We start from the raw sequence: 50,049 nt of genomic DNA, 5'->3' as shown, positions 1-50,049 counted from the left end.
GCAAGCGCTTCGACTTCAAATGCCCCATCGAGGTGATGGGAGAGGTCATGCAAAATGCCATGGCGATGCGGCATGATGCTCCGGCTTCAATTCAATAACCGTGTTGCACTCAGCTCCTGCAACCGCCTAACCATTCCTCCCCTTGGCGGGTGAGGATGCCGCTAGCCGCTATGCCATAGCTATTCACGCCTTCTTGCAACTGGAATCTTGTCTCGCGGCCATCCGCGCGAACAAGAATCAACGAGCTTCCATATTTCTCTAGATGGGTCGAGTAGCTGTGTCGCCATACACCATCAGCGCTGTTGTAGGTTCTCGTAAGGCTGATGAGTGAGTTGCTTGCAGCTGGGGCGTCTACGATAGTCTGGACCTTGTTGCCAATAGATATATTTATTGGGTTTCCCTGACGGTCATTCGGGACTGCACAGGTCAAGTCAGTAGGTGGTAGGCCTTTATTAGCATCCAGTAGCGGGCTGCTGCATTTATACGAAATAGTGTCATAGGACGCACCAGGTGGGCAGCTATCGCCACCAAGATAAACAAGGTTGTTGGCGCGCGATGGTGTTGTCCCGACGAAGTAGCCAAGCATCTCTACTATGTAAGTTCCTTCTCGTACATAATCAATGCTTGTTATGGAATAGTTGCTGTAATAGTCTCTGTCATTTTCTGTATAGATAGAAAGTACCGCTTGGGCTGCCGCATCGCGTGAGGGGAATTTGTCGAATCCGTAGATGGGGGCCCACCAATAAAAATATTCCGCCTTGGCGGTAGAGGCTATAAGAAGCAAAGCAAGCAGGGTGCCGAGCTTTGCTAAGAAACGAGTTTGCAATTTGGACCATCCTTAGTTTGCAAAATTACTGGGTATTGATGTGACAGCGCTTATCGCGGCGCAGTGGTTTGCCCAATCGGTCTTCCCTGTACGTCAGAACTGTAACGGGTCGTTCGGTCAGGGTCTGTGACAGTCGTCAGCGGAAGCAGGGTTGGGTGCTAACGGTGCGTGCCTGGAGGTTTGTACATTGAGCAGTCCTTTGCCGAGAGGGGACCGCCTCCGGCGATCAGCGCGCTAGTCAATCAGTTTGAAGGCGAAAAATCCATGCTGGCGAGATGCTTGGATTGCCCATGGTAGGGCCTGTACAGGCAGTTCGGGTGTGGGCGATGGGGGAGCAATTGTGGTCTCGAGGCGGAAGTTGCTCCGTAGACAGGCACGCCCTCGCACTACCGCAAAGGCAAAGGCCCGCCCCTAAGGCGGACCTTTCTTCCTCCCTCACACCCTGATCAACACCGATTTCACCTCCGTGTAGTGCTCGATCGCAGCCGCGCCCATCTCGCGGCCGACCCCCGACATCTTGTAGCCCCCGAACGGCAGCGCCGGGTCGAGGGCGCTGTGGCAGTTGACCCAGACGGAGCCGGATTTGATGCGCGGGATCATGCGGTGCACGGCGGAAAGGTCGTTGGACCAGATGCTCGCGCCCAGGCCGTAGGGGTTGTCGTTGGCCAGGCGCACGGCTTGGTCGAGGTCGTCGAAGGGCATGGCGACGAGCACGGGGCCGAAGATTTCTTCCTGCACCAGGCGGTGCTTCTGGTCCACGCCGACGATGACGGTGGGTTTGACGAAGTAGCCCGGGCCGAAGCCTTCGCCGCCGCAGGCGACGGTGGCGCCGAGTTCGCGGCCGAGGTCGATGTAGCCGGTGACGCGGTCCTGTTGCTTGGCGGAGATCAGCGGGCCCATCTGCACGCTGGGGTCGAGGCCGTTGCCGAGCTTCATGGCGTTGGCGATGCCGGCGATGTCGGCGACCACGTTGTCGAAGTGCTTGCGGTGCACGTACAGGCGCGAGCCGGCGCAGCACACCTGGCCCTGGTTGAAGAAGATGGCCGTGGCGGCGCCGGCGGCGGCCTCCTGCAGGTTGGCGTCGGGCATGACGATAGTGGGGGATTTGCCGCCCAGCTCCAGGGTCACGCGGGTCATGTTGTCCATGGCCGCCTTGCCGATCTGCTTGCCCACCTCGGTGGAGCCGGTGAAGGTCAGCTTGTCCACGCCCGGGTGGCGGGTGAGGGCGACGCCGGCGTTGAGGCCGGTGCCCGTCACCACGTTGAACACCCCCGCCGGGTAGCCCGCCTCCAGCACCAGCTCGGCCAGCTTGAGGGCGGTGAGCGGGGTTTCGTCGGCGGGCTTGAGCACCAGGGTGCAGCCGGTGGCCAGCGCCGGGCCGAGTTTCCAGCAGGCCAGCAGCAGGGGGAAGTTCCAGGCGACGATGGCGCCCACCACGCCCACCGCCTCGCGGCGGATGAAGCCGTGGAAGCGGTCGTCGGGCATCAGCGGCAGGGAGGGCTCCACCGTGGTGCCTTCGATCTTGGTGGCCCAGCCGGCCATGTAGCGCAGGAAGTCGATGCCCAATTGCACGTCCATCACCTGGGCGACGGCGGCGCTCTTGCCGTTGTTCAGGCATTCCAGCTCGGCCAGTTGCTGGGCGTCGCGCTCCATCAGGTCGGCCAGGCGCCACAGCAGGTTCTGCCGCTCGCGCGGGCGCATGCGGCTCCAGGGCGAGTCGTCGAAGGCCTGGCGCGCGGCGCGTACGGCGCGGTCGACATCCTCGGCGGCGGCGGAGGGCACGCTGCCCAGTACATCGCCCGTGGCGGGGTTGCGGAAGTCCAGGGTGGCGCCGCTGGCGGCGTCCTGCCAGCCATCGCCGATCAGCATCTTCAGCGGGCGGTCGAGGAAGTCTCGGGTCTGGGGCAGTACGGGCAGTTCGGAATGCATGGGTAGGGCCTCTGTCGATGGGCATTGCAACGGCTCGCGCAACGCCCGTGCCAAGGCCCCTGAATGCAGTCAAGTAATTGAATGGAAAGGGATTTATCGATAACGGCCCGCACCGCCGCCGTCCTCCACTGTTGCAGTTTGAGACGGGGTGAGACAGCCGCTGGACAGTGCCGCCGCCCGGCCCCCTCGGCCCGGTGGGTGCCGCTGTCTCAGCCTGTGACGAGCTGTCGCGAAATTAGACGCCCGGCCCCGTTACCGAAGGCCCCGGCGCACCCCCGGAAATGGCTTAAGTCGTTGTTCTGCAAGGCCCTGCCAGGCGATGGCACACATTGTGTATTTGCCGTTGCAGACGCACCGCTGGCGAGACGGGTGCGAACCATAAGAACAAAACCGTGGAGGTCCGACCTTGAAGACGATTCGACTCCGGTGGCGTGCGGGCAGCCTGTTGTTGGCTGCGGCAGCCTTGCTGTGCACCCAGACCCAGGCGGCGGAGGAGGGCCCGGCGCTGCTCAAGAGCAAGTGCATGGGTTGCCACATTGCCGAGGGCGGCGACCGCTACAGCCGCATCAGCCACCAGCGCAAGACGCCCGAAGGCTGGCTGATGAGCATCGCGCGCATGCAGGTGATGCACGGCCTCTCCATCAGCGACGACGACCGCCGCACCCTGGTCAAGTACCTGGCCGACCAGCAAGGCCTGGCCCCCAGCGAGACCGAGGGCGTGCGCTACGCCATGGAGCGTCGTCTCAACACGGTGGAGCAGTTCGACGAGCAGCTGACCCAGATGTGCGGCCGCTGCCACTCCGGCGCACGGGTGGCCCTGCAGCGCCGCCCGGCCAGGGAGTGGGAGCACCTGGTCAACTTCCACCTCGGCCAGTGGCCGTCGCTGGAGTACCAGGCCCAGTCCCGCGACCGCGACTGGCTGGATATCGCCCTCAAGCAGATGGTGCCCGAGCTCGCCAAGCGCTTCCCGCTGGAGGACCAGGCCTGGGCCGACTGGCAGAAGGCGCGACCCGGGGCGGATGCGCTGCCGGGGCAATGGAGCTTCAGCGGCCACATGCTCGCCAAGGGCGATGTGCGCGGCGTGATGACGGTGACGGCCGATGCCGGCGACAGCTTCACCCTGCAGGTGAAGGGCGCCTACGCCGATGGCACGCCCTTTACGGGCAGCGGCTCGGCCATCCTCTACAACGGCTATGAATGGCGCGGCAATGTGAAGGTCGGCGATACCGCCATGCGCCAGGTCTTCGCGGCGCTGGATGGTGAGATGAAGGGGCGCATGTTCGAGGCCGAGCACGACGAGCGCGGCCTCGACTTCAGCGCCGCCAAGGTAGGCAGCGCCAAGCTGCTGGCCGTGCAGCCGGCCTCTATCAAGGCCGGTAGCGAAGCGGAGCTGACTCTGGTGGGCAGCGGCCTCAAGGGCACCCCGCAGCTGGGCGCCGGCCTGCAAGTGGTCAAGGTGCTGGAGGCGACGCCGGAGCAGGTGCGCGTGCGGGTCAAGGCTGCCGCCGATGCTGCGCCGGGTGTGCGTGATGTGGCGCTGGGCGAGCTCAAGGGCGTGTCCCTGGCGGTCTACAGCCAGGTCACCGAGGTGAAGGTGGTGCCCGCCTTCTCCATCGCCCGGGTGGGTGAGAACGGCGGCTCCACGCCCAAGGTGCAGGGCCGTTTCGAGGCCGAGGCCTGGGGCCGTGATGCGGCCGGCCAGCCGTACCGCATCGGCTACCTGCCGGCCAGCTGGTCGGTCGCGCCCTTCGACGCACGCGCCGAGGAGGACCAGGACGTGAAATTCGCCGGGCAGATGCAGAAGGACGGCGTGTTCGTCCCCGGCGCCGCCGGCCCCAACCCCGAGCGGCGGATGATGACCAACAACGCCGGCAACCTGAAGGTGATCGCCGAACTGGAGGAGGGCGGCCAGAAGGGCGAAGGCCACCTGATCGTCACCGTGCAGCGCTGGAACAACCCGCCGCTGCCATGAACCAGCCGCGAACCGCATCGACGATTGGGCAAATTCCCCGGAGGTCGCCATGGGCGCAATCTTGAATCTGGTCGAGCGCAACCTGCATGAAGTGCAGGTGGACGCGGACCGCATGCTGTTCCACATCCCCAGCAGCTCGTTGTTCGCCACGGACGCCGTCACCGGCGGCATCATCGACACGCTGCGCCAGCAGGGCTGCTCGCCCGAGGACCTGGTGCAGCGCCTGGCCGGGCGCTTCCCCGGGCAGGAGGTGAGCGAGACCCTGCGCGAGCTGATCGCGCTGGAGCTGGTCAGCGACGGCTCGCCACTGACGCCGGAAATCGGCGTCAAGCGGGTCGAGCGCACCGCACTGAACACCGTGGTATTGAACGTCAACACCGGCTGCAACCTCAGCTGCACCTACTGCTACAAGGAGGACCTCGACAAGCCCTCGGCCGGCCGCAAGATGGCCGTCGAGACCGCCGAGGCCTCGGTGGAGATGCTGCTGCGCGAGTCCCCCGACGAGCCCCGCTACAGCGTGGTGTTCTTCGGCGGCGAACCGCTCTCCAACCGCGCGCTGATCGAGCACATGGTGGGCTACTGCGAGCGGCGTTTCGCGGAGGTCGGCAAGCCGGTGGAGTTCATCATGACCACCAACGCCACGCTGCTCACCGAGGAGATCGTCGACTGGCTCGACGCCCATCGCTTCGGCCTCTCCATCAGCATCGACGGGCCGAAGACGGTGCACGACCGCAACCGCATCACCGTGGGCGGGCAGGGCACCTACGACGTGGTGCGGCGCAAGGCCGACATGCTGCTGTCGCGCTACCGCAGCCGCCCGGTGGGCGCGCGGGTGACCCTGACCCGGGGCATCACCGACGTCGAAACCATCTGGAACCACCTGTTCAACGAAATGGGTTTCGCCGAGGTCGGTTTCGCCCCGGTCACCTCGGGCGACCTCAGCGACTACAACCTCACGGGTGAGGAACTGGTGCAGGTCTTCGCCAACATGAAGGCCCTCGGCCGGCGCTACCTGGAGGCGGCGCTGGAGCACCGCAACATCGGCTTCTCCAACCTCCACCAGCTCATCACCGACATCCACGAGGGGCAGAAGAAGGCGCTGCCCTGTGGCGCCGGCTTGAAGATGCTGGCCGTGGACCACGAAGGCGGACTCAATCTCTGCCACCGCTTCACGGGCTCCAGCCTGCCCACCTTCGGCGACGTGCACAGCGGGGTGAAGCAGGTCGAGCTCAACGACTTCCTCTCCCAGCGCCTGGACCGCCAGGGCACCGGCTGCGACACCTGCCGCATCCGCAACCTCTGCTCCGGCGGCTGCTACCACGAGAGCTACGCCCGCTACGGCGACCCCACCCACCCGACCTACCACTACTGCGACCTGATGCGCGACTGGGTGGACTTCGGCATCGAGGTCTACAGCCGGATCATGGCCGCCAACCCGGCCTTCATCAGCCGCTACATCACCCCGCGGAAGGCGCACTGACATGAAGCATCTCAAGCCGCTGAACAACAAAGCCCAGTTGCTGGACCAGGCCGTGGCCGAAGACCGCGTCGAAGACGTCGTGGCCATGAGCGCCGTGGCCGGCTGCACCTCCACCACCGACCCGGGCTGGGAAGTGGACGCCTTCGGGGGCGTCTCCTCGCTCTGCCAGCCCATGGAGGCGGACCTCTACGGTTGCTCCGACCCCTGCTGGTGGCCGGCCCAGGTGCCGGACATGATGAGCACCTACCAGGACTGGAACGCCAACGCCGCGGATTCCTCGCAGGACTGGCGCAACCTCGGCACCGTCTTCCCGAAAGACAAGTGACGACAAGAAGAACAACAGGGGAATCCGCATGAAACTCACCGTCATCGCCCGCCTGGCCACCGCCGTCGCCGGGCTCGCCCTGGGCACCGGCGCCTGGGCCGCCGACAGCGCCGGCCCGGCCCTCAAGCCCGGCAGCGAGTACCTGATCGCCACCAACTACCCGAACAACCTGCATGTGGTCGACCTGGCCAGCGACAGCCTCTACAAGACCTGCCGCCTGCCCGACGCCTTCGGCCCCGGCACCGCGATGATGGCGCCGGACAACAAGACCGCCTACCTGCTCAACAACCACTTCGGCGACCTCTACGGCGTCGACCTGGATGACTGCAAGACCGTGTTCCACGCCCGGCTCTCGCGCAACCCGGGGGAGAAGGTGCGCTCGATGTTCTCCTTCGCCCTCAGCCCGGACGGCAAGGAGCTCTACACCACCGTCAACCCGACCCAGATGATGAGCGACCACTACGTGGTCAAGCCGCCGCGCCTGGAGGTGTTCCGCACCGCCGACGGCCTCGACGCCAAGCCCGTGCGCAGCTTCCCCATGCCGCGTCAGGTGTACCTGATGCGTGCCGCCGACGACGGCAGCCTGTTCGTGGCGGGGCCGGACATCTACAAGATGGACGTGCACACCGGCCGGTACGAGGTGGCAGTACCCGGGCGCAACTGGCAACGCCCCAACTACAGCGCCCCGGACGTGCTGTATTTCTGGCCGCACCAGAGCGCGCTGCACGACTTCTCCATGCTCTACACCACGGCCAGGTTCAAGGACGACAAGCAGGACCTGGCCACCGCCGATTTCATCTACGGCTTCGTCAGCATCGACCTGAAGACCGGCAAGAGCACGGTGCAGGACTTCGCCCCGCTCACCGAGCTGTACTTCACCGGCATGCGCTCGCCCAAGGACCCGAACCTGATGTTCGGCGTGCTCAACCGCCTGGCCAAGTACGACATCAGGCAGCAGAAGCTGATCAAGGCCGCCAACCTCGAACACACCTACTACTGCGTGGCGTTCAACAAGGCCGGCAGCAAGCTCTACCTCGCCGGCACCTTCAACGACATCGCCGTGTTCGACCCGGACAGCCTGGAGAAGGTGAAGAACATCAAGCTGCCCGGCGGCGACATGGCGATCACCACGACGCAGGTGTTCGTGCGCTGAGGCGTTGTCCAGCGGTTCCCCAGGTTCGCGGGGATGACGGGGACCGCCACCTCGTCACCCTCGCGAACGCGGCGGCCCGCTAGCAAGCCAGGCCCATGGCACAGCGCCTCTACGACCAACGGAGACCCCTCCAGGCCTGGCTTAACGTTTACGTAAAGGTTAAATATGACCGGCACCCCGCGTTGCCTGCCTGGCAGCGGCAGTCGGTTCTGCGTCGATCCCAACAAGCACAAGAAGGGAAAGCCATGAATCACCCCAGCTACACCCGTGGGCGCCAGGACAAGCCATTGCTGGCCATGACCCTGGGCGCCGCCTTCGACGCCACCGTGGCGCGCTTCCCCGAGCGCGAAGCGCTGGTGGTGCGCCACCAGGGCCTGCGCCTGAGCTGGGCGCAACTGGCGGCGGAAGTGGAACGCCATGCCCGCGCGCTCATGGCCATCGGCCTGGAGGCGGGCGATCGCCTCGGCATCTGGGCGCCCAACTGCGCCGAATGGACCATCACCCAGTTCGCCAGCGCCAAGGTCGGTGCCATCCTGGTCAACATCAACCCGGCCTACCGCAGCAGCGAACTGGAATACGCCCTCAAGCAATCCGGTTGCCGCTGGGTGATCTGCGCCGACGCCTTCAAGACCTCCGACTACCACGCCATGCTGCTGGAGCTGGCCCCGGCCCTGGCCGACGGCGAGCCGGGCACCCTCGCCAGCGAGAAACTGCCGGAGCTGCGCGGCGTGGTCAGCCTGGCCGCCGAGCCACCGGCCGGCTTCCTCCCCTGGGCCGCCCTGCAGGTGCGGGCCGGGGAGGTGAACGCCGCCGCGCTGGCCGAGCGCGAGGGCCAGTTGCAGTTCGACGACCCGATCAACATCCAGTACACCTCCGGCACCACCGGCTTCCCCAAGGGCGCCACCCTCAGCCACTACAACATCCTCAACAACGGCTACATGGTCGGCGAGAGCCTGGGCCTCACCGAACACGACCGCCTGGTGATCCCGGTGCCGCTCTACCACTGTTTCGGCATGGTCATGGGCAACCTCGGTTGCCTGACCCACGGCAGCACCATGATCTACCCGGGCGACGCCTTCGACCCGCTGGCCACCCTGGCCGCCGTGGCCGAGGAGAAGGCCACCGCGCTCTACGGCGTGCCCACCATGTTCATCGCCGAGCTGGACCACCCCCGGCGCCACGAATTCGACCTCTCCAGCCTGCGCACCGGGATCATGGCCGGCGCCACCTGCCCGATCGAAGTGATGCGCCGGGTGATCGACGAGATGCACATGGCCGAGGTGCAGATCGCCTACGGCATGACCGAGACCAGCCCGGTGTCCCTGCAGACCGGCCCGGATGACGGCCTCGAACTGCGCGTCACCACCGTCGGCCGTACCCAGCCGCAGCTGGAAAGCAAGATCGTCGACGCCGACGGCCGCATCGTCCCGCGCGGGCAGATCGGCGAGCTGTGCACCCGGGGCTACAGCGTCATGCTCGGCTACTGGAACAACCCGCAGGCGACGACGGACGCCATCGACCCCGGCCGCTGGATGCACACCGGCGACCTGGCGGCCATGGACGAGGAGGGCTACGTGCGCATCGTCGGGCGCAGCAAGGACATGATCATTCGCGGTGGCGAGAACATCTATCCGCGCGAGCTGGAGGAGTTCTTCTTCACCCACCCGGCGGTGGCCGACGTGCAGGTGATCGGCATCCCCTGCAGCCGCTACGGCGAGGAACTGGTGGCCTGGGTCCAGCTGCACCCCGGCCATGCGGCCACGGCGGAAGAGCTGCGCGACTGGGCCCGCTCACGCATCGCCCACTTCAAGGTCCCGCGCCACTTCCGCTTCGTCAGCGAATTCCCCATGACCGTGACCGGCAAGATCCAGAAATTCCGCATGCGCGAAATCAGCATCGAGGAGATCGGGAGCCTGTAGGGGCGAATTCATTGGCTCTGTCTGTGTTAGCTGTTGTGGTTTTAATGCAAGGCCTCAAGCACGGCCATTTCCGGGCGCCCAAGGGTTCGTGCCACCGCCACCGCATGGGTTTCGCTTCGCTCGCGGAACGCCGCCCGACCCATCCTACGAAAGCCCGTGCGCACCACATGGCGATGCGCTGGACGAAGAAGTTGGAGCAGCCGCCAACGCCCCTCCAGGAGGCCGAACGCAGTCGTTGCGCCGGGGGACGAGCGGCATGGATGCCGCGAGAGGCGCGCCAGGCCATGGATGGCCCATCGCGCCGGCCCCCGATAGCGACGATGGAGTGAGGGAACCCCGGCGAAGCCGGGGCCGGATGATGGGGTAAGCCTCTTTGGTTTCTTTCTTGTGGTTCGGCATCCCGACGACTGAAGAAAGAGACTCGCCCGGGGGGTGAAACCAGAAACATCATCAGAGCTCGGCAATCAGCTGGACTCAAATCCTCTAGCAACACTTAACGCAGACAGGGCCAATTCATTCGCGCGAGGATTCGACAGGATGAACACGTGCCGTAGGGTGTGCCGCGCACCGCCGCACGGTGCTTCCGGCGAGCCCCAGGTGCGCGCAGCACACCCTACGTGCGGAGTGAGCGGCGGCTGCATGCTCCGAGGCCCTTCCAGGGGCAAAAAGCACAGCCACGTCCTAAGGGCGTGGCTGTTTACGCGCGCGATGCTTGTGGGAGCGAATTGATTCGCGAAAAGGGCCGCGCAGCGGCCCCATCAACCATCCCGACCTCAATGCAAGGTCGTCGGCTCGTCCGTCACCAGCACCGTCTCCCAGCCGTCGTAGTCGCCGTCGAAGGACAGCGCCAGGGCCAGCATCGCCAGGGTCAGCTCGTCGATGGAGCCCGGCTGGGGGATGTCCTCGCGCCACAGCTGCACCCGATAGGCGTCCTCATCCTCGGTCCAGCCACAGTTGCGCACGGCGAATTGGAGGGTGGCGGCCTCGGCGATCAGCGCCTGGCCACGGGCCGCGTCGGGCAGGTAGAACCAGTGGTCGATCTCGCGCGGGGTTTCCAGCGTATCGCCATTGCTTTCCAGCACCGCGCACAGGCGGCGGTTGCTGATGCGCTGCTGGTCTTCGGCGGGCGGGAAGAGGAAGTCGAAGTAGGTGCTCCAGTCCGGGTCCTCCTGGGTGCCGGCTTCGTACTCGTACTCGGGGAAGCCCTCCATCACGGCGGCCACGCGGTTCTCCCAGAGCGACGGGTCGCCCACGTAGAAGAAGAAATCGCGCAGGCCATTGCCGGTGTAGCGACCGAGGTAGGCGCAGCCTTCGTTGATCAGGCGTGCCGTCAACTGGTCCTCGATCTCGATCAGCCGGTCGAATTCATCCTGGCTGGAGAGACCGTCCTCACGCGGCGTGCGCATGTGCAGGCGCACGTAGGCCATGAACGGCAGGTGCTCCAGGGGCGCCTCACCCGCCGCGCCGAGGTCGACGTAGAGGGAGGCGGGGCGGTCGTCGACCTGTGCGAAATAGAAATCCCAATCGTCAGTCATGCAGCAACTCCTTGCGTGGATGGAGCGACTCTACAGAGACGCGCGCGTTCGCGCACGGATTGCCGGCATGTCGGTTGAACAGCTGCACGGCACGCCTGTCGAAGCTGGGCCATGCCGTTTCGTTTGCCGCCGTCGGAGCCACCATGAATCTCGCCCCCGCCAGTCTCGTCCTCGTCGCCGCCGCGCTGCTGGCCGGCTGCGGCAGCCAGCGCAGCCAGGACGGCCCGCAGCTCACCCCGGCCGAGGTGCGCGCGCAGGTGGCGCGGCTGATTCCCAGCAGCGTGGTGGACCGCCAGGGCTGGGCCACCGACATCCAGGTCGCCTTCACCGCCCAGGAGCTGGCCACGGTGAAGAGCAACTTCTGCGCGGTGCTGGCGGTGACCGAGCAGGAATCCACCTACCAGGCCGACCCGCCGGTGCCGGGGTTGTCGAAGATCGCCCGGCAGGAGATCGACCGTCGCGCCGCGCGCCTGCACCTGCCGGGCTTCCTGGTGGATTCGGCGCTGGACATCCGCTCGCCCACCGGCAAGACCTACGCCCAGCGCCTCGCAGCCGTGCGCACCGAGCGCCAGTTGAGCGTGATCTTCGATGACTTCATCGGCATGGTGCCCCTCGGCCGCCAGTTGTTCGGCACCTTCAACCCGGTGCACACCGGCGGTCCCATGCAGGTCAGCATCGCCTTCGCCCAGCAGCACGCCGAGCACTACCCGTACCCGACCACCGGCAGCGTGCGCGACGAGGTGTTCACCCGCCGTGGCGGCCTGTATTTCGGCATCGCCCACCTGCTCGGCTACGAGGCGGACTACCCCGAGCCGCTGTACCGCTTCGCCGACTTCAATGCCGGCTGGTACGCCAGCCGCAACGCCGCCTTCCAGCAGGCCGTGAGCCTGGCCAGCGGCATGCCCCTGGCGCTGGATGGCGACCTGATCATCCACGGCAGCCGCGATGCCGGCTCCACCGAGAAGGCGGTGCGCACCCTGGGGCGGCGCCTGGACATGGGCGAGGGCGCCATCCGCCGGGCCCTGGAGCAGGGCGAGGGGCCGGATTTCGCCGAGACGGAGCTGTACGAGAAGGTCTTCGCCCTGGCCGAGAAGGACGCCGGGCGCAGGCTGCCCCGCGCGGTACTGCCGGGCATCACCCTGCAGAGCCCGAAGATCACCCGCAAGCTGACCACGGCCTGGTTCGCCAAGCGTGTCGACGAGCGCTACCAGCGCTGCATGGCGCGTTGAACCGCCATGCCGGCCCGTCGTCAGCTCGGCTGAAAACTTCTTGAACCTCCCACCGGACGGATTTTCCCATGACCAAGGCGGGTGCTCAGGCACGCACCCGCCGGGTCACGAGAGGAGAATAACAATGCCCAGTGTCACCTCAGCACGCCCCGAGCGCAGCGAGCTCGCCAATGTCGGCGTCATCGGCCAGGCCCCGTCCACGGCCGATGAGCCCGGTGACGGCTGGCGCAGCCGTGGCGAGCACGCCTTCGCCGCCATGGCGCGCAGCGATTCGAGCCTGTTCATCGCCAAGCTGGAAGAGGCCGTGCTTGCGGAGAGCATCTGCGTGCAGCTCTACGATTCGCTGCTGGACCGCGCCATGCACCACCACGGCAACCGCGCCGAACTGGTGGCGACCTTCCGGCAGATCCGCGACGAAGAGCTGGCCCACGTCTGGACCCTGATCGAGGCCCTGGAAACCGTTGGCGTGCGGGCCCGCACCGCGCTGGCCGAGCACCCCCGCACCTGGGGCATCGCCGCCCAGCGCGTGGCCCAGGTGCTGGCGCAACCGGACAGCACCGTGCCGCAATGCCTGCACGCCATGCTCATCTACGAGCTGGGCGAGCAGGCCGCCTGGGAAACCCTGGTGACCCTGGTCGGTGCCATGGGCGACGACTCTTGGCTGCGCCGTTTCCAGGCCGTATTGCGGGACGAACAGCGCCACGCCAATACCATCAAGGCGCTGCTTTCCCGCGAACTGCCCGAGGCGTAGCAGCCCCTGCAGGGCCCGGCGCCGACCGCAGCGGGGCCAGGTCACCCCGTCATCCCCGCGAACGCGGGGACCCACTGAACAGAAGCCCGGTGCTTCGCATCACTTGGCGAACAACTGCCCCATGTCCTTGAACGCCTTGAACTCCAGCGCGTTGCCGCACGGGTCGAAGAGGAACAGGGTCGCCTGCTCGCCCACCTGGCCCTTGAAGCGCACGTAGGGCTCGATCACGAACTGCGTGCCCAGCCCGCGCAGGCGCTCGGCGAGGGCCTCCCATTGCGCCCAGGGCAACACCACGCCGAAATGCGGCACCGGCACGTCGTGGCCGTCCACCGCGTTGGTGTGCGCGGCCTCCTGGCTGGAGGTCTTCGGGTGCTCGTGGATCACCAGTTGATGGCCGAAGAAATCGAAATCCACCCAGTGTTCGCTGGAGCGACCCTCGGCGAGGCCGAACACCTGGCCGTAGAAGTGCCGGGCGGCGGCGAGGTCATGGACGGGAATGGCCAGGTGGAAGGGGGAAAGACTCATGGGGCGCTGCCTCGTGGTGGTTTGCGCTCCATTCTAGAGATGGGATTGTCGATGGAAAGTCGGGATAATTTGTGCCGAGCACGAATAATTTCGATCAGAGGCCGACCATGCTGCGCGAGCTCCGTACCTTCATCGCCGTCGCCCGCCACGGCACCTTCGCCGCCGCCGGGATGCACATCGGCCTGACCCAGTCGGCGGTCAGCGCGCAGATCCGCAACCTGGAGCAAGCCCTCGGCGTGCGCCTGTTCGATCGCACCGGGCGCCAGGCCATCCTCAATGCCGCCGGACACCGCGCCCTGCCCATGGCGCGGGAGATGCTGGAGATCTTCGCGCGCATGGCCACCCCGGAGGCGGCCGAGCAGTTCAGCGGCGAGCTGCGCATCGGCGCCATCGCCACGGTGCAGACCGGCCTGCTGGCCGCCGCACTGCTGCGCCTGCGCGAGGCCGCGCCCAAGGTCGAGCCCAAGCTGATTCCCGGTGTCTCGTTGAACCTGCTGAGCCAGGTGGACGCGGGTGAACTGGACCTGGCGATCCTCATCGAGCCGCCGTTCGACCTGCCCAAGGAGCTGCACGCCGAGGTCCTGCGCGAGGAGGATTTCGTGCTCATCGTGCCCCGCGGGCTGGAGGGCGATGACCCGCTGCACATCCTCGCCAGCCAGCCGCTGGTGCGCTACGACCGCACCTCCTTCGGCGGGCGCCAGGTCACCCGCTTCCTCCGTCGGCAACGGCTGGAGGTCCAGGTGGCGCTGGAGCTCGACGAGCTCGACGCCATCGTGCGCATGGTCGAAGCGGGGCTCGGGGTCTCGCTGATCCCCGAGGCGGGCCTGTGGCTGGAGCGCGAGGCCGCCATCCGTGTCATCCGCCTGGGCGGGCTGACCTTCCAGCGGCGCATCATCCTGCTGACCCGGCAGGGCCAGCGCAGCCAGCCCATCCTGCAACTCTTCGCCCGCTGCCTGCGCGGTGCCTGAGCCCTTGCAGAATACGGCCTCAACAATTGGCCGGCCTTGCATCCTGCAAATGACAGCTTGATATCAGCTTTGTGCAACTGATTGATTAATAAGGATTTAAAGGTTGGCCAAAGGCTGGCACGGCGGATGCACCTCCTGTTACGGCAATGAACCGGACAGGAGTGTTTTCAATGCAGATCGCCATCAAAGAATTCTTCGACGCCTTCCCTGGCTACACCGTCTCCATCACGCCCCGCCCCGACGGCAAGCTGCTGCTGACCCTCGACAAGGACGACCACCCGACCCTGCGCAAGGCCATCGACAGCGATGCGGTGTTCTGCCAGAAGCGGGTGCGCGGCCTGATCCGCGAGCTGATCCGCGACATCAAGCTCGCCGCAGGCGAGGTGAGCTGGAAGGGCGAGGGCAACCAGTGGGTGCGCGGCGAGCTGCCGACCTTCACCGGCGGCCCGATCCAGGTCACCGCCGCCAAGACCCTGTTCGCCCGACGCGCCCTGCGCCATGGCTCGGTCGGCCGCCAGGCCGTGGCGGGTTGAGCCGACTCGCTGCATGCATCGCCCCGGGCTGATGGGCTCATCGAGCCCCCGCGCCGTGCCCTGGGTGCGTTTCAGCGGGTGGCGACGAAGAACAGGCGGGGGAAGGGCAGCAGCACGCAGCCGTCGGCATAGCTGGGATAGGCCCCTGCCAGTGCGGCCTCGTAACGCGCGAGGTACTGGTCCTGTTCGCTGGCCGAAAGCGGCGCGAGGAAGGGGCGCAGGCCGCTGCCCTTGAACCACTCGACGATGGCCTTCGGGCCGCCCGCCAGCGCGTGGTGGTAGACGGTCCGCCAGACGTTGACCCGTGCACCGGCTTCGCGCAGGACGCCGAAGTACCACGACGCCGGATGGCGGCTTTCCCGGGCGCGGTGGGCATCGGCCAGGCGCTCGGCCCAGGGGCCTTGCGCTGCGATCTCGCGCATCAGCCGGTGGGCCGGTTCGTCCAGGTTGTCGGGCATCTGCACCGCCAGACTGCCGCCGGGGGCGAGCCGGGCCAGCAGCGCCGGCAGCAGGCTGGCGTGGTCCGGCACCCATTGCAGGGAGGCGTTGGCGAGGATCAGGTCGACCGGCTCGACGCTGCTCCAGCCGGTGATGTCGCCCACCTGGAAGTCGACCTCCGGCAGGCGCTGGCGGGCGGCCGCGATCATGTCCTCCGAGCTGTCCAGGCCGGTGACCCGGGCAGCGGGAAAGCGCTCGAGGAGCAACTGGGTGGAGTTGCCCGGGCCACAGCCCAGGTCGATCGCCCGCGTCACCGGGTGCTCGGGCACCTGCGCCAGCAGGTCATGGATGGGGCGATTGCGCTCGTCTTCGAACTTCCGGTATTGCGCGGCGGACCAGCTCATCGAAAGGCTCCGGGCTGCGTGGGGAGGGGCTCGATCATCCTCCAGGTCGGCCGATCCTTCCAGCCTGGATGGCGGCCAACGAGCCCCAGGCGAGCCGTCGACAGGGCGTGCTCGATGCAGGGCAGGTGAGGGGCAGCGGGCGGATGCAAGGCCTGCAGAACGCAGAAAAGTAAAAAGCCCGCCGAAGCGGGCTTTTTCCAGACCGTCCGACATCCTGTCGGCTGCCATCCTGGCGTTGGTCGATCTTCCCTGACCGGGCGCGTCCTGCGCTTCAGTCGTGTGTGTAGGATAGGTCTGTCAGATAAAGTCGGGCAGAGGAGATTTCACCCGCCTCTTGTAAGCCTTTTGCTATAGCGAAACGGCAAAGATCTGACAGACCACCAAAAGCCAGAGGCCAGTCCCCTGCTTCAGCGCACCTTGCTGCCCAAAACCAGCCCCACGCCTCCCAGCACCGCGACGGACGAGACCGCCAGGGTGAGGGTCAGGGCTTCCCCGAGCAGGAGGATGCCCGCCGTCGCCGCGATGATCGGCACGCTGAGCTGGACCGTGGCGGCCTGGATCGCAGCCAGCCGGGCCACCGCCGCGTACCAGATGGCGTAGCCCAGGCCGGAGGCGACGGCGCCGGAGAGCAGGGCGAAGCCCGCACCGGCGGGGTCGTAGCGCAGGTCGTGGAGAAAGGGCAGGGCGCAGGCCAGGGCGATCGGGATGCCGCGCACGAAGTTGCCGGTGGTGGCAGCCAGCGGGTCGCCGGAGCCCTTGCCCAGCAGCGAATAGACCGCCCAGGCGAGCCCCGCCACCAGCATCAGCAGCGCACTGCCCAGGGGCGGCGCACTGGCACCCGGCAACAGCAGCACCAGCAAGCCGGCCATGGCCAGCAACAGGCCGGCCGCGCCCTGCAGCCCGAGCCGCTCGCCGCGCAGGAAGCCGTAGGAGAGCATGCTCAGCTGCACCGCGCCGAACAGCAGCAGGGCGCCGGTGCCGGTCTCCAGGTGGACGTAGGCCATGGAAAAGCCCGCCGCATACACCACCAGCGCCAGCGCACCCGGCCAACTGCCGGCCATGGGCTTGCCGGCGCTGCGCCACCTGAGCAGGAACCACAGCATCAGCGCGCCGCTGGCGATGCGCAGCACGGTGAAGCTGGCGGCATCGATGTCCGTGTGCTTCAGGGCCAGGCGGCAAAGCACCGAGTTGCCGGCGAAGGCGAGCATCGCCAGGCCGGTGAGCAGCAAGGTGGAGCCTCGGGTGGTGGTCGGGTGGGCGGCAGGCACGGTCATGGCGGGTCCCGTTAGCGTCGGGTGGTCGTTGTCGTGGCGCCATACAAGCGCGGCCGCGCGACGGCGGTCAATGCGACCAAGGTGCCGATTGTTCGCAAATGGCTGCCCCACGAGCTGCAGGCTGTGCCTGCCGGCTTTTCGCGAATGAATTCGCTCCCACGCCCCGTCATGTGCCTATTCGTAGGATGGGAAGAGCGAAGCGAAACCCATGCTGGGCCGGCAAACACCATTGATGGAGTTCGCATCGGTCAACCCGCGAGCATGGGCTGGGCGAATGAGTTGGTTGTGTCTGCGTTAGCTGTTTGGATTCAACGAAAAGGCTCAAGAGCGGCGCTTGCAGGGCCATTCCGGACGCCTGGCATGCCCGCTGACGGATCGCGGAGGTACCCGGCGTAGGTTGGCGACTGCCGGTTCTTCGCGAATGAATTCGCTCCCACGCCCCCTCATGCGCCTATTCGTAGGATGGGAAGAGCGAAGCGAAACCCATGCTGGGCCGGCAAGCGCCGTTGATGGGGTTCGCATCGGTGCAACCCGCGAGCATGGGCTGGGCGAATGAGTCGGTTGTGTCTGCGTTAGCTGTTGTGAACTTGATGGGAGGCCTCAAGCCCGGTGCTTTCTGGGGCATTTATGGCTCCCCGTCACGCCCACCACGTGGGTTTCGCTTCGCTCTACGCCACCCTACGCAAGCCGTTGCGCCCCGAGCGTGATGCGCACACCGATGAAGCTGCTGGCGAAGAGGTTGGAGCAGCGGCCAGACGCCCCGTTCAGGAGGCCGAGCGCTTTGGGTTCCTTTTAAGTGGTTCGGCATTCCGGCGATTGTCAGAAGGGACTCGCCCGGCAAGGCGAAACAGAAACCATCAGCAAAGCTCGGCAATCGGCTTGGCCAAAACCTTCTGGCGACACTTGGCGCAGACAGAGCCAATGAACTCGCCCCAACACGGTGTCACGGCACCTGCCGCAGGTGCTCCGGCGGGATGGAGTAGGTGCCGACCACATGGGCGACGGGGTCGTCCAGGCCTTCGGAGTAGAGGGAGACCTCGCCCATGGCCAGGGTCTTGCCCAGCTTCATCAGGCGGCACTCGCCGATCACCCGGCGGGCGGCTTCCGGCCGGCGCAGGAAGTTGATGGTCAGGCTGGTGGTGACCGCCAGCGGCACGATGCCGATCTGCCCCAGCACGGCGACGTAGAGGGCCACGTCGGCCACGGCCATGAGCGTGGGGCCGGATACGGTGCCGCCGGGTCGCAGGTCGCTGTCGTCCACCTGCAGCGACACCGTGGCGCTCATCGGCCCGACGGCGTCGATCACCACGCGGGTCTGCGGGAAGGCGTCCCTGATGAAACTCGCGATCGCGTCTTTGCTGGCCATGTCCGGGCCCCCTCGTCGTTGGATGTCAGCGCTTGTTCGCCTGCTCGGCGAGCATCTTGTCGAGATTCGCCTCGGCCTTGTCCGCGTAGGCCTTGCAGCTGACCGGCTGCGGATGCGGCCTGGCGGCGTTGGCGTAGTCCCAGCCGCTGCCTTCGGCGTGGGGCGTGAGCAGCAGGTCGCAGGGCAGGGCGCGGACGGCGGCGAAGCTCTCGCGGAAGGCGTCCACAAGGTGCGGGTAGCGGGCGTTGTGGCGCAGCTGGTAGCCCGGCGCGCTGAGGCTGTCGCTGTAGGCGATGCGCAGGGGCTTGCCGTCCTGGGTGTCGGTCCAGGTCCAGCTCATGCTGCCGGGCGTGTGCCCCGGGGTGAAGTGCACGGTGAAGGTGGTGTCGCCCAGGGTCACGGCCTCGCCGTCCTGCACCAGGCGGTCGGTCTGGATCGGTTCGAAGAGCATGCCGCTGCCGAAGTGGATGTCGTCGGCGCCGCCGCGTTGCAGCAGCACGGCGGATTCGGCGTTGCTCACCAGCGCGGCGCCGGTGGCGCGCTTGATCGCCGCCAGCGGGCCGACATGGTCGATGTGCGCGTGGCTGTGGAGGATCAGGCGCACATCCTGCGGGGCCACGCCGAGCTTCTTCATGTTGGCCAGCAGGTGGTCGGCCACCTGGGGCATGCCCCCATCGATGAGCACCGCGCCGGCGTCGGTCTTCACCAGCAGGGCGCTGATGCTGGCGGTGCCGATCTGCCAGACGTGGTCGCTGATGCGCAGGGGCTCCACCGGCACCAGCCAGGCGTCGAGGCCCTTGTAGGCCTCCAGCTGGGGCAGCTGGGCGGGGGCGGCGACCGCCAGGTTGGCGGCGAACAGGGGCAGCGCGAGGCTGGCGAGCAAACGCATCGGAACACTCCATCGATCACGGGGGCGGCATTCTGCCCGGCCGGTACGCCGGGCGCCATGGAGCCGCTCTGACCCTTTTCCGCGCCCAGGGTTCAGCGCGCTCATGCCGCGCCGTCCAGGGCCCGCCGCATCAGGGTGTGCTCGGCGCCCCAGGCCTGGAAACGTTCCAGCGGCGCCCAGCCACGGCGGGCGTAGTAGTCGGCGCGATCCTGGGTGTGCAGGTAGAGCCGCGTGTGGCCCAGGTGGCGGGCCTGTTCGCAGATGCCCTCGATCAGGCGCTCGGCGATGCCCTGGCCGCGCGCTTCGGGCGTGGTGAACACGCAGGCGAGCCAGGGGCCCAGGTCATCGCGGCCGGGCAGGTCGTCCCCGGCCAGGGCCGCGCCGCCGAGCAGGCGTTCGCCATCCAGCGCCACCAGGCACTGCCACTCGCCGCTGCGCTGGCCGTCGGCGAACTCGCGCTGCCAGTCCTCCAGGGGCTGGTCGGCGAACTCGTAGGCGAACTGCCGGTGGAGCCAGAGGGCGTAGGTGTCGCTGTGCTGCGGGTGGTTGCGCAGCCAGTCCAGGCGGTACATGGGGTCGTCCTTGCAGGGTGGGGAGCGCACATGGAACAGCAGCGCGGCTCCCCGCACAAGCGCCGCTTCAGCGCTGCCCCTCTGTCGCGCGGCTGCGGCGCACGTCGTCGATCCCCGACCAGAGCTCGTCGAGGTTCTTGAACGGCCAGTCGGCGGAGGATTCCCGCGCGACGATCTTGTCGCGCCCGGCGAGCTTCGCCAGGTCGATCACCTCCACCGGGATGGCCGCCTTCAGGCGCACGGAATAGAACACCTTGACCCGCGGCATGGTCAGCGACTTCGGGTGCTGCTCCAGCACCACGCCGAGGCGCCCGCTGTCCAGGCGCACCAGGGAGCCGGTGGGGTAGATGCCGATGGATTTGACGAAGGCCTGGAACACCGCCTCGTCGAAGTGCGACTGGCTCCACTCGGCCATGCGGCGGATGGACTCGGCGGGGTCCCAGCCGCGCTTGTAGGGGCGGTCGGAGGTGATGGCGTCGTACACGTCGCAGACGGCGCCCATCTTCGCCAGCAGGCTGATCTGGTCGCTCTGCAGGCGATGGGGGTAGCCGGTGCCGTCGATCTTCTCGTGGTGGTGCAGGCAGACGTCCAGCACCAGGGCGCTGACCTGGCCGCTGTGCAGGAGTATCTGCGCACCCGCCTCGGGGTGGCTGCGCACCTGCTCGAACTCGCTGTCGGTGAGCTTGCCCGGCTTGTTCAGCACCTCCATGGGCACGGCCATCTTGCCGATGTCGTGCAGCAGCCCGGCCATGCCCGCCTCGCGCACCTGGGCCTCGGCCAGGCCGAGCTGGCGGGCGAGGGCGATCATCAGGGCACAGACCGCCACCGAATGCATGTAGGTGTATTCGTCGGCCGACTTCAGGCGGGCCAGGCTGATCAGCGCGTTGGGGCAGCGCAGCACCGAATCGGAGATTTCCTCCACCAGCCCCTGGGCGTTCTCGACATCGATGGCCTTGCCCATGCGCGCATCGCCGAACATCGACACCACCGCCTCCTTGGAGCGCGCGCAAAGCTCGGCGGCACGCGCCACCTCGTCCTCCAGGCTGGCGGGGCGCAGGGGCGGCTTGTGCTCGGCGGCGGCCAGGCGCTCGTCGATCTCGGCCTCCACCTCCTCGACGGTGCGGCTGGGCAGGTGCTCGGCCACGTCCGCGCCCTTGCTGGTGTCGATCCACACCTCGGCGATCTCGCTGTTGCGGATGCGCTGCAGGTCCTTTTCGGTCTTGACCACGAACTTGGCGCGGAAGAAGGGGTGGTCCATCCATGAACCGCAGAATTCCTGGACATACATGCCGAGCTGCAGGTCGGCGGTCGCAATTCGCTTCAGCACAATCGACATCCTATGGAGTGGCTGGGGCCCGGCAACCCCCCGGCGCGGGCGGTAACGCACTCACTATAGGCAAGGCTGGACGGGCTGGGGGCCGATCGCACGGATGGCGCCGCAGAGCGTCCCGGGCGATGGCCGCGGGGCTGTTCTATTCTTTGCCGGGGCCGGGAACCGCGCCCTGGAAACGTCCCGGCAGGCGAATACGAGGGGAGCCGATGCGGATTCAGATAGTCGACGACGATCCTTGGATCGCCAACCTGCTCCAGCAACTGGTGCTGAGCATTCGCCCGGGGGCGACGGTCGACAGTTTCGCGGCGGTACAGGCGGCCGTCGATGCCTGGCGGTCGAACCGCTACCAGCTGGTGATCGTCGATTGGAACCTGCCGGATGGCACCGGGCTGGACGTGATGCACAAGATCCGCCGCATCGACAAGGCCGTGCCGCTGCTGGTGGTCACCGGCCGCGCCGACCGGGAGAGTGTGATGGCCGCCCGCCCCATGGGCATCAGCGCCTACATCACCAAGCCCTTCGATGTGCCCAAGGTCATCGCCTGCCTGGAGGACCTGCTGCCCGGCGACGACCCGGCCGTGGAGCCCGAAGCACGCCAGGGCAGCTTCGAGGAGCACCTGCGCGGCCTGACCGCCGAGCAGCTGGATGTGCCGCTGCTGGCCGACGTGAAGGACAGGCTGCAGCAGGCCAGCCGGGGCGTGCCGATGGATTTCAAGGCGCTGGCCGCTGACTGGAACCACGACCCGGCGCTGTGCGCCTACCTGATCGCCGCCGCCAACAGCGCCACCTACGGCAGTAGCCAGGCGCCGTGCATCAGCCTGCCCGACGCGCTCAAGCGCATGGGCGCGCGCACGTGCATGAACCACGCCATCGCCCTGGCCCTGCGCCAGGCCGGCAGCTCCACCGATCCGTTGCTGAAGATATTCCTGCAGAACTACCTGGAAGAGATCGAACAGCTCGCCGAAACCGTGGTGCGCACCGCCCGCCAATGCGGCCTCGACCATGCTCCACTGCAGGCAGCGGCACTGCTCTACCGGCTGGGCGAGATGTGCGTGATCTTCCAGGCCCAGCAGTGGATGCGACAGAGCCGCCAGAGCCTCGACGACAACTCCCTGATGAGGGCCATCGCCGACTTCGCCGAACCGCTCGCCATCCGCCTCAAGGCGCACTGGGGCCTGCCCATGGCCCTGCGCGACCTGATCGGTGCCTGCTATGCGTTGCCGCAGTTCCAGGTGCGTCAGGAGCAGGTGGTCATGCGCCTGGCCGCCGCCCTGTGCAGCGGGGAGCCCGAGGAAGAGATCGAGCGCCTCAAGCGCCTGGCCGGCGTGGGCTAGGGCGGACGGGGCTGGCACAGCGCTCATCCGCCACGCGCCATCCCCGCGAACGCGGGCAGCCACTCAAAGAGCAGTCCGAATCCGCCGGCCCCGGGCTGAACGGAAACCGGTGCATTCGCGAAGGATTCGTTTTCGTGCCTTTCGTTGCGTCCCCTTCACCGGGCCCCCGCGTTCGCGAGGGGACGGGGTTTGCACCGCGCTCATCCGCCACCCGTCATCCCCGCGGACACGGGGAGCCACTAAAGAACGGCCGCAGCGACTCCAGTCGCCAGGCGGCATGGGCCGCCCGTCACACCGCCCAACCTGCTGGAGTCTTTCTCTCATACGGCCGGGTGGAACCCGAGCGTCGGATAACTTCGTCTAGGCTGTCAGTTAGTCCGCACCAGAGTGTCAATCGGGGTAGCCAGGGAATGCACGACCTCTACAGCCACGATCCAGTGATTCTCATCGTCGATGACCAGGTCAGCCACATCCGGGTGCTGAGCGAAGCGGTGCGCGACCTGGCGGCCGTGCACATCGCCAATGGCGGCCCGGGAACCCTGGAGATCGCCCGCTCCTGCCGGCCCGACGTGGTGCTCCTGGACATCGAGATGCCGCAGACGAACGGGTTCGACATCTGCCGGCAGATCAAGGCCGACCCCAAGCTGTGCGACGCCTCGATCATCTTCGTCACCTCCCACAACGGGCCGGAGAACGAGCTGCAGGCCCTGGAATCCGGTGCGCTGGGCTTCATCCAGAAGCCGCTCAACCTGCCCGTGGTGCGGGCCTACGTGAAAGCCCACCTGAGCCTGCGCGAGCAGGCCAAGCGCGTGGCCTATGTCGATGCGCTGACCGGCCTGCCCAATCGCGCGCTGTTGCAGGACCGCGCCGTCCAGGCGCTGCAGAAGGCCCGCCGGGGCCAGGGCCGGGTGGCGATGCTGATGCTCGACCTGGACAATTTCAAACTGATCAACGACTCCATCGGCCACACCACCGGGGACCAGGTACTGCGGGAGGTGGCGCTGCGGCTCTCGGCCTCGGTGCGTACCGTCGACACCGTCAGCCGCCAGGGTGGCGACGAATTCGTGGTGCTGCTGCCGGATGTGCAGGGCTTCGACGCGGTGGGGGACTTCGCCGAGCGCCTGCTGTCGATCATCGCCCTGCCGCTGACCATCAACGGCGCCCGCTACGACCTCTCGGCCAGCATCGGCATCAGCGTCTACCCGGACGACTGCGACAACCTGGAGTCCCTCTACCGCTACGCCGACTCGGCCATGTACCAGGCCAAGGTGGAGGGGCGGAACCGCTTCCGCTTCTTCTCCGAGAAGATCGAGGCCAGCACCCGCGCCCGCCACATGCTCGAGCGCCACATGCGCCGGGCCCTGGAACAGCGGGTGTTCGAGGTGTTCTACCAGGCCAAGATCGATGCCGCCGATGGCCGCCCGACGGGCATCGAGGCGTTGATCCGCTGGCGCACCTCCGACGGCTCGCTGGTGTCGCCAGCAGACTTCATCCCCCTGGCCGAGGAAACCGGGTTGATCATCCCCATCGGCAAGTACGTGATGCTGCAGGCCTGCAACGACGCCAGGCGCCTGCTCGAGATGGGCTACCCGCTGTGCCTGAGCGTGAATATCTCCGCCGTGCAGTTTCGCGAGGAAAGCTTCCTCGGCATGGTCAAGGACATCATCCAGGAGTCCGGCCTGCCGCCCGACCACCTGGAGCTGGAAATCACCGAAGGCGTGCTGGCCCACGACATCGACCAGGCACGCAAGACCCTGCTGGCGCTGAAGGAAGTGGGCGTGCGCATCGCCATCGACGACTTCGGCACCGGCTACTCGAGCCTCGCCTACCTCAAGCGCCTGCCCATCGATGTGCTGAAGATCGACCAGAGCTTCGTCCGCGAAATGCTCACCGACCGCAGTGACGCGGCGATCATCGAAGCGGTCATCCGCCTCGCCCAGGCCCTGGAGCTGGACCTGGTGGCCGAAGGCGTCGAGCACCGCGAACAGGCGCGGCTGCTGCTCGGGCTGGGCTGCCGGATCATGCAGGGTTACCTGTTCTGCCGGCCGGTGCCCTTTCCCGAGGCCAGCCGCTTCCTCGCCGAGAACACCACCCACCCGCAACGCTGGCTCGACGCCGACGACGGAGCCGGCCAATGAGCCGGCGCCTGTCCGCACCGGTCTACAGCATGCTGGCCGTGGTCCTGGCCGGCGTGCTGGCCACCGCGCTGGTGGCCAGCCAGCTGCAGCAGCACAACCAGCAGCGCATCCACGAGGCACTGGAGCGGGCCACCGACACCATGGCCGATGCCGTGGTGCGTCGCCTGGGCCTCTACCAATACGGCCTGCGCGGCGCCCGTGGCGCCCTGGTGACCGTGGGCGAGGCAGGCATCAGTCGCGAGCTGTTCAATCGCTACGCACGCTCGCGCGACATCGCCGTCGAATTTCCCGGGGCGCGGGGGTTCGGGCTGATCCGCAAGGTCGCCCAGGCCGATGAAGCCGACTTCCTCCGCCGCGCCCGCGCCGATGGCAAGCCGGATTTCACCCTTCGCCAGATCAGCCAGCACGAGGGTGATCGCTTCGTCATCCAGTACCTGGAGCCGGTGACCAACAACGCGGCGGCCATCGGCCTGGACATCGCTTCGGAAAGCAACCGGCGCGAGGCCGCGCTGGCCGCCATGCGCAGCGGCGAGGTGCGTCTCACCGCGCCCATCACCCTGGTGCAGGCGATCGGCAAGCCGCTGCAGTCCTTCCTCATGCTGATGCCCATCTACCAGGGCGTGACCGTCCCCGGGACCGTCGAGGAGCGCGAACGGCAGCTCGTCGGCTGGAGCTACGCGCCGCTGCTCACCGAGGAGGTGCTCGACGGCCTGCAGGTGGATGCCCACTCCCTGCAACTGCGCCTGCGCGACATCACCACGCCGGGTTCTTCAGATGTGTTCTACGAAAGCGCCGCCTCCCCCGACGGCAGTACCGAGGTGATGAGCCTGCGTGTCGAACGCAGCCTCTACGGGCGGCACTGGGAGGTGGAGTTGGCCGCTTACCCGGCCTTCACCGCCCAGCTCAACCTGCTCTCGCCCCGCCTGGCCTGGGGCGGCGGCCTGGCACTGACCTGCCTGCTGGCCGCGCTGGTGGGGGCCAACGGCGTCAGCGGCTGGCGCAAGCAGCAGGTGTTCGAGCAGCGCTCGCGCCTGGCGGCCATCGTCGAAAGCTCGCCCGACGGCATCATCGGCCAGACCCTGGATGGCGTGGTGACCAGCTGGAACGCCGGCGCCGAGGCGATCTTCGGCTACGACGCGGAGGAGGCCATCGGCCACACGCTCAAGGAACTGATCGTCCCCGTGGCGCGCGCCGATGAGGAGACCGACATCCTGCGGCGGGTCGGCCGGGGCGAGCGCCTCGCCCTGTTCGATGCCCAGCGCCATCGCAAGGACGGCAGCCTGGTCGACGTCTCGTTGTCCATCGCCCCCATCCTCGATCACCAGCAGCACGTGGTGGGCATCTCCAAGACGGTACGCGACATCACCGCGCAGAAGCGCGCCGAAGCCCGCATCCTCGAACTCAACGCCGGGCTGGAGGAGCAGGTGGCGGCGCGCACCCAGGAACTGACCGCGACCAACGTCCTGCTCGACAGCGTGCTCAGCTCCGCCTCGGAGGTGTCCATCATCGCCACCGATGCCGATGGCCTGATCCGCGTCTTCAACCGGGGTGCCGAGCGCCTGCTGGGCTACACGGCGAAGGAGCTGGTGGGGCGGCAGACCCCAGCGCTGCTGCACGTCACCGAAGAGGTGGTCGAGCGCGGCCACGAACTCAGCGAGCGCTTCCGGCAACCGATCCAGGGCTTCCGTGTCTTCGTCCACGTGCCCGAGTACGAGGGTGCCGAGGCCCGCGAGTGGACCTACGTGCGCAAGAACGGCACGCGCTTCCCGGTGACCCTGGTGGTCACCGCCATCCGCGACGCCAGCGGCAAGCCCACCGGCTACCTCGGCATCGCCCTGGACATCACCGAGCGCAAGGCCGCCGAGCATCGGCTGCAGGAAAGCCTGGCCACCACCCGCGCGGTGCTGGACACGGCAGTCAACCCGGTCATCACCTTCGGCCCCGACGGGCGCATCCAGTCATTCAACCCCGCCGGTGGCGTGGTCTTCGGCTGCGACCCGCAGACCATGCCCGGACGCCACCTGGAAGAGCTGGTGGACCCGGCCTCGCGCGAGGCCTTCGCCGCGCTCATCGCCAGCTATACCGGCCCGGCCGGCGGCGCGGGCACCAGCGGGCTGGAACTCTGGGGGTTGCGCGGCGATGGCAGCAGCTTCCCCATGCAGCTCACCCTGGCGGCCATGGGGACCAACGGCGAGCAGCGCCTGGTCTGCGTGGTCACCGACCTGACCGAACAACACCTGCAGCGCAAGAGCCTGCTGGCCGCCCGTGACCAGTTGCTGCTGGCCGCCGAGGTGGCCGAGCTGGGCATCTGGTCCTGGACCCTGGCGGACGACACCCTGCAATGGAACGCCCGCATGTTCGAAATCTACGGCCAGCCGCCCGAGCAGAGCGAGCGGGGCCTGCTGCTGGAGCACTGGCAGGCGCGCGTGCACCCGGAGGATATCGACCGGGTGGCCAATCAACTGCGCGCCGCCATCGACGGCAGCGCGCGCTACGAGCCGATCTTCCGCATCGTCCGCCCCGACGGCCAGGTGCGCTTCATCCAGGCTGCGGCGCAGATCGAGCGCGACGCCCAGGGCCAGCCGACCAAGGTCACCGGCATCAACCGCGACATCACCGCCCAGCGCGAACTGGAGTCGCGGCTGCTCGAGGCCCGCGACCGGGCCGATGCCGCCAGCGCTGCGAAGAGCTTCTTCCTGGCCAACATGAGCCACGAGATCCGCACGCCGATGAACGCCGTGCTGGGCATGCTGCAACTGGTCCAGGGCACCGCGCTCAACGAGCGACAGCTGGACTACGTACTCAAGGCGCAGACCGCCGCCCGTTCGTTGCTGGGGCTGCTCAACGACATCCTCGACTATTCCAAGATCGAAGCCGGCAAGCTGCAGCTCGACCCCCACGACTTCGAGCTGGAGGCGTTGATGCGCGACCTCGCCGTGGTGCTCGCCGGCAACCAGGGCGACAAGGACGTGGAGGTGATGTTCGACCTCGATGCGCGGGTGCCGCAGCGGCTGATCGGCGACAGCTTCCGGCTGCAGCAGGTGCTGATCAACCTGGCCGGCAATGCCCTCAAGTTCACCAGCGTCGGCCAGGTGGTGGTGGGTTTCCACCTGCTCGACCTGTCCGAGCATTCGGCGTTGCTGCGGGTCTCGGTCAGCGACACCGGCATCGGCATCAGCCCGGAGCAGATGGAACGCATCTTCGACGGCTTCACCCAGGCCGAGGCCTCCACCTCGCGGCGCTTCGGCGGCACCGGGCTGGGGTTGGTGATCTGCAAGCGCCTGGTCGAGCTGATGGGGGCCAGGCTCCAGGTCGAGAGCCAGCCGGGCCAGGGCAGCCGCTTCTGGTTCGACGTGACCCTGGACCTGGCCGAGCCCGGTGCCCTGCGCGCGGCCTGCCCGGGCGTCGATGCACCGCTGCGCCTGCTGGTGGTGGATGACAACCCGGTGGCGGGTGAAGTGCTGTTGCGCACCCTGCTGTCCCTGGGCTGGCAGGCCGAATACGCCGCCACCGGCGAGGCGGCCGTGAACCAGGTGCGGGAGGCGGCGCAGCGCCAGGAGCCCTTCGACCTGGTGCTGATGGACTGGCGCATGCCCGGCCTCGACGGCCTGGCCGCCAGCGAGGCGATCCAGGCCATGGCGGGCGAGCTGCGGGTGCCGCGCATCCTGATGATCACCGCGCACGGCAGCGAGGTGCTGGCCGACCGCAGCCAGCAGGGCGGGGCGCCGTTCGCCGGCTTCCTCACCAAGCCGGTCACTCCCATGCAGCTGGCCAGTGCCGTGCAGCGCGCCCTGGGGCAGGTGGAGGCCCCGGTCGCCGCGGCCCTCGACGGGGCGCGGCGACGTCTTGCCGGGCTGCGCCTGCTGGTGGTGGAGGACAACGCGCTCAACCGCCAGGTGGCGTCCGAGCTGCTTGCGGGCGAGGGGGCCGAGGTGCGCTTGGCCGAGGGTGGCCTGGAGGGCGTGCAAGCGGTGCTTGGCAGCCTGAAAACGTTCGATGCGGTGCTGATGGACGTCCAGATGCCCGACATCGATGGCCTGGAAGCCACCCGGCGCATCCGCGCCGACGGCCGCTACCCGACGCTGCCGATCATCGCCATGACCGCCAATGCCGCCGCCCAGGACAGGCAGAGCTGCCTGGACGCCGGCATGGACGACCATGTCGGCAAGCCCATCGACATCCACCAACTGGTGGCCACGCTGCTGCGCTGGACCCAGCCCGGCGCCGTCATCCGCGAGGCACCGCCGCAGGCGGAGCCGGAACAGGCATCCGTGGTGGAACCCCGTGCGGCCATCCTGGCGCGCTTCGGTGGCAACCAGAACCTGCTGATGACGGTGCTCGCCAGCTTCGCTACCGAGATGCAGAAACAGATGCAGCACCTGCGCGAGTCAGTCGCCAGCGGCGACCTGCGCGCGGTGGTCGGCGTGCTCCATGGCCTCAAGGGCAGCTCCGGGACCATGGGGGCCAGCGCCCTGTGCCTGCGTTCCGGCGAACTGGAGCAGCAGGGCCTGCACCTGGCACCCGAGGAGGCCGCCGCCTTCCTCCACGAGCCGCCCTGGGTCGACGAGCTGCAAGCGTTGCTGCAGCGCAGCAGCGCGGAGCTGGACCAGCTCTTCCCCGGTGCGGCGGCTCCCCAGGCCGCGCCGCCGGTGCCCGTGCGCGACCCGCATTCCGAGCAGGTCGGGGCGCAGGCCATGGCGGATTGGCAGGCGGCGCTGGGCAAGGTGATGGAGCTGCTGGAGACCGGCAGCCTGGCGGCCCTGGACCACACGGAACCGCTGTTGCACAAGGCACCGCCGCCCCTGCGCGAGGCCTGCCTGGTCTTCGTCCGCCTGGTGGACGAGCTGGACTTCGAGGCCGCCCGCGAGTGCGGCCTGCGCCTGCACCGGGGCGAGGGCCACGGATAGGCGGGCGGCCCTGTGCGGCGTCCGTGCCAACAGGTATCGTGCGCACTTTCCAGTTGTTCCCCAGGGTTTCGCCGCATGACCTGCACCTTCCTCCGCGCCGCCATCCTCGGCCTCGGCGCCCTCTGCTCGGCCACCGCCTTCGCGCGGGTCGAGGTGGAGGCCGTCCAGCACACCTCCGGCCCGATGCTGGTGGCCAAGGTGTCCGAAGACATCGCCCCCGGTGACTACGACACGCTGATGAAGGGCGTGCTCGGCAATCCCGGCACGTTCGTGCGCAAGATCGTCCTGCTGGACAGCATCGGCGGCAGCGTGCCTGAAGCCATCCGCATGGGCCGCCTGCTGCGCGAGACCGGCTTCGACGCGCTGGTGCCGTCCACCGGCCTGTGCCAGGGCACCTGCGTCTACCTGCTGGCCGCCGGGCGCGGCAAGATCGTCAGCGGCTCGGTGGGCCTGCACCGCCCCTACTACGCCCATGGCGATTCCTCCCGCGACGAGGCGCTGTACAAGGGCGTGCGCTACAACGCTGCCGCCTACTTCAAGGAAATGAACATCCCGCCCAGCCTGCTGGAGGACATGCAGCGCACCGACCCCCGGCAGATGCGCGTGCTCTCGGCGGCGGAGCTGGCGCGCTACCGCCTCTCCGGGAAATAGCACTGCGCCCGCCGACCAGACGCCCTGTCGGCGGGGGTTCCAGAGCGTCGGGCTTGCTGTATAAAAGCCATGGGCCATCACGCAGTCGCCGGAACACGCCGCCATGAAAGACGAAGTCGAAACCACCAACGCGGTCTACAAGACGCTGCTGGAATCCACCAGGGCGATCCCCTGGAAGATCGACTGGAAGACCATGAACTTCGCCTACATCGGCCCGCAGATCGAAGCGCTGCTGGGCTGGAGCCCGTCCAGCTGGATCAGCGTCAATGACTGGGCCGAACGCATGCACCCCGAGGACCGCGACGCCGTGGTCGCCTTCTGCGTCTCCCAGTCCCAGGCCGGCACCGATCACGAGGCCGACTACCGCGCCCTTACCGCCGCCGGCGACTACGTGTGGATCCGCGATGTGGTGCATGTGATGCGCGACGAGGCCGGCGAGGTGCAAGCGCTGATCGGCTTCATGTTCGACATCAGCGAGCGCAAGCACGCCGAGCAGAAGCTGGTGGAGCTGCAGAAGCAGCTGGAAGAGTTCTCCTACAAGGATGGCCTGACCGGCGTGGCCAACCGGCGCATGGTCGACTCGACCCTGGACGTGGAGTGGGCCAACGCCCAGCGCACCCAGCAGCCGCTGTCGCTGATCCTCCTCGATATCGACTACTTCAAGCAGTACAACGACCACTACGGCCACATCCAGGGCGACGATTGCCTGAAGAGCGTCGGCCAGGCGCTGAGCGAGGCCGCCAACCGCCCGCGTGACCTCGTCGGGCGCTTCGGAGGCGAGGAATTCGTCCTGATCCTCCCGGAAACCGATGCCGACGCCGCCCGCCAGGTGGCCGAGCGCTGCCGCCGCCTGCTTCGCGAGCGCTGCATCCCCCACGAGAAATCCGGGGTCGCCTCGCTGCTCACCGTCAGCCTCGGCGTCGGCACCATCATCCCCACCCAGCACGACCAGGCGCTTGCCTTCGTCGAATCCGTCGATCGCCTGCTGTACCGGGCCAAGCAGGGCGGCCGCAACCGCTTCGAAGCCGGCCAGTGGACTGACACCGAGGCCCGGCAGGAGCAGGGCGGAACAGCCTGAACGGCTGCGCTGCCTGCCATTCCCGGGCTACCTCAAGCACGGCCTTGAGCGCTGCGTAGGGTGGAGGTCGCTCTTTACCTCCACCAGCGGTGTCCCTCCGACGCAGCGGCGCTCGCCTATTTCGCGAATGAATTCCCACGACGATAGGTCGAGGCAAGGAGTGGCCCCGTAGGGCGGGTGCAACCCGCGTGTGGCGCGGTGCCTGGATCAACGGGTTTCACCCGACCTACGCCCTGGGCGAATGAATTCGCCCCTACAACCTTGGCGGGGCCTTTATGCGTCCACCGCCACTTCCACCGCCTCGCCGTTGAGCCGTGCCGGCCACACCCGCAGGCGCTGTTCGGGGTATTCCACGCAGCTGCCGTCCTCCAGGCGGAAGTGCTGCTTGTACAGCGGCGAGGCGATCACCAGTTCGCCCTTGATGTGGCCGAGCAGGCCGCGGCCGATGACGTTGGCGCCGGATTTCGGGTCGCGGTTCTCGATGGCGTAGAGGCGCTCGCCGTCCTCCGCCCCGGGCAGCAGGAAGAGGGCGACCTGGGCGCCGTCGAGCCAGGCGACGACGCCGGAGTTGGCGACCAGGTCGCGGGCCGCGCAGAGCGTGCGCCAGGTGGGCTGGGGAGTGGTTCGCAGGGCGCGGGTCTGGCTCATTGGTGCACCTCCTCGGTGACGGGGATCAGGTGGAGTTCGCTGGCGGTCGCCGGCCGGCGCTGGCCGCGTTCGCGGACGAAGTGGATGTCGGGGTCGCCGCGCCGGTCGTTGACGAAGGTGCGGAAGCGCTTGAGCTTCTCCGGGTCCTTCAGGGCATTGGCCCATTCGCATTCGTAGCGGTCGACCACCTGCTGCATCTGCGCCTCCAGCTCGGCGCCCAGGCCCAGGCTGTCGTCGAGGATCACCGCCTTGAGGTAGTCCAGCCCGCCCTCCAGGCTCTCGCGCCACACCGAGGTGCGCTGCAGCTTGTCGGCGGTGCGCACGTAGAACATCAGGAAGCGGTCGATGGCGCGCACCAGGGCCTCGTCGTCGAGGTCGGTGGCCAGCAGCTCGGCATGGCGCGGGCGCATGCCGCCGTTGCCGCAGACGTAAAGGTTCCAGCCCTTGTCGGTGGCGATCACGCCGACGTCCTTGCTCTGCGCCTCGGCGCATTCACGGGTGCAGCCGGAGACGGCGAACTTGATCTTGTGCGGCGAGCGCAGGCCCTTGTAGCGGTTCTCCAGGTGCAGGGCCATGGCCACGCTGTCCTGCACCCCGTAGCGGCACCAGGTGCTGCCGACGCAGGATTTGACCGTGCGCAGGGACTTGCCGTAGGCATGCCCGGTCTCGAAGCCGGCCTCGATCAGCTCGCCCCAGATAGCCGGCAGCTCGTGCAGCTGGGCGCCGAACAGGTCGATGCGCTGGCCGCCGGTGATCTTGGTGTACAGATCGTACTTCTTCGCCACCTGGCCGAGGACGATGAGCTTGTCCGGGGTGATCTCGCCGCCGGCGATGCGCGGCACGATGGAGTAGGTGCCGTTCTTCTGCATGTTGGCCATGAAGGTGTCGTTGGTGTCCTGCAGCGGCACCAGCAGCGGGTCGGTGATCGACTGGTTCCAGCAGGACGCCAGGATCGAGGCCACCGCCGGCTTGCAGATGTCGCAGCCGGTGTGGCCACGGCCATGGCGTGCCAGCAGTTCCTCGAAGCTCTGGATGCCTTCCACCCGCACCATCGCGTAGAGCGCCTGGCGGGTGTGGGCGAAGTGTTCGCACAGGCTCGTGTCGACGGCCACGCCGCGGGCGCTCAGTTCGTGCTCGAAGACCTGCTTGAGCAGGGCGGCGCAGCCCCCGCAGCCGGTGGCGGCCTTGGTCTGCGCCTTGAGTTCGCCCAGGTCGGTGCAGCCTTCGTCCACCGCGCAGCACACCGCGCCCTTGCTGACGTTGTGGCACGAGCAGATCGTCGCGCTGGCGGGCAGGGCGTCGACGCCCAGGGCCGGCGCGCCGTCGGAGAGCGGCAGGATCAGGCCGGACGGGTCCCGGGGCGGCTCGATGCCGTTCTGCACGTACTGCAGCAGGGTGTCGTAGTAGCTGTTGTCGCCCACCAGCACCGCCCCCAGCACCCGCTTGCCGTCGGCGGACACCACCAGGCGCCGGTAGCTGGCGCTGGCTTCGTCGATGAAGCGGTAGCTGCGCGCACCGGGCGTGGCGGCGTGGGCATCGCCGATGGAGCCGACGTCCACGCCCAGCAGCTTGAGCTTGGTGGACATGTCGGCGCCGCTGAAGGGCTCGTGGGGCTGGCCGGCCAGCAGCGCGGCGAGGTTGCGCGCCATGGCGTAGCCGGGGGCGACCAGGCCGAAGACGCTACCGTTCCAGGAGGCGCACTCGCCGATGGCGAAGATCGCCGGGTCGCTGGTGCGGCAGTCTTCGTCGATCACCACGCCGCCGCGCGGGGCGATCTCCAGGCCGGCAGCGCGACCGAGGGCGTCCTGCGGGCGGATACCGGCGGAGAAGACGATCAGGTCGGTCTCGAGGAATTCGCCGTCGTTGAACCGCATGCGGTAGGCGTATTCCTCGCCGGGGACGATCTCCTGGGTGGCGCGGGCCAGGTGCACACCCACCCCAAGGGCCTCGATGCGGGCACGCAGGGCGGCGCCGCCGTCGGCATCCAGTTGCACCGGCATCAGCCGTGGGGCGAACTCCACCACCTGGGCTTCCAGGCCCAGTGACTTCAGCGCGTTGGCCGCCTCCAGGCCGAGCAGGCCGCCGCCTACCACCACGCCACGGCGGGCGCTGGCGGCGGCCTCGCGGATGCCGTCGAGATCGTCGAGGGTGCGGTAGACCAGGCGCGAGCGGCCCTCGGCCCCGGGGATCGGCGGCACGAAGGGGTAGGAGCCGGTGGCCAGCACCAGGCGATCGTAGGGCTGGCGGCCTTCGGCGGTGATCACTTCGCGGCGTTGGCGGTCGATCTCCAGCACCTGCACGCCCAGGTGCAGGTGCACGCCGTGGCGGGCGTACAGGCCGGGTTCGCCGAGGCCCAGGGCCTCGGCGTCCTTGCCGGTGAAGTATTCGGAAAGGTGCACGCGGTCGTAGGCGCGCTGGCGCTCCTCGCCGTAGACATGCACCTGGTAGCGCCCCAGGGCGCCACGTTCGATCAACTGCTCCACGCAGTGGTGACCGACCATGCCGTTGCCGATGACGACCAGGATCTCGCTTTTGATCGGGGTGACGATGGCGTTCATGAGCCTTCCTCTGTCGAAGCCGCTGCCAGGGCCTGCGGAAAAAAATGCAAAAAAAAACGCCTGGAACCGTCGAGCGGCTCCAGGCGCCTTTGCCTGGTATTGGTGGGTGTCGGGGAGGGCCGTACGGGCTCCGTTGCCCTGGCCATCCGTCCCGCTGTGCTGGGTCATCGGCGACCGTGCGGGAGGCCCCGGTGGAGAAATCCAACGGAGCCGATCAGGGAAAAGCAGGTTGCATGCCAGGTGCGTGAAGGGGCGGTGGCGGGGCGGGCGCGGCCCTTGCGGGGCAAGGCATGCGGCGCGGATGTGGCGCTTGCCCGCGCGGTGGAATCAGGCGGCGGCCGTGGCGGTCGGCTGAACCATGATGGGGCGCTGGGGCGCGCCGTTCCCTGTTTTGGAGCGGCGCACCGGGGCGGTCAGTTGAGCAGGTCGGGGTCGAGCATGTCGCACTCGAAGCTCAGCCAGCCGCCTTCGACGCCGGCGTCGCCGCCGGTGATCGGGCCGTAGTAGGTGAGGCCGATGTCCAGGGTGATGCAGACGTGGGTCGGCTCGTCCGGGGCCGCCAGCTGGCCCTTGAAGTGCACCTTCATCACGCCCGGGGAGACGGTCTCCAGGCCGATGTCCACGCGGGGGTTGTCCACCGCCTCGGCTTCGCGGCCGAAGTGTTCGGCGCTGACGGTCAGGGTGGCGGTGTCTTGGTACATGCAAGGTCTCCAGTGATAGGCGCGCGCCCGGGGGCGAAAGGCCGCCAGGGTAATCCAGCGTCGGGGGCGCGACCATCGTCGGATGAAAAAAACGATCCGCGCGTCAGATGGGCCGAACCCCCGCCGCCGTCGCCTCTCGAACCCTCTACAGCCACAGAGGAGACGCGTCATGACCCAACAGGACGAAACCGATCCCACGAACCGGCTCCGGCGTGACTCGCCCGGCGACGCGCGCGGCCTGCCGGGCTACCCGAAAGAGCGTGACGGCGAACGCCTGCGGCGCCAGATGGGCGACGAGCTGGGCTTCGACCCCGACTCCCCCGACCTCGCCGACCCGCAGATCGACCCGCCCGGGCCGCCGCAGGCCCCTACCGACGGTGCCCACCCGGCCAGGCCACGCGCCCCCGGCAAGCAGTACCCGCCCTACGATTGACGCTCCGGGCCGGTGAGCGTGGTCGACGACCCTTTCGCTCGCGGCCCGCCCCACTGCGCCTGCGCACCGCCCTTGCGCTGTTCCGATGGGCTTCTAGTCTGTTGCTTTCCGGAGTTTCACCAGCACAAGGAGCGATATGTCATGCCGGATTACTACGATGAAGATGGAAACAAACACACCCTGTCGGACTGGCCCGGTACCTCGTACAAGGCCCAGGTGATCAATAACGCCTACAGAACGGGCAATTTCTTCGTGGAGTCGGTGCGGGGCCAGCAGCTCGTGTTCTTTCGCTGCGCCTGGTGCGGCTACCCCGTCTCGTCCTCGGGGGTCGAGGGCGATCACGTGGTCAATCAGCAAGTGGGGCGGGCGCCGAAACGAAAGAGCCTGGGCAAGCACGACATCGACTACAAGGAAATCCGGGGCTTGTTCGAGGATGCCGAGAGTTGGGAAAACGCCGACGGCAGCGCCTGGAACCTGGTGTTGTCCTGCTCCGAGTGCAATGGCGGCTCCCGCAACCGCAAGCGCAGGGCGACCCGCAGCACCTATCGCGGTGATCGTGATACCCAGGGCCCCCAGGGCGGCAGCGGTATCGGCGTCGCCTAGAGAGGCAACGCGCATTGGTCACCAAACGCAGCCCCGTAGCCCGGGCTACGGGGCGGTGAGCGCTTCGCGAGCAGGGCTCGCTCCTACGTCGGAGCCCGGGGCGGGCGCCGTGCCCTGCCTTACATGCCCAGCGGCGCATTGGTCGCCACGCGCAGGGCCAGGCCTTCGTAGGCGTCCAGCTCCAGGTGCAGTTCGCCCTGTTCGGTGAGGTCGCCCTCCAGGCGCTCGTTGATCATGTCCACCACCGGCCCCGGCGGGACATCGGGCAGCACGATGACCTCACTGAGCGGCTCGGCGCCGAAGTTCAGCGCGGTGACCTGGATGCCACGCCCGGCGGGCAGCTCGTGGACCATGACCAGCAGTGCCGGGTGCTGCGTCGCGGGAATCAGGATCTGCCGGCTGGAGGCCACGCCATAGGCGCGCCGCACCGCCAGCATGCGCCGCGCCTGGGCGGCGAAGGAGTCCGGGTCCTTGAGCTGTTCCACCAGGCTGCCGTACAGGCTGCGCGCCCTGGGCATGCCTTCGCTGGAAAGCGTCGCCTCGGGCGCCAGGTCCGCCAGGTCGTAGGCGCCGCGGTGGATCCAGCGCGTGTCGCCGTCGGCCAGCAGCGGCTCCACCTGTTCGGGCGCCAGCGGCAGGGCGCCCACCAGGTCCCAGCCGGAGAGGGCGACGATGCCCGGCTGCATGGCGTTGAACATCAGCAGCAACAGGTGCGCCTGGCGGATGCGTGCGATGTCCGCCTCGGTGATGGCGTCGAGATCACGGATGCCGAGGGCGGCGGTGATGATGCTCACCGTGGTGCAGGACACGCCGTTGGTGACGAACTTGAGGTTGTAGGGCGCGTCCTTGCCGGCCAGGCGCTCGTACATCTCGGCGCGGATGTGCTCGCGGAGGATGTTGCCCGGCAGGCTCTGGCCCTTGAAGACATAGGTGTCGTTGGCGTGCAGGGTCCAGAAATGCACCAGCTCCAGGGTCAGCTCGTCGTGGTTCTGCAGGGCGTGGATCAGCGAGGCCGGGTCGATGCCGAAGGCGTGCATCTGGTTGAGCATCAGGCGCAGGAACTCGGTGTCGCCGGTGAGCAGGGCGTGCTGGTAGGCCGGACGGGTGATGAAGTCGTAGGAGAGGTCGGCGCCGCCCTGGGACATGGCGGCGATGTCGTCCAGGGTCAGGTTCAGCTCCTGGAAGCTGAAGCCGCCGGCCTTGCGGATCATGCCGCCGAGCAGCTGGTTGCCGGTGACCGACAGCGGGTGGCTCTCCGACCAGGCGTTGCCCTGGGCGCGCCGCTCGACGCCGAGGAAGCCGTTGGCGTCCAGGCGCAGCACGCGGGCGCCGAGCACGTCGATGGAGTGCAGCGCGTCGCCGATGATCAGTTGCTGCGCGGCGAAGGTCGGGTCCAGCCAGTTCAAGGACGGCTGGCCTTCCTTGAAGTAATGCAGGTAGACCCAGCGCCGCAGCTTGCCGTCCACGCCACGCACGGGCGCCGTGGCGCTCCAGTCGGTCTCCTTGACCCCGGGCTCGAAGAAGATCACCCGCTGCAACTGGCCCACCAGGTAGTGGCGGTCGCGCAGGGCGTCCACCGTTTCCGGCGGCAGGTTCACCGCGTCGCGGCCCTCGGGCACCTCCGGCAGCAGCGGCCAGTCGGCCTCCTGGATCTCCACCATGTGGTAGATGCCGGGGTAGTCCCCGTAGGCCATCTCCGCCAGGCGGAAGTCGGCGCCCTTGCCGGTGTGGGCGGGGATGCTGTCGTCGATGGTCACCGCGTTGTGCGCGGCGGCCACGCGGCTGAGGTGGACCTGCTGCTCGTCGGTGCCGAAACGCGGGTCGATGTCCAGGCCGATGCGGTCGAAATTGCCGTCCACGGTCGGTGTGTAGTCACGCCCGCGCAACCCGCCGGAGCGCTTCAGCGGCCCGGTGTGGATGCCCTGGATGCCGAGGTCGGAGAAGGCCGCCCAGAGGCGCTCGTCGCCCAGCGCCTCGAGCACCGAGCCGCCCTCGGCGGTGATGATCGAGGCGGGATACACGGTGACCCACACCGAGGCCACGGCGGTGACGCTGCGCGGCCGGGTCTGCGCATAGGGGTGTTGCCACAGGCGCGGCTGGCCGGCGTAGAGGCGCGCCCGCTGGCGCGCGGCTTCGAGCATGGAGTGTTCGACCAGCCAGGTGACCTGGTCGCTGTCGGGGATGGGCATCGTTCGCTCCCTGGGTGGTGGGCCACCGGGAACGGGCCGGCAGCGCTTCCCTTGTTGAGAGCGATGGAGCGCGGGCTTTGTTCAGGTGATCTCAGACCACGCCCTGGCGGCGCAGCAGCTCCAGCACCTGCACCAGGCTCGGCAGCACGTCCAGGCACAGGGAGCGGGTCGCCTCGGGCGGCTGGCGCAGGTCCGGCACCATCAGCGTCGGCACCCCGGCGGCGTGGGCGGCGGCGACGCCGGGGATGGAGTCCTCGATGGCCAGGCAGGCGCCGGGGTGGCGCTCGATATGCCGGGCGGCGAGCAGGTACAGGGCCGGGTCGGGCTTGCCCAGGGGCACGTCGTCACGGGTGGCGATGGCGTCGAAGTAATGGGCGATGCCCCCCAGCTCCAGGTGCTCCTCGGCGGTCTCGCGGCCCGAGGAGGTGGCGATCGCCATGGGCCGGCCGCTGGCGCGCATGGCCTCCAGCAGCGGCACCACGCCTTCCTTGAGCGGCAGGCCGTTCTCCATGATCCGCGCCTTGTGGGCGAAGTAGGCGGCGCCGAAATCCTTGAGCGGGAAGTCCTCGCCGTAGTGGTCGAACAGGCGCTGGCGATAGGCCGGCCAGTCGATGCCCACCAACGCCTCGCACAGCTCGGCGGCGCCCACCAGGCCGAGGGTCTCGATGGCCGCCACGGTGCTCGCCAGGTTGATGCTCTCGGTGTCGACCAGGGTGCCGTCCAGGTCGAGCAGGAAACCTTCGATGCGTGACGCGTCCATTGCTTCTCCCCCGTTGACTGCTGCAGGACGGGCGACAGAATCGCATTCGCGGGCGGGCTGCGCCAAGGGGGAAGGGCAGGGGCGGCGCTGATCTTGACCCCGGACCGATGCCCGGCGCCGGCCTGTTTTTCGCGAATGAATTCGCTCCTGCGATCGGGGCTGGGGCCGGGCTTGGGTGCCACGCATGGCCACGCTTGGTGGACCGGTGGAGCGTGGTCCACCCTACGACGGTGCGGCTTCCGGGCGCGTGCGTATCTGGCGGGTAGGGTGGATGACGCTCTTTTCATCCACCGATCGGAGCCGATCTTGACCCCGGACCGATGCCCGGGCGCCGGCCTGTTTTTCGCGAATGAATTCGCTCCTGTGATTGGGGGCTGGGTGCCAGGCCCGGCCTCGCCTGGTGGACCGGTGGAGCGGGGTCCACCCTACGGACGGTGCGGTTTCCGGGCGCGTGCATATCCGGTGCGGGTCGGGTGGATGACGCTTTTTTCATCCACCGATCGGAGCTGATCTTGACCCCGGACCGATGCCCGGGCGCCGGCCTGTTTTTCGCGAATGAATTCGCTCCTGTGATTGGGGGCTGGGTGCCAGGCCCGGCCTCGCCTGGTGGACCGGTGGAGCGGGGTCCACCCTACGGACGGTGCGGTTTCCGGGCGCGTGCATATCCGGTGCGGGTCGGGTGGATGACGCTCTTTTCATCCACCGATCGGAGCTGGTCTTGAGCCCGGACCGATGCCCGGGTGCCGGCCTGTTTTTCGCGAATGAATTCGCTCCTGTGATTGGGGGCTGGGTGCCAGGCCCGGCCTCGCCTGGTGGACCGGTGGAGCGGGGTCCACCCTACGGACGGTGCGGCTTCCGGGCGCGTGCATATCCGGTGCGGGTCGGGTGGATGACGCTCTTTTCATCCACCGATCGGAGCTGATCTTGAGCCCGGACCGATGCCCGGGTGCCGGCCTGTTTTTCGCGAATGAATTCGCTCCTGTGATTGGGGGCTGGGTGCCAGGCACGGCCTCGCCTGGTGGACCGGTGGAGCGTGGTCCACCCCACGACGGTGGGGCTTTCGGGCGCGTGCATATCCGGCGTGGGTCGGGTGGATGACGCTTTTTTCATCCACCAGGCGGGGTCGATTGAAACCCCGGGCCGAAGCCCGGGCTACGGGCCATCCACCGGCACGGATCGGCCGTAGGTCGACGGTGGCTTTCTAGCCCTCCAGCGCGGCGAAGTAGCGGGCCGGCGGCATGCCCAGGGCCTTCTTGAACATGGTGATGAACGCACTCACCGATTCATAGCCAAGATCGCCCGAGACCTGCTGCACCGTGGCGCCGCCGGCCAGCAGGCGCAGGGCCACCAGCAGGTGCAGCTGCTGGCGCCAGCGGCCGAAGCTGAGGCCGGTTTCCTTCTGCACCAGGCGCGCCAGGCTGCGTTCGCTCATGGCCACGCGCGCGGCCCATTGCGCCAGGGTGCTGCGATCGGCCGGGTCGTCGGCCAGGGCGGTGGCGATGAGGCGGATGCGCGGGTCGTCGGAGACCGGCAGCAGGTGCCGCTCGCGGGGCATGCGTGCCAGTTCGGCGAGGAGGAAGCGCACCAGGTGGTCGGTGGCGCTGCCGGGCTCGTAGTCCCAGGGCAGCTCGGCCAGGTGGCGGATGCCCTCGCGCAGCAGCGCCGTGATGCTCAGGGTGCAGCACTCGTCCGGCAGGTCCGCGCAGCCGGGCTCGATGAAGAGGAACCAGATGTGCGCGTTGGCGGTGGCACGGTTGCTGTGGGGCGTGCCGCCAGGCAGCCAGATGGCGCATTGCGGCGGCACCATCAGCAGGGCGTTGGGCACCTCGCAGGTGACGCCGCCGCGCAGCGCGATGATCAGCTGGCCCTTGCGGTGGCTGTGCATGGGTACTTCGCTGCGGCTGTCGGAGATGTCGACTTTCATCGCCACGGCAGGGCGGTGGGAGAGGTCCGGGTCGATGCTGAGGGCGCGTTCCAGGGACATGGTGAATCTGGCCGGATTTGCAAATCGATCGGCAATATATCCAGATTCAGCCGATGCGTGTAGGCCGTAACGTAGCGGCCCACTCCTCTTCGGCCCGTTTCCATGTCCACCCGCACCCTGACCGCCTCGGTCGCCCGACCCGCCTTGCTGATCCTCGGCATCCTGCTCATCGCCGCCAACCTGCGCGCGCCCGTCACCGGCGTGGCGCCGCTGCTGGGGCTGATCCAGCCGGCGTTCGGCCTGTCCAACGCCGAGGCCGGCATCCTCACCACGCTGCCGCTGCTGGCCTTCGCGCTGATCTCGCCGTTCTCCGCCATGCTGGCGCGGGAATACGGCCTGGAACCCACGCTGTTCGGCGCGTTGATCCTGATCGCCGGCGGCATCGTCATGCGCTCGCTGGGGCCGGTCTGGTGCCTGTACCTCGGCACCTGGGTGATCGGCTCGGGCATCGCCGTCGGCAACGTGCTGCTGCCGAGCCTGCTCAAGCGCGATTTCCCCCGCAGCATCGCCAGCCTCACCGGCGCCTATGCGGTGACCATGGGCGTCGCCGCGGCCCTGGCCTCCATGGTCGCGGTGCCCCTGGCCCAGGCGGCCGAGAGCGGCTGGCGCCTGGCGCTGGGCGCGGTGATCGTCCTGCCGCTGCTGGCGATGGTGGCCTGGAGCCCGCAGCTGGGCCAGCACAGCGCGCCGGCCCAGGGCACGCCGGGGCCGCTGCATGGCGGGCGCGTCTGGCATTCGGCGCTGGCCTGGCAGATCACCCTGTTCATGGGCATCAACTCCTTCCTCTACTACGTGCTGGTGGGCTGGCTGCCGTCGATCATGGCCAGTGCCGGCTACTCACCGGCCGAGGCGGGTACCGCCCATGGCCTGCTGCAGCTGGCCTCGGCGCTGCCGGGGCTGGTGCTGGCGCCGCTGGTCAACCGCATGAAGGACCAGCGCTTCATCGCCCTGGCCATGGCGCTGCTGGCGGGTGTCGGGCTGCTCGGCCTGATGCTGGCGCCGGGCTGGTCGATCCTCTGGGCCATGCTCTTCGGCGCCGGGGCGGGGGCGGTGATCATCCTCGGCCTGACCTTCATCAGCCTGCGCGCCGGCAACCCCCAGCAGGCCGCCGCGCTCTCCGGCATGGTGCAGTGCGTGGGCTACCTGCTGGCCGCCTTCGGCCCGCCGCTGATGGGCCGCCTGCACGACGCCGCCGGCGGCTGGGGCCTGGCGCTGGCCCTGTGCCTGGCGCTGTCCCTGGCCATGGCGGTGGCCGGCTGGCTGGCGGGCAGGGCGCGGCAGATCGGCTAGTTCCACGCCCTTGCTCTGCTAGGCGTCGGCGAGGATCAGGTCGGCGCCTTTCTCCGCCACCATCATCACCGCGGCATTGGTGTTGCCCGAGGTGACGTTGGGGAAGATCGAGGCATCGACGATGCGCAGCCCTTCGACGCCATGCACCCGCAGCCGCGCGTCCACCACCGAGGTGCGCGGGTCGGCGCCCATCGCACAGGACCCGCACAGGTGGTAGATGGAGCCGGAGTTCTCGCGGAAGTACCGCAGCATGGCCTCGTCGTCGTCCACCGCAGGGCCGGGCAGCACTTCCTCCACCGTGATCGCCTTGAGCGCCGGGGCGGCCATGATCCTGCGGATCAGCCGGCTGCCCTGGATGGCTTCGTCGATGTCCTTTTGCGTGCTCAGGTAGTTGGGGCGGATCAGCGCCGCGTCGGTGGGGTCCTTCGAGGCGATCTCGATGCTGCCCCGGCTGGTGGGGCGGCACGGGTTGAAGCACAGCAGGAAGCCTGAATAGGGCTCGGGCTTGAGGCTGGCCTTGTTGTTCCTGGGTATCTGGTACGACAGCGGGTTGAAATAGAGCTGCAGGTTCGGGTGCGGCTGGTGCGCGTCGCCACGGAAGAATCCACCGGCCTGGTTCACGCTCATCGACAGCGCGCCCTTGCGCGTCAGCAGGTACTGGATGCCCAGCTTCACCTGGCCCAGCAGCGAGCTCAGCTCGTCGTTGAGGGTGGGCACCCTGGCCTTGTAGTAGTAGCTGACGCAGAGGTGGTCCTGCAGGTTGCGGCCCACGGCTGGCAGGTCGTGCACCAGGGGGATGCCGTGGCGGGCCAGCAGCTCGCGGTCGGCGACGCCCGAGAGCTGCAGCAGCTTGGGCGTGTCCACCGCGCCGGCCGCCAGGATCACCTCCTTGCCTGCGCTGAAGCTGCGCTCCACGCCGTGCTGGCTGACCACCACGCCGGTGGCCCGGCCCCGGGCGTCGAACAGCAGGCGCTGGGCCAGGGCGTGGTGCTCGATGGCCAGGTTCGGCCGGCCCAGCACCGGGTGCAGGTAGGCGAAGCTGCTGGAGCAGCGCTGGCCGTTGCGGGTGTTGACGTCGTAGAGCCCGGCGCCCTCGAAGTCGGCCCCGTTGAAGTCTTCGCTGCGCCCGTAGCCCAGTTGCTGGCAGCCTTCGATGAAGGTGTCGCAGATGGGGTGGGTGTGGCCCTTCATGGGGCTGATGTGGATGGGGCCGTCGGCGCCGTGGTAGGCGGTGTCGCCCAGGGGGTGGCTTTCCAGCTTGCGGAAGTAGGGCAGCACGTCCTTGAACGACCAGCCGTCGTTGCCGCCCGCCGCCCAGTCGTCGAAGTCGTGGGGCTGGCCGCGCACGTAGATCATCGCGTTGATCGAGCCGGAACCGCCCTGCACCTTGCCGCGCGGGGCATAGATGCGGCGGCCGGCGAGCTGCTTCTCGGGCTCGCTGTAGTACATCCAGTTGTAGGTGGGGTTGTAGTACATCTTGGCGAAGCCCACCGGCACCTTGAACCAGGGGGAACTGTCCTTGCCGCCGGCTTCCAGCAGCAGCACCGAGTGCTCGCCGGAGGCGCTGAGGCGGTTGGCGAGGATGCAGCCGGCGGAGCCGGCGCCGACGATGATGTAGTCGTACTTCATGGATCGATTACCGCGTTGTCCGTTGGGTGCCCCGCTGGGGGGGGCGTGAATGCGTGGTCAGCCCCTGGCCGGCGCGGTGTCGCGCACGTCAACCGGGTCCGGGGCCATCTGCAGGTGCAGGCGCTGCCCGTGATAGGGCGAGTGGGCGCGCACCACGTCCATGTCCAGCTCGACGCCCAGGCCCGGCTCGCGGGACGGGATGATGTAGCCGTCCTCCAGCTGCAGCGGCCGCTTCAGCACCTGGGCGTGGAAGCCGCCCCAGGTCTCGATGCTTTCCTGGATCAGGAAGTTCGGCGTGCAGGCGGCCAGCTGGAAGCTGGCGGCGGCGCCGATGGGGCCGTTGTAGAGATGCGGGGCGATCTGCGCGTAGTAGGCCTCGGCCAGGCTGGCGATCTTCTTCGCCTCCAGCAGGCCGCCGCAGCGGCCGAGGTTCATCTGCAGGATGGAGGCGCCACCGGCGGCCAGCAGCTTGTGGAACTCGTACTTGGTGGTCAGCCGCTCGCCGGCGGCGATGGGGATGGAGGTCTTCGCCGCCACCTGGCCCATGGCGGCTTCCTGGCCCGGCGGGATGGGTTCCTCGAACCACAGCGGGTCGTACTTCTCCAGGCGCTGGGCGAGGCGGATGGCCGAGGAGGGCACCATCTGCCCATGGGTGCCGAACAGCAGGTCGCAGCGGTTGCCCACCGCTTCGCGGATCTTCCGGCAGAAGGTCTCGCAGCGGTCCATCACCTCCAGCGACAGCTGGTGCCCGGAGAACGCCGTGTAGGGCCCGGCGGGGTCGAACTTCAGGGCGGTGAAGCCCAGCTCCATGTTCTTCACCGCGCATTCGGCGGCGAGGTCCGGGTCGTCGTAGTCGTACTCGCCCCTGGCGTTCACCGGGTAGAGGTAGGTGTAGGCGCGCAGGCGCTCGTTCACCAGGCCGCCGAGGAGCTCGTACACCGGCTTGCCGGCGGCCTTGCCGATGATGTCCCAGCAGGCCATTTCCAGGCCCGAGACGACGCCCATCATGGTCAGGTCCGGGCGCTGGGTGAAGCCGCTGGAGTAGGCGCGGCGGAAGAAACGCTCGATGTGGTGCGGGTCCTGCTCCAGCAGGTAGCGGGCGAACACATCCTCGATCACCGGCACCATGGCCTGGGGGCCGAAGGTGGCGGCGTAGACCTCGCCGACGCCCTCGATGCCGCAGTCGGTCTTGAGCTTCACGAACAGCCAGTACATGCCGCCGATGTGGGGCGGGGGAACGGCGACGACGTGGGTTTCCAGGGAGACGATCTTCATGGGCGGTTGCCTGCCTTGCGGTCGATGCGTTTTTTCAGGGTGAATGCGGCCAGCACGCCGAGGGCGCCGATGGCGGCGATGTAGCCGAAATAGATCCGGTAGCCGGGGAAGCCGGGGAAGGCGTCGGCGATCCAGCCGTTGATCAGCGGGATGAACACGTCCGGGGAGTAGCCCACCACCGAGATGATGCCGATGGCCAGGCCGGTGATGCGCAGGGGAATGTGGCAGCTGTCGAGGATGGCCCAGTAGAGGCCGCGTATGGCATAGGTGAGCAGGCCGATGAACAGCACCAGCACCACCAGCACGGCGAGGTTGTGCAGGGCGGGCAGGAGGATCAGGCCGAGCATGCCCAGGGTGGCCAGGGCCAGGGCTGCGATCAGCACCGAGATGGTGGAGAAGCGGTCGCCCAGGTAGCCGCCGCCGATGCCGCCGATGGGGCGCATCCACAGCTTGATGGTGGTGATGGTGCCGGCCATCACGGCGCTGAGGCCGAAGCCGCCTTCCTGCAGGTAGGCGGAGAAGCTGTAGGTGGCCCAGAAGATGTGGTAGCCGCAGAAGACGATGGCGGCCACCAGCCACAGTTCGGGAATGCGTGCCAGGGTGCGCAGGTCCTGCAGCAGGTTGTTGGCTTGGCGCTCCGCCGGGTCGCGGCCGGCACCTTTCGGGTCCTTCACCCCCAGCATCAGCACGCCGAGCAGGATGCAGGTGCAGGCGTAGAGGTAGATGACGTGGGTGAAGCCGACCTGGGTCGATTGCCCCCGGGTCTCGGTGGCGTAGGCGAACAGGGCGATGGCCACCGTAGCCAGCAGCGCTTCCACCAGGCCGCGGCCGCCGTCGAGGATGCCGAAGAAGCGGCCCTGCTCGTCGGTGCGGGCGATCATCTTCACCCGCTTGAGCACCGAGGCCCAGAAGGTCAGCCCGGTGCTGATGCCCCAGCCGGCATAGATCACCAGCAGGCTGTCGAAGCCGGGGGCGGTGGAGTACCAGAGCGCCAGCAGGCCGGTGGCCACCAGGGAGAAGCTGATCAGCAGGCGCGGCGGCAGGCGGTCGGCGAGCCAGCCGCTGGGCAGGTAGCTGACCAGGAACAGGGTGCCGAGCATGGAGTAGAGGTAGCCCAGTTCGGTGTTGCTGATGGCGAACACCTCCAGCATGGTGCTCTGGTACACCTGGCGCAGGTAGAGCACGGGGTAGATGGCGCCGGCGGCGAGCACCAGCAGGATCAGCTGGATATAGCGTTGGGCCTTGCCGTTCTCCCCGGTTCCGGGGGCGGCGTCGATCTGGGCAGCGGTTCTGGACATCGAGGCATCCTCGGGCACGCGCCGGGCGCGCACCTCAATCATTGTTCTTGTTGGTATGCCCCGCACGGCTGCGCCGTGCAGGGGGGGCAGCCGTGGATCAGTACTTCATCACCACCAGGCGGGTCTGGGTGAACTCGAGCATGCCGTGCTTGCCGTCGTCACCGCCGAGGCCGGAACGCTTCCAGCCGGCGTGGTAGCCCTGGTAGGGGTCGGCCGGGGTGCGGTTGATGTAGAGCTCGCCGGCCTCGATGGCGTTGGCCACCTTCATGGCGCTGCGGTAGTCCTCGGTGTAGAGCACCGAGGCCAGGCCGAACTGGTGGTCGTTGGCCAGGGCGATGGCCTCGTCCAGGTCCTGGTAGGCGAGCACCGGGAGGATGGGGCCGAAGCTTTCCTCGCGGACGATCTCCATGGCCTGGCGGCAGCCGCTGAGCAGGGTGGCGGGGTAGAAGTGGCCGGGCCCTTGCGGCAGCACGCCGCCGGTCTCCAGCACCGCGCCCTCGGCCTGGGCGCGCTGCACCAGGGCGTGGATATGCTCGCGGGCGGCGGCATTGACCAGCGGGCCCATGCACGTCGGGTCCTCGGCGCGGTCGCCGCTGCGCACGGCGGCCATCTTCTCCTTCAGCAGGGCGAGGAAGCGGTCGTGCACGCCGGCCTGCACGTAGACCCGTTCGATGGCCGTGCACAGCTGGCCGCAGTGGGTGGTCTTGGAACGCACCAGGTCGGTGGCGGCCTTCTCCAGGTCGGCGTCGGCGGCGATGATCGCCGGCGTCTTGCCGCCCAGTTCCAGGGAGGGCTTGGCGATGTTGGCCTTGCAGTACTCCAGCACCGTGCGCCCGGCGTTGACGCTGCCGGTGAGGGTGATCATGCCCACCGCCGGGTGGGTGCACAGGGCGCCGGCGGTGGCATGGTCCATGGTCAGCAGGTTGAACACCCCGTCCGGCAGCCCGGCACGCTGGGCGGCGCGGGCGATGGCGAAGGCCGACAGCGGCGTGTTGTTGCTCGGGCGCACCACCACCGTGTTGCCGGCGATCAGCGCAGGCGCCACTTTGCGCAACAGGGTGTAGACCGGGTAGTTGAAGGGGATCAGGCAGGCCACCACGCCGATGGGCTCGCGCTGCAGCAGCAGGGTCTCGTCCGGGGTGTCGCTGGGGATCACTTCCCCCTCGATGCGCCGCGCCCATTCGGCGTGGTAGCGGGTGATGTCGGCGGCGTAGCGCGCCTCGTTGCCGACGTCTTCCAGGCTCTTGCCGGATTCGGCCGCCAGCGCCGCGCCTATGGCCTCGGCATCGGCCACCAGGGCATCGGCGAAGCGTCGCAGGTGCTCGGCGCGCTCGATGCTGGTGAGGCGGCTCCAGCGCTTCTGCGCGGCGGCGGCCATGTCCACCGCGTGCAGCGCTTCGGCGGCGGTGGCTGAAGGTACCTGGCCGATCAGCGCCTCGGTGGCGGGGTTGTGCACGGCGATGGTCGCATCGCTCTCGGGTTCGACGAACTGGCCGCCGACGAATATCTGCTCGTGTCGCATGGTTCTCTACCTTGTTGCGCGGATGGCGCCCGGCACGGGGCCGGGCGCCGCTCTCTCAGAAAATTTCCAGGGGGTACTGGGTGATGATCCGGACCTGGTCCACGTCGCCATCGGCCTGGGCGGCGTTGGCACGGTGGATGGTCTGCTGCACGGTGATGGAGAGGTCCTTGGCCGGGCCGTTCTGCACCACGTACTTGACCTCGACGTCCCGTTCCCAGTGGCGGCCGCCGTCGCCCAGGCGCGCGTAGTAGGCATAGGCGCCGTTGGGGTCGACCCTGGAGTTGTCGATGCCGGTGCCGCGCAGGTAGCGGGTCATCAGGCTCAGGCCCGGCACGCCGAAGGGGGCCAGGTCGAGGTCGTAGCGCACCTGCCAGGAGCGCTCGTTGGGCGAGTTGAAGTCCGAATAGAGCACCGAGTTGGCCAGGTAGATGGAGTCGCCATCGCCCAGGTAGTCGAACGGCTGGTCACCGTCGATGCGCTGGTGGGCGAGCATGAAGCTGTGGGCGCCGATGCTCAGGCGCGCGTAGGCGCTCCAGCTGTCGGTATCGATCTCGCCGGCACGGGCGCTGCCCTGGTCGCGGGTGCGGTAGAGGTTGGCGCCCAGGGCCAGGGCGCTGTCGTCATCGAGGGTGAAGCGGCGGGCCAGGCTCAGGTAGGTCTGGCTCCACACGTCCTCGTAGCGCGCCTGGTAGAGGCTCAGCAGGGTGCCGTCGGGGGCGTCGTAGTCGCCGCCGAAGTAGCTGGCGGATTCATAGGCGGTGCCACCGTACTCGGTGCTCATCTCGCCGTCGTGGTTGCTGCTGGCCTTGTTGCGTGCCGCGTGCAGGTGGCCGCCCTGCAGGCTCAGGCCGTCGATGCTCCGGTTCTCCAGCGAGACGCCGCGGAAGCTCTGCGGCAGCAGGCGGCCGTCGCCACGCTGGAACACCGGGGTGACGGGGAACAGGTCGCCCAGCTTCAGCTCGGTGTCGAAGGCGCGCAGCTTGAGCGCGGCGCCGGCGGCGGCGTAGTCGTCCTCGGCATGGTTGCGGCTGTCCAGCGGCAGCAGGTTGGTGCCGGCGGTGCCGCCACCGCTGTCGAGCTTCAGCCCCAGCAGGGCGTGGGCATCGAGGCCGACGCCGACCGTGCCGGCGGTGTAGCCGGAGCTGTAGAAGCCCTGGAAGCCCTGGGCCCATTCCTCGCGATAGCTCTGCCGGCGGCCGTTGAACAGGCCGTCCCCCCGGGAGCGGAAATCGCGGTTGAAGTAGAAGTTGCGGTTGATCAGCTTCAGCGAGCTGCCTTCGATGAAGCCCTCGGGGGCCTTCTCCTCGGCCGTGGCGAGCAGCGGCAGGCCGCAGAGCAGGAGGGTGAGGGTGGGGAGCCTGGGCAGTAAGCGGGCAGGGTGGGGCACGTTGACGTCCTCGATTGTTGTTGTGTGTGAGGTCGCGCCATGTTGGTTGCCGCCCGGTTGTCGGACAAACGATTAAATTCGGAGCTGATCATTCGAAAAACGCATGTTAGTGGTCATGAGGTTTAGTCATGGCCCCTTGAGTTTTCCTGGCTACCGGCCGCCGCCCGGGCGGTGCTAGAAATCGCCGCAGCTGGTTCGACCGGCACCGCTCCTCCAACAACAACAACGAGCACCGCACCCATG

The 50,049-nt window shown here is 68.1% G+C and carries 39 protein-coding genes; 17 read left to right on the top strand and 22 right to left on the bottom strand.

Features of this window, described 5'->3' with window-relative positions:
- Nucleotides 1-109 precede the first annotated feature (109 nt).
- From DMX10_RS32585 to DMX10_RS22700, 3 genes are all read right to left on the bottom strand, one after another.
- Nucleotides 110-826, bottom strand: coding sequence for a DUF6531 domain-containing protein (locus DMX10_RS32585; RefSeq protein ID WP_146603050.1), 717 nt, complete (start codon nucleotides 824-826; stop codon nucleotides 110-112).
- Nucleotides 827-876: 50 nt separating this feature from the next.
- Nucleotides 877-966 (bottom strand): hypothetical protein, encoded by a 90-nt coding sequence (locus DMX10_RS33715; protein WP_371921720.1) that lies wholly within the window; start codon nucleotides 964-966, stop codon nucleotides 877-879.
- 295 nt (nucleotides 967-1,261) lie between these two features.
- Nucleotides 1,262-2,755: an aldehyde dehydrogenase gene (locus DMX10_RS22700; protein ID WP_111263202.1), complete on the bottom strand. Its 1,494-nt coding sequence runs from the start codon at nucleotides 2,753-2,755 to the stop codon at nucleotides 1,262-1,264.
- A 406-nt stretch (nucleotides 2,756-3,161) separates the two neighbouring features.
- On the opposite strand from DMX10_RS22700, the gene peaA reads away from it, so the two are divergent.
- The 5 genes from peaA to DMX10_RS22675 all read left to right on the top strand — a co-directional run bounded on the left by peaA (nucleotide 3,162) and on the right by DMX10_RS22675 (nucleotide 9,604).
- Nucleotides 3,162-4,727 (top strand): quinohemoprotein amine dehydrogenase subunit alpha, encoded by a 1,566-nt coding sequence (peaA, locus tag DMX10_RS22695; protein ID WP_111263201.1) that lies wholly within the window; start codon nucleotides 3,162-3,164, stop codon nucleotides 4,725-4,727.
- A gap of 49 nt (nucleotides 4,728-4,776) precedes the next feature.
- Nucleotides 4,777-6,207: a quinohemoprotein amine dehydrogenase maturation protein gene (gene peaB, locus DMX10_RS22690; protein WP_111263200.1), complete on the top strand. Its 1,431-nt coding sequence runs from the start codon at nucleotides 4,777-4,779 to the stop codon at nucleotides 6,205-6,207.
- Nucleotide 6,208: 1 nt separating this feature from the next.
- Entirely contained in the window at nucleotides 6,209-6,532 is a 324-nt protein-coding gene (gene qhpC / locus DMX10_RS22685) for a quinohemoprotein amine dehydrogenase subunit gamma (RefSeq protein WP_111263199.1), read from the top strand.
- Between the two features lie 28 nt (nucleotides 6,533-6,560).
- Nucleotides 6,561-7,685, top strand: a complete 1,125-nt coding sequence (peaD, locus tag DMX10_RS22680; protein ID WP_111263198.1) for a quinohemoprotein amine dehydrogenase subunit beta — start codon at nucleotides 6,561-6,563, stop codon at nucleotides 7,683-7,685.
- A 245-nt stretch (nucleotides 7,686-7,930) separates the two neighbouring features.
- On the top strand, nucleotides 7,931-9,604 hold the full coding sequence (locus tag DMX10_RS22675) for an AMP-binding protein (protein ID WP_111263197.1): 1,674 nt from the start codon (nucleotides 7,931-7,933) through the stop codon (nucleotides 9,602-9,604).
- Between the two features lie 773 nt (nucleotides 9,605-10,377).
- Here the strand turns inward: DMX10_RS22675 and DMX10_RS22665 are convergent.
- Nucleotides 10,378-11,139: a DUF695 domain-containing protein gene (locus DMX10_RS22665; protein WP_111263195.1), complete on the bottom strand. Its 762-nt coding sequence runs from the start codon at nucleotides 11,137-11,139 to the stop codon at nucleotides 10,378-10,380.
- A gap of 143 nt (nucleotides 11,140-11,282) precedes the next feature.
- Between DMX10_RS22665 and DMX10_RS22660 the strand changes: the two genes are divergently transcribed.
- Together DMX10_RS22660 and DMX10_RS22655 are read left to right on the top strand one after the other, a co-directional pair.
- On the top strand, nucleotides 11,283-12,368 hold the full coding sequence (locus DMX10_RS22660) for a DUF1615 domain-containing protein (protein WP_111263194.1): 1,086 nt from the start codon (nucleotides 11,283-11,285) through the stop codon (nucleotides 12,366-12,368).
- 124 nt (nucleotides 12,369-12,492) lie between these two features.
- Nucleotides 12,493-13,119: a ferritin-like domain-containing protein gene (locus tag DMX10_RS22655; protein WP_111263193.1), complete on the top strand. Its 627-nt coding sequence runs from the start codon at nucleotides 12,493-12,495 to the stop codon at nucleotides 13,117-13,119.
- Nucleotides 13,120-13,218: 99 nt separating this feature from the next.
- Here DMX10_RS22655 and DMX10_RS22650 read toward each other — a convergent pair whose 3' ends face one another.
- Nucleotides 13,219-13,644: a VOC family protein gene (locus tag DMX10_RS22650; protein WP_111263192.1), complete on the bottom strand. Its 426-nt coding sequence runs from the start codon at nucleotides 13,642-13,644 to the stop codon at nucleotides 13,219-13,221.
- A 107-nt stretch (nucleotides 13,645-13,751) separates the two neighbouring features.
- Here DMX10_RS22650 and DMX10_RS22645 point away from each other — a divergent pair, with 107 nt between their 5' ends.
- Nucleotides 13,752-14,612, top strand: a complete 861-nt coding sequence (locus DMX10_RS22645; RefSeq protein ID WP_111263191.1) for a LysR family transcriptional regulator — start codon at nucleotides 13,752-13,754, stop codon at nucleotides 14,610-14,612.
- 170 nt (nucleotides 14,613-14,782) lie between these two features.
- Nucleotides 14,783-15,145, top strand: a complete 363-nt coding sequence (locus tag DMX10_RS22640; RefSeq protein ID WP_111263190.1) for a DUF3509 domain-containing protein — start codon at nucleotides 14,783-14,785, stop codon at nucleotides 15,143-15,145.
- A gap of 71 nt (nucleotides 15,146-15,216) precedes the next feature.
- Here DMX10_RS22640 and tam read toward each other — a convergent pair whose 3' ends face one another.
- The 6 genes from tam to DMX10_RS22610 form a co-directional block, all read right to left on the bottom strand.
- On the bottom strand, nucleotides 15,217-15,987 hold the full coding sequence (tam, locus tag DMX10_RS22635) for a trans-aconitate 2-methyltransferase (RefSeq protein WP_111263189.1): 771 nt from the start codon (nucleotides 15,985-15,987) through the stop codon (nucleotides 15,217-15,219).
- Nucleotides 15,988-16,394: 407 nt separating this feature from the next.
- The gene (locus tag DMX10_RS22630; RefSeq protein WP_111263188.1) at nucleotides 16,395-17,261 is read right to left on the bottom strand and encodes a DMT family transporter; all 867 of its coding nucleotides are present in this window, start codon (nucleotides 17,259-17,261) and stop codon (nucleotides 16,395-16,397) included.
- 943 nt (nucleotides 17,262-18,204) lie between these two features.
- On the bottom strand, nucleotides 18,205-18,627 hold the full coding sequence (locus DMX10_RS22625; protein WP_111263187.1) for a PaaI family thioesterase: 423 nt from the start codon (nucleotides 18,625-18,627) through the stop codon (nucleotides 18,205-18,207).
- 25 nt (nucleotides 18,628-18,652) lie between these two features.
- Entirely contained in the window at nucleotides 18,653-19,516 is an 864-nt protein-coding gene (locus tag DMX10_RS22620; RefSeq protein WP_111263186.1) for a subclass B3 metallo-beta-lactamase PAM-3, read from the bottom strand.
- A 101-nt stretch (nucleotides 19,517-19,617) separates the two neighbouring features.
- Entirely contained in the window at nucleotides 19,618-20,088 is a 471-nt protein-coding gene (locus DMX10_RS22615) for a GNAT family N-acetyltransferase (RefSeq protein WP_111263185.1), read from the bottom strand.
- Nucleotides 20,089-20,155: 67 nt separating this feature from the next.
- On the bottom strand, nucleotides 20,156-21,415 hold the full coding sequence (locus DMX10_RS22610; RefSeq protein WP_111263184.1) for an HD-GYP domain-containing protein: 1,260 nt from the start codon (nucleotides 21,413-21,415) through the stop codon (nucleotides 20,156-20,158).
- Between the two features lie 212 nt (nucleotides 21,416-21,627).
- On the opposite strand from DMX10_RS22610, the gene DMX10_RS32580 reads away from it, so the two are divergent.
- The 5 genes from DMX10_RS32580 (at nucleotide 21,628) to DMX10_RS22585 (ending at nucleotide 31,529) form a co-directional block, all read left to right on the top strand.
- A complete protein-coding gene (locus tag DMX10_RS32580; protein ID WP_158545620.1) occupies nucleotides 21,628-22,755 on the top strand; it encodes a response regulator in 1,128 nt (375 codons plus the stop codon).
- Between the two features lie 410 nt (nucleotides 22,756-23,165).
- Nucleotides 23,166-24,893 (top strand): EAL domain-containing protein, encoded by a 1,728-nt coding sequence (locus DMX10_RS22600; RefSeq protein ID WP_111263183.1) that lies wholly within the window; start codon nucleotides 23,166-23,168, stop codon nucleotides 24,891-24,893.
- Complete coding sequence (locus tag DMX10_RS22595; protein ID WP_111263182.1) at nucleotides 24,890-29,800, top strand: PAS domain S-box protein; 4,911 nt, start codon at nucleotides 24,890-24,892, stop codon at nucleotides 29,798-29,800. Before DMX10_RS22600 ends, DMX10_RS22595 begins: the two co-directional genes overlap by 4 nt.
- Nucleotides 29,801-29,875: 75 nt before the next feature.
- On the top strand, nucleotides 29,876-30,451 hold the full coding sequence (locus DMX10_RS22590; RefSeq protein ID WP_111263181.1) for a hypothetical protein: 576 nt from the start codon (nucleotides 29,876-29,878) through the stop codon (nucleotides 30,449-30,451).
- A 103-nt stretch (nucleotides 30,452-30,554) separates the two neighbouring features.
- A complete protein-coding gene (locus tag DMX10_RS22585) occupies nucleotides 30,555-31,529 on the top strand; it encodes a sensor domain-containing diguanylate cyclase (RefSeq protein ID WP_111263180.1) in 975 nt (324 codons plus the stop codon).
- A 273-nt stretch (nucleotides 31,530-31,802) separates the two neighbouring features.
- On the opposite strand, the gene nirD is transcribed toward DMX10_RS22585, so the two are convergent.
- From nirD to DMX10_RS22570, 3 genes are all read right to left on the bottom strand, one after another.
- Nucleotides 31,803-32,177 carry a nitrite reductase small subunit NirD gene (nirD, locus tag DMX10_RS22580; RefSeq protein ID WP_111263179.1) on the bottom strand — a complete coding sequence of 125 codons (375 nt, stop codon included), beginning with the start codon at nucleotides 32,175-32,177 and terminating at the stop codon, nucleotides 31,803-31,805.
- Nucleotides 32,174-34,735: a nitrite reductase large subunit NirB gene (gene nirB, locus DMX10_RS22575; RefSeq protein ID WP_111263178.1), complete on the bottom strand. Its 2,562-nt coding sequence runs from the start codon at nucleotides 34,733-34,735 to the stop codon at nucleotides 32,174-32,176. The genes nirD and nirB overlap by 4 nt, the downstream gene beginning before the upstream one ends.
- A 413-nt stretch (nucleotides 34,736-35,148) precedes the next feature.
- Nucleotides 35,149-35,436: a hypothetical protein gene (locus DMX10_RS22570; RefSeq protein ID WP_111263177.1), complete on the bottom strand. Its 288-nt coding sequence runs from the start codon at nucleotides 35,434-35,436 to the stop codon at nucleotides 35,149-35,151.
- Nucleotides 35,437-35,605: 169 nt separating this feature from the next.
- Here DMX10_RS22570 and DMX10_RS33710 point away from each other — a divergent pair, with 169 nt between their 5' ends.
- Both DMX10_RS33710 and DMX10_RS22560 read left to right on the top strand, forming a co-directional pair.
- Nucleotides 35,606-35,869, top strand: a complete 264-nt coding sequence (locus DMX10_RS33710) for a DUF6021 family protein (protein ID WP_111263176.1) — start codon at nucleotides 35,606-35,608, stop codon at nucleotides 35,867-35,869.
- Between the two features lie 141 nt (nucleotides 35,870-36,010).
- Entirely contained in the window at nucleotides 36,011-36,472 is a 462-nt protein-coding gene (locus DMX10_RS22560; protein ID WP_111263175.1) for an HNH endonuclease, read from the top strand.
- A 119-nt stretch (nucleotides 36,473-36,591) separates the two neighbouring features.
- Here DMX10_RS22560 and treS read toward each other — a convergent pair whose 3' ends face one another.
- The 3 genes from treS to DMX10_RS22545 all read right to left on the bottom strand — a co-directional run bounded on the left by treS (nucleotide 36,592) and on the right by DMX10_RS22545 (nucleotide 41,405).
- On the bottom strand, nucleotides 36,592-38,661 hold the full coding sequence (gene treS, locus DMX10_RS22555; RefSeq protein WP_111263174.1) for a maltose alpha-D-glucosyltransferase: 2,070 nt from the start codon (nucleotides 38,659-38,661) through the stop codon (nucleotides 36,592-36,594).
- A gap of 91 nt (nucleotides 38,662-38,752) precedes the next feature.
- Nucleotides 38,753-39,421: an HAD family phosphatase gene (locus DMX10_RS22550; protein WP_111263173.1), complete on the bottom strand. Its 669-nt coding sequence runs from the start codon at nucleotides 39,419-39,421 to the stop codon at nucleotides 38,753-38,755.
- Between the two features lie 1,201 nt (nucleotides 39,422-40,622).
- Nucleotides 40,623-41,405, bottom strand: coding sequence for a helix-turn-helix domain-containing protein (locus tag DMX10_RS22545; RefSeq protein ID WP_111263172.1), 783 nt, complete (start codon nucleotides 41,403-41,405; stop codon nucleotides 40,623-40,625).
- 102 nt (nucleotides 41,406-41,507) lie between these two features.
- Between DMX10_RS22545 and DMX10_RS22540 the strand changes: the two genes are divergently transcribed.
- Entirely contained in the window at nucleotides 41,508-42,695 is a 1,188-nt protein-coding gene (locus DMX10_RS22540) for an MFS transporter (protein WP_111263171.1), read from the top strand.
- Nucleotides 42,696-42,713: 18 nt separating this feature from the next.
- Here DMX10_RS22540 and DMX10_RS22535 read toward each other — a convergent pair whose 3' ends face one another.
- The 5 genes from DMX10_RS22535 to DMX10_RS22515 form a co-directional block, all read right to left on the bottom strand.
- Nucleotides 42,714-44,324, bottom strand: coding sequence for a GMC family oxidoreductase (locus tag DMX10_RS22535; protein WP_111263170.1), 1,611 nt, complete (start codon nucleotides 44,322-44,324; stop codon nucleotides 42,714-42,716).
- 57 nt (nucleotides 44,325-44,381) lie between these two features.
- Entirely contained in the window at nucleotides 44,382-45,599 is a 1,218-nt protein-coding gene (locus DMX10_RS22530; protein WP_111263169.1) for a mandelate racemase/muconate lactonizing enzyme family protein, read from the bottom strand.
- Nucleotides 45,596-46,897, bottom strand: coding sequence for a nitrate/nitrite transporter (locus DMX10_RS22525; protein WP_111263204.1), 1,302 nt, complete (start codon nucleotides 46,895-46,897; stop codon nucleotides 45,596-45,598). Before DMX10_RS22525 ends, DMX10_RS22530 begins: the two co-directional genes overlap by 4 nt.
- A 97-nt stretch (nucleotides 46,898-46,994) precedes the next feature.
- Nucleotides 46,995-48,419: an aldehyde dehydrogenase gene (aldA, locus tag DMX10_RS22520; RefSeq protein ID WP_111263168.1), complete on the bottom strand. Its 1,425-nt coding sequence runs from the start codon at nucleotides 48,417-48,419 to the stop codon at nucleotides 46,995-46,997.
- A 55-nt stretch (nucleotides 48,420-48,474) separates the two neighbouring features.
- The gene (locus tag DMX10_RS22515) at nucleotides 48,475-49,785 is read right to left on the bottom strand and encodes an OprD family porin (protein WP_111263203.1); all 1,311 of its coding nucleotides are present in this window, start codon (nucleotides 49,783-49,785) and stop codon (nucleotides 48,475-48,477) included.
- Nucleotides 49,786-50,049 lie beyond the last annotated feature (264 nt).

The organism is Pseudomonas sp. 57B-090624 (assembly GCF_003234055.1).
In the GTDB taxonomy this organism is placed as follows: Bacteria; Pseudomonadota; Gammaproteobacteria; order Pseudomonadales; family Pseudomonadaceae; genus Metapseudomonas; species Metapseudomonas tohonis.
This window is presented reverse-complemented; position numbering and strand designations above follow the sequence as displayed.

Excerpts from the sequence above, each read along its gene's own strand:
- DMX10_RS22700 (WP_111263202.1), bottom strand. The coding sequence starts at position 2,755 with ATGCATTCCGAACTGCCCGTACTGCCCCAGACCCGAGACTTCCTCGAC.
- peaB (WP_111263200.1), top strand. The coding sequence starts at position 4,777 with ATGGGCGCAATCTTGAATCTGGTCGAGCGCAACCTGCATGAAGTGCAG.
- qhpC (WP_111263199.1), top strand. The coding sequence starts at position 6,209 with ATGAAGCATCTCAAGCCGCTGAACAACAAAGCCCAGTTGCTGGACCAG.
- peaD (WP_111263198.1), top strand. The coding sequence starts at position 6,561 with ATGAAACTCACCGTCATCGCCCGCCTGGCCACCGCCGTCGCCGGGCTC.
- DMX10_RS22675 (WP_111263197.1), top strand. The coding sequence starts at position 7,931 with ATGAATCACCCCAGCTACACCCGTGGGCGCCAGGACAAGCCATTGCTG.
- DMX10_RS22665 (WP_111263195.1), bottom strand. The coding sequence starts at position 11,139 with ATGACTGACGATTGGGATTTCTATTTCGCACAGGTCGACGACCGCCCC.
- DMX10_RS22660 (WP_111263194.1), top strand. The coding sequence starts at position 11,283 with ATGAATCTCGCCCCCGCCAGTCTCGTCCTCGTCGCCGCCGCGCTGCTG.
- DMX10_RS22655 (WP_111263193.1), top strand. The coding sequence starts at position 12,493 with ATGCCCAGTGTCACCTCAGCACGCCCCGAGCGCAGCGAGCTCGCCAAT.
- DMX10_RS22650 (WP_111263192.1), bottom strand. The coding sequence starts at position 13,644 with ATGAGTCTTTCCCCCTTCCACCTGGCCATTCCCGTCCATGACCTCGCC.
- DMX10_RS22645 (WP_111263191.1), top strand. The coding sequence starts at position 13,752 with ATGCTGCGCGAGCTCCGTACCTTCATCGCCGTCGCCCGCCACGGCACC.
- DMX10_RS22640 (WP_111263190.1), top strand. The coding sequence starts at position 14,783 with ATGCAGATCGCCATCAAAGAATTCTTCGACGCCTTCCCTGGCTACACC.
- tam (WP_111263189.1), bottom strand. The coding sequence starts at position 15,987 with ATGAGCTGGTCCGCCGCGCAATACCGGAAGTTCGAAGACGAGCGCAAT.
- DMX10_RS22630 (WP_111263188.1), bottom strand. The coding sequence starts at position 17,261 with ATGACCGTGCCTGCCGCCCACCCGACCACCACCCGAGGCTCCACCTTG.
- DMX10_RS22625 (WP_111263187.1), bottom strand. The coding sequence starts at position 18,627 with ATGGCCAGCAAAGACGCGATCGCGAGTTTCATCAGGGACGCCTTCCCG.
- DMX10_RS22620 (WP_111263186.1), bottom strand. The coding sequence starts at position 19,516 with ATGCGTTTGCTCGCCAGCCTCGCGCTGCCCCTGTTCGCCGCCAACCTG.
- DMX10_RS22615 (WP_111263185.1), bottom strand. The coding sequence starts at position 20,088 with ATGTACCGCCTGGACTGGCTGCGCAACCACCCGCAGCACAGCGACACC.
- DMX10_RS32580 (WP_158545620.1), top strand. The coding sequence starts at position 21,628 with ATGCGGATTCAGATAGTCGACGACGATCCTTGGATCGCCAACCTGCTC.
- DMX10_RS22600 (WP_111263183.1), top strand. The coding sequence starts at position 23,166 with ATGCACGACCTCTACAGCCACGATCCAGTGATTCTCATCGTCGATGAC.
- DMX10_RS22595 (WP_111263182.1), top strand. The coding sequence starts at position 24,890 with ATGAGCCGGCGCCTGTCCGCACCGGTCTACAGCATGCTGGCCGTGGTC.
- DMX10_RS22590 (WP_111263181.1), top strand. The coding sequence starts at position 29,876 with ATGACCTGCACCTTCCTCCGCGCCGCCATCCTCGGCCTCGGCGCCCTC.
- DMX10_RS22585 (WP_111263180.1), top strand. The coding sequence starts at position 30,555 with ATGAAAGACGAAGTCGAAACCACCAACGCGGTCTACAAGACGCTGCTG.
- nirD (WP_111263179.1), bottom strand. The coding sequence starts at position 32,177 with ATGAGCCAGACCCGCGCCCTGCGAACCACTCCCCAGCCCACCTGGCGC.
- nirB (WP_111263178.1), bottom strand. The coding sequence starts at position 34,735 with ATGAACGCCATCGTCACCCCGATCAAAAGCGAGATCCTGGTCGTCATC.
- DMX10_RS22570 (WP_111263177.1), bottom strand. The coding sequence starts at position 35,436 with ATGTACCAAGACACCGCCACCCTGACCGTCAGCGCCGAACACTTCGGC.
- DMX10_RS33710 (WP_111263176.1), top strand. The coding sequence starts at position 35,606 with ATGACCCAACAGGACGAAACCGATCCCACGAACCGGCTCCGGCGTGAC.
- DMX10_RS22560 (WP_111263175.1), top strand. The coding sequence starts at position 36,011 with ATGCCGGATTACTACGATGAAGATGGAAACAAACACACCCTGTCGGAC.
- treS (WP_111263174.1), bottom strand. The coding sequence starts at position 38,661 with ATGCCCATCCCCGACAGCGACCAGGTCACCTGGCTGGTCGAACACTCC.
- DMX10_RS22550 (WP_111263173.1), bottom strand. The coding sequence starts at position 39,421 with ATGGACGCGTCACGCATCGAAGGTTTCCTGCTCGACCTGGACGGCACC.
- DMX10_RS22545 (WP_111263172.1), bottom strand. The coding sequence starts at position 41,405 with ATGTCCCTGGAACGCGCCCTCAGCATCGACCCGGACCTCTCCCACCGC.
- DMX10_RS22540 (WP_111263171.1), top strand. The coding sequence starts at position 41,508 with ATGTCCACCCGCACCCTGACCGCCTCGGTCGCCCGACCCGCCTTGCTG.
- DMX10_RS22535 (WP_111263170.1), bottom strand. The coding sequence starts at position 44,324 with ATGAAGTACGACTACATCATCGTCGGCGCCGGCTCCGCCGGCTGCATC.
- DMX10_RS22530 (WP_111263169.1), bottom strand. The coding sequence starts at position 45,599 with ATGAAGATCGTCTCCCTGGAAACCCACGTCGTCGCCGTTCCCCCGCCC.
- DMX10_RS22525 (WP_111263204.1), bottom strand. The coding sequence starts at position 46,897 with ATGTCCAGAACCGCTGCCCAGATCGACGCCGCCCCCGGAACCGGGGAG.
- aldA (WP_111263168.1), bottom strand. The coding sequence starts at position 48,419 with ATGCGACACGAGCAGATATTCGTCGGCGGCCAGTTCGTCGAACCCGAG.